This is a genomic window from Halobellus litoreus (assembly GCF_024464595.1).
Classification (GTDB): Archaea; Halobacteriota; Halobacteria; order Halobacteriales; family Haloferacaceae; genus Haloquadratum; species Haloquadratum litoreum.
On sequence record NZ_JANHAW010000003.1, the window covers coordinates 1 to 57177 of the forward strand.

Consider the following 57177-nt stretch of genomic DNA (forward strand, 5'->3'; position numbering starts at 1 on the left):
CCTTCGCCCGACGGGACGGTACGTCTTCGTTGGAGGACCCACGCGACGATTCGTGACCGCACTCCTCGCGGGCCCAATGCTCTCTATGACGGGCGAACAACGGTTCCGTACCTTCATGCTCAACCCCACCCAGGAGGATTTAGCATTCGTGATGGAGCTCCTCGAATCCGGTGATATCGAGGCCGTCATCGACCGGCAGTATCACTTGGGCGAGGTGCCAGCGGCCATTCAAGATATCGAAGCAGGTCGTGCTACCGGAAAAGTCGTCGTCGTGTAGACATTCGAGGTTCACGTGGTAACTGTCCTTACTGGGGTTACCTGAATTGGAAAAACAGAGAGCTCATTCGGTGGTCTCGTGGAATTGGACGACGAGCTGCTCTGTGGTCAGTCCGTAGACAGTCATCTCTCGACCTTTTTCCGAGTACCACGTTTCAATCGGCGTGATGAGTTCCGCGTCGCAGAGTCGATCAAGATGGTATGAGACGTTCTGTACTGATTGATCGACTGACTCGGCGATCTCCGATGTGGTTCTGGGTTCTGATTTGAGCGTCCCCAAAATCGCTTGCGCTGTCTCTGAAGAAAGAACTTTCAGCACGTCTGTCGGTGTATTTCGGTTTACGGTGATATTAGTTTGTTCGCGTGGAGCGTGATTGACTGGGGGTTGGTGTGGAAGGGCGCTTGCCATAGGTTAGGTGATTTCTGGTTGGTTACGTTTGGTTTGTTCGGTACACTCCGAATAAACGAATCAAACAATTTAATGCTTGCGAAATCCACAAGAAAAGTATGACTCAACAAACTTCCCATCAGGTAGAAGAGAAATCAAGTATCTATGAATGAGGACGATCGTACCGTTGCACGCGAGCGTATCATTGAGTCGATGGAGCAGTCGGCCGAGGTTTACGGTCTCAGCCGGAGTGCAGGCCGTATCTATGGCGTTTTATACTTTTCTAAAGAACCACTCTCGATCCCGGATCTCGTGGAAGAAACCGGTTACGCGAAATCGACAATCAGCAACGTCACCCGAACGTTAACGCGGATCGGGCTCATCCACCGTCGTTCCTCTGAAGGGGGTGGACGACGTGTTCAGTATTCGGCTGAGCGCGAGATCTGGTTCATTCTGCAGGACGTGTTCCAACAGTACGTCCAACGGGAGATCCAAACGACGCTCCGAACGATTCAACGTGCGCAAGCACAACTACCCGAGGATAGCGAAACCGAGACTGAACAGATTGAAAAACTACAACAAACCTATGAAGATCTGCAGGAAATCGTCACCCTCGCATCAAGTTTCACTGCCGCAGAACTCCGCGAAGCCCTCGAATCCTACGATCGGTAGTTACCAGTACACAGTGTATACACAGGTATCGTCTCCCTCACGACGACACGTCTTTCCTGTTTCCTCAATAAAGACGAACGCATCAACGGATGCGTACTGCCTGGCAACACCACGGATGAGTCCTCGGTCGAATAAGCAGGGATACGGGTTATAACATATAATTTCGCCGGTTCGGTTATCGGTCTGTTCGAACTCGTAGTAACCGATCTCACCACCCCGATGATTCTGTTGATAGGCGTTATCGATTGACTGCAGCCCCTGAGAAACGGTATCGAAATCATTCGGCCACATGGCGACTTCCGGAAGTTGTTCGCCAAGCCGATCGAGGACGTGCGGCTGGAGTTCTTCAGCGATCGTCTCGAATGCATTCAACCACGTTTGTTGAGGATACCATTCATCGGGTTCGGGGTCGGTAATCCCTTCAGTAGCAAGCGCTTGGATCGCTCGTTCCTGATACGCTTCGGAGAAGCGCCCCATTGCCTCTTCGACGATTGATAATACTGTTTGACCCTTCACCTCTACGCCCTGGTCAAACGCTTCATACGTGGCCATTATACGTACCATCAATTGGATCAGGAAAGTAACTTCGATGTAGGGCTTCCAACAAAACAGCTTGGCATCCCAGTTGCCTGCCCTGCAGAAGGAGTAGCATCACGCGTCAAGGTCAGAGTTCTCCTCTAGGAACGGAAGGGTTCTAGCACCCGTTGAGCGAGACGTTTCCCATTCGATCGAATGAACGCAATCCCTCCAAGCTGTGACTCATCAAGTGCATAGCGAACTGTGTCATCTGGTCCCTCACTGGTCACTTGATAGATGAGGCCTTCATCAGAGGCGATCTCTACTGCTTCTTCGACGCGGGATATTGTGAGATCACAACTCTCAGCCAACTCGTCGATGGTTTTCGGTCCGGTCTTCAGTTCCTCTGTGATGAGGTGAGTATGGTTCAATACTAGCATCACATCGCTGGAACTCATCTCGTCGGCTGTCGAGCCAGTATATTTGCCACGGGTATCGTTGCGTGCATCAGCGAGAAAATAGACACCACCAAGAAACATTAGCACCGGGAACCAAGCTGGGCCACTACTATTAGCGGTAACTGTCAGTTCGTAGGCGAGCCATCCGACACTAGCGAGTGAGACGAACCCTCCGATTCCGAGTTGGATCCAGCGATCAGCAACAGATGGTGTCTCTCGAAGAACTGCTACAGCTTCGAGAACGGCAAGACCGACCGTGGCACCGATCACGACGTCAAGTTCGCGTGTCACTCCATAGATGATTACTAAGAACGCAGCCAACGAGAGGATGTGGCGAACTGTGAGCCGTTCGCCGGCAGTTCGAACAGTATCAGGGACCATACATCACGGATTCTGACGCTCATATTTAATGTATGAGCAGCGACAGAATCGACGGCGAAAGCAAGGTGTCTGGAAACCAAGCAAATATCCCTACCCGGATTCGGCGTGAACTCGGGATCGACGACAGCGATCAGCTCCGTTGGCATCTCGAGGACGACGGAAGCATACGGGTCCAAGTCATCCAACAGCAAACAGGCACGTTCGCCGACTTCGACGGCTACGCTGGTGAGGAATCGACCGATGTAACGAGCGATCACGACGCCTGAGGCATCGACGTCGAGTAAATGCCTCGTTCACTCATCGATACGACAGTCCTCTTTGCCGCCGCATACCAGCGGGATGGATCTCATAATGCCGCGCTTACCGTGCTGCACGGCATCGACGATGGAACGCTCCCAGAGGCAGTCGTCCTCGACTACGTTCTCGCAGAAACCCTCAACGGCCTCACGACCCACGCCGGCCACGACACAGCCATAGATCTCCTCGATCGCATCGAAGAAAACGACCGCTTCCACATCGACTCACTCACCACCGACGCCCTCGCGACAGGAAAGGCCCTCTTTCGCCAACCCGAACCCTCTCCTTCGTTGACGCCTGCAGTGTCGCGTATATGCAAACCGAGGAGTTCGGCTACCAGTATACGTTTGACGACGGTTTTGACGCTGTCGAGGATGTCTATGGGCTCGATACAGTAACGAATCCTCTACGATCCGAACTGACGCTGGCTGACACCACAGCTGGCGACGACGTTCGGTCTCAGCAGAGTCAGACCTCCTAGTGGCCGTCGGCCGCCCGACGAGACCACGGTCACGAGACTGCTTGAGGACGCGGTTGACCGTGTTGCGGTGATTGTCGCTCCGGTTGGCGATCTCGGAGACGGTTCGCTGCTGGTCGATGTAGTACAACACCTCGAGTGCCTTGGCGGTCAGAAGCTCGAGGAAGTCGATGTGGGAGTGCTGGCCGAAGAGGACCCGGTAGAGTTCGACCGCCGGGAGGACGAGCGAAAGCAGTACCACGAACCCGAACGCCCCGAGGTCGGCCAAGACCTCCGTGCCGATATCGATGGGACGGTTCGTCACGCCGAGGGCCAGAGCCGCCCCAGCCGTGAGTAGGTCGAAGACTGGCCAGAACAGGAGGACGACTAGCCACCACTTCGGGGCGATCCGTCAAACGTCGACCAGTCGTCGACCGATGTCGCGGACGCGTTCCGTGCCGCCCGTGAGCCAGGCCATCGTCACGCCAGCGATTAGCGGGCTCGCTCGTTGTCCAGGGGCACAACTTCCCCGACGCATCGGTCGCGGGGATCGTCGTGATGACCGGCTGGACGGTCGCTGCCTCCTCGCTGTTCACCTACCTGACCGTCCGTGCGAGATCTGTCCTCGCCACGACGCTGCTCCGCGGTTCGTTCAACGCTGTGGCGTCGGTTTATCTGGTCTATCTCACCGGTCCGGGCAACCTCCTCGTGGGGCCGGTCGGCATCGCCGGAATCGGTGCCGCACTGCTCGCTATTGCTGTCTGCGCCGTCCACGACCGATACGTGGCGGCCCACAAATGACGTCAGGTGGACCACTCGAACCGTGGTAGTGACCGGCGACAAGGGAGTTGGTCGGATAACTGCTAGACACTGGCTACTGGACACATTGCCTATGTCGGTTGAGAAAGTCAATGGGCTAGGAACCGATCCGACGGTCCAGGGTCGAGGAAGTGTGTAGCATCGACTGATTCGTTTGTCCTCTCCGCCGAGAACTACCCTGCAGGTTTACCCCACCATCACACGTACACAGAGATATGGATGAATCGGCCTCACACGGACGTTCACAGGGCGATATCGAGAAGACGTCCGACGGTATCGGACGTTGGTGGGTGTATCTCGCCGTCGCGGTGGGAGGAACGTGGCTCTTCTGGCTGCCGGCCATCGCTCTGGGCCTGCGGTTCGACAGCGCCATCGGGCTCGTATTACTCCTCGTCGGTCTCGCTGTCCCTGGCGTGGTCGGTATCGCGTTCGTCTATCTCGTCTACGACGAACGCGGACAGGCCGACTTCTGGAACCGCGTCGTCAATCCCCGGCGCGTCGGACTCCGATGGTTCGTGGTGATCCTGCTGGTGCCCCTAGGTATCGGTATTCTCGCCGGCATCGCGGACCTCCTCCTCGGCGGAACCGGGCTGGCGTGGGGCGAAGGCGTCACCGAATTCGGTGTGAACCCCCTCGCAATCCTTCCGGCGTTGTTCTTCGCGACCTTGCCTCCGATCCTCGAAGAGCTGGGATGGCGAGGGTACGCACTCGACCGGCTGCAACTGAAGCGGTCGGCGGCGAGCGCGAGCTTGATTCTGGGGGTCGTCTGGGCCCTCTGGCACCTTCCCCTGTTCTTTATCGAGGGGTCGTTTCAACACGACGCGGTCGGGTTCGCGACCACGGGCTTCTGGCTGTTTATGGCCGGGGTCGTCGCGCTCTCGTTCGCGTTCACGTGGATCTACAACAACACGGAACGCAGCATCCTCGGCATCGTCGTCCTGCACGGGTGGGTGAACTTCACCGCCGAGACCATCGTGGTTCCGGACCCGGCCTACTACGGGCTCTGGTTCGTGCTCGCCGGGGTGATCGTCGCGGTCTGGGGCGCGAAGACTATGACGGCCGCCGCCGAGGTTCCCCACCCCCCGCTCCCCTCCAGCCCGTAGGGGGGCTGCCGGGCTCGCTCACGTGATCACATACTTCCACCTACTTCGAGTCCCTGAGCTCCGGATCGGAGATTCGGTAGCCGATATCGACCGCGAGTCCGGCGAGCGATCGGCATTGTTTCGGCCACTACACGGGTAGATCAACGGAGGGGAACGCGGGAGGCCGTCCCCGTGGAAACGACGTTACCGCTGGCTTTCGGACGGTCTGGTCGAGACCTCCACGTCGGAGAGGCGCTCGGGACCGTAGGCTGCGACGATAGCCAGCGCGGCGAGGAGGAAGACGACCGCGTAGAGCGCGTTCGGCAGTTCCGTCTGGAGTGCAGCGCCGCCGCCGGCGAGGTAGAGAATCCCGCCCGTGTTCACCGACGCGTGGAGCACCATCGGCAGCAGGACGCTCCCGCCGGTCTCGTTGTAGAGCCACGTGAACACGACCGAGAGGGCGACGACCGCCAGGCCGTAGTAGTACACCGGAACGCCGGCCTGTGAGGACCCCGAGATCAAGAACAGGGGGAGGTGCCAGGCGAACCAGCACACGCCGATGAGGAGGCTCGCGACGGCCGCCGAGTACGACCGCTGGAGGCGTGGGAGTGCGAACCCGCGCCACCCGAGTTCCTCGTTGCCACCGCCGACGAGGAACACCTGGAGGAACAGAACCGGATAGAGCACCAACGTGCTCATCGATTCGGGGTCGAACCGGCCATCGAAAACGATGATGTGTATGGCACTCGCGGTGACGACTGCAACGGCGGGAAAGAGCAGAGCGAACGCCCAGTAGCGGAGCGACACGTTCCACCGGAGGAGCTGGCCTGCCCACTCGCGGACGCTGTCACCGATGGCCCACGTGACGAGGGCTGCGGCGACGAGCGGGCCGAACCCCCCGAGCATAATGAACACCATCGTTTGGAGGTCGTCTACGAGGATCAGCGGCGACCACGTCACCCACCACTCCGCAAAGACCAGTGGCGACCACGCCGTCCACGAGAGGACGTACGCGACCACGAAAAACGTCGCGACGGGATGTTCGCTGATTCGTCCGCGGATGTCGAGGACCATAGTGGGATGATGTATCTATTTTCATATGAACGCTGTTTAGATTCCCCTATGACGAGAATCGACGATCACGCTCGACGCGACCGCAGGAAGAAAGCGGCCACCCCTACGAACGCTCGGCAGTTGACGGCCCGCTTCCACTGATGGCGCACCATCAGTAGAACTCGTCCAGAACTGCAGTCTGAAGTCGACCGAAGACACGCGTCTGATCGATCGTTGAGAGGTTACTCAGTACCGCGATGGGGTACTCTGGATCGTCGTGGTGCATAGCGATCGCCGAAGAAATCGAACCGACAGGCGACGAGATGCCGACGGCATCGCCACCCGTCGTCGGAATCGAACTACAGTTCCTCGTACGGCTGGACGACCACGAAGCCGTCCGTCCCCTCGAAGTTCATCTGGTACCGCTCCCCGGACTCCTGGCCGACCATATCCGAGAGACTGCGGTTCACCTGGACGTTCGGGGAGGTGTCGCTCCAAGCGACCGTTGCGCTCGGATCGGTCGCGACGGGCGGTTCCAGCACGATGGGATCCCCGTGAGTGGTGATCGCCACGTATCCGGGACCCTGGAGGAAGACGTTCGTGAACCCGCCGGCGAACGAACCGGCGAGACTATCGATCGTGCTGATCTCGTAGTTCACGTCGGAGTCGAATGCAAGGACGTCTTCGCCGTTGACCGTGATCGAATCCTCGGCTCCGAGTTCGAGCACCTGGACCTTCTTCTGACTGTCGGCGAGGTAGACGTGTCCGCTTCCTTCGACCTCCATCACGGGCGTGCCTTCGCCGGTTGCGGCTTCCTTGAGAAAGCCGGTGATCCCGCCCTCGGCGGAGGCACGGCCGGTAAACGAGAGATCACCGGTAAATGCGACCATCGATCCGGCTTTCGCCATCACCGACCCGTCGACCGCCACGTCGAGGGTATAGCTGTTTTCCAGTTGGAACGGTTCGTCTGACTCCGTGGGGACGTGTTGGGACTTGAACTCTTGGACGTTCATCGTGGTACTGAGTCGGTTCAGGGCGACTCGGATCACAGTTCACGCTTCGCTTAAATGAAAGTACGGGTCTGTCTCGACGACCCGTCGACTTGCGCCCAACGACGTCCGGTCCGTGAATTGTTTTCCGTTTCACTGGGTCGCCTAATCGGAGAATTAAACCACGAGATCCAGGAAATCAATGCATTCATTAGATTCATCCATAGAATACATTAATGGAATACATTCACCGCGTGTGTTCATTAGGTACATTCACTGCTTGTGAGGTTTGTCTATCCTCAGTGTGCAGCGGCGTTCTACCCACGAAATCAACCAACTGATCCAGGTCATCCCACACAACCATTGTTTGTATCCGTTACCAACCTTCATTAAACACATCCATTACTTGTGTTGCTTGGCTGTATTCATTCTATACATTCATTAGTTGTGTTCATTGATATTGTTTTTTGGTTGTAGTCGTTAGATACAGCACATACATCAAATCATTTCACCATCTGGGGAACGAATCCAGCGAACATTCAAGGTGGAGGAATCCGTTGAACACGACAATGCTCGCGTACTCCACCTACAGTGAGGCCGGCGGGGTCGGAAAGACCACGACGGCGGCGAACCTCGCGGTCGCACACGCCAGGGCGGGACTCGACCCGCTGGTCGTTCCGCTGGACCCCCAGGACGGCGACCTCTCGCGCCTGTTCGGCGTCGACGACGACCGAACCGAACCGGTCGACAACCTCGTCAGACACTTGATTCGGCGACCGAAAGGGGACTTCGGGGACTTGATTCGGACCGTCGAAGGAGTCGACATCATCCCCGAACACAATATGCTCTCGGACCTCGCAGAGTACCTCCAGCGGGAGAAGGAACAGGCCGAAGCGATGGGAGAGGCCTTCGGCGTCCACGCACAACTCTTGCGAGTCCTCCGGGAAGCGGGGGTCCCCGATCAGTACGACGTGTTGATCTGTGATCCGCCGGCGACGGAGGGACCACACCTGTACAACGCGATCAACGCCACCCGATCGCTCGTCATTCCGATCGAACCGAGCGCGAAGGGGCAGGCCGCCGTCGAAGGGCTAGAGGAACTCGTCGCGGGCTTCGAAGAGCAACTCGACGTCGAGGTCGGCGTCCTCGCCGCGATCCCGATGGGGTTCAAGAACACGCGGGATCAGCGATCGATACTCGAGGCGATCGAGTATCCGATCCCGGAAGTCGTCGGCGAGCGAGCGTCGCTGATGGAGGGTTGCTGGATGCAACAGTGCTCGGCGTTCGAGTACGTTCGTGAACACCGCGACCGGCGACGCGACTACGAGATCGAGACCTTGGCGCAGTTCGATCGGTTAGCCAGACATTTAGAACGAGAGGTCGGACTCGAGGCACCGAACCCCCCTGAACCGGGCGACGTCGACCACGAGGTGATGACCGCATGACGGGGATGAAACAAGGCGCCGGGGAGAACCCCTTCGCGGACGACAACGAGACGCCGGAGGAACCGGCCGCCGACGAGGAGACCGACGACCAGACGTCAGAGGCGGACGACCAGTCCGCGTCGCGACAGCCGATGCAGATTCCGTACAAGTTTCGGCGCGACGGGGTCCAGGACGGGCGGAGTCGCGTCCCGCTCTTTCTCCAGCCGGAGACGAAGACCGCAGAGCGGGAGGCGCTCCGAGATCTCGAGGACCACTTCGACGACGACGTCTCCCTGACCGACCTCCGGGAGGCGCTCGTGATGGTCGGCCTCCAGCACCGCGGAGCGGTCGAGGAACAACTGGAGGAGTGGGGGTACGGAATGACGTTCGAGTAGTCGTTTACAGCTCATAAATCATTATTTGCTATATCGAGCGGCATCATTGGAAGTTGAGACTACACCGGGGATAGCGGGACTGTGATGCGTGGTTTCAACCGAATCCGCGATCAGAAACTGCTTCGGATCGTCTCTCAAGCGCCCTCTCCTATCATACGTTCAACTATACCAGGGGATTTCTGGGAGTGCCGACAGCGTTGCCACTCAGAAAATCGGCGTTAGCCCGGACTGAGTAGCTATCTACCCGATCCCGGTCTCCTTCTTCAGCAGCGTGAGTGTATTGTCGGCCGTCACGATCGGCGAATGCTCGTACTCGTCGGTCAATGCGACCTGCACGAGCAGATCCACGGCTCGCCAGATCGAGTACAGCAGACACGCGAACACGAAGTAGAAGAACCGCAGTGCAAAATCCTTCGACGTCGTGGCGGCCATGAACCGCTTGATCGACCTGTAGCCGCTCTCGATTTCCCACCGGTAGCCATACTCAGTAAGGTGGCCACTCCCTCTATTCGTCATGAACACTGAGTACTGCCGGTGATCGTCATGCTCGGAGTTCTCTTTCCGGCGGTAGATGAGCGTCGTCTCGTGCCACTCGTTCTTGCCGAGGTGCAGCTTCCGGTCGGTCTCGTACCGATTCTGATCCCGTCGGAGCAATCGCTTGGCCTGGGCCTTCTCGCTCGTCTGCATCCGCTTTGGAACGACATACGACAGCCCACGCTGACTGATCATCTCCAGGACGTGCTGGCTGTCGAATTCCCGGTCCATCAGCACGTTATCGACGTGGACGAGCTCTTCAGCCGAATCGAGCAAGTCCTCAACGATCTCCTTGCGTGACTCCCCTTTTCGTACCGGGCGGGCATCAAGGACGAGCGGAACTGCATTGCCGACCAACTGCACCGTCGCCCACTGGTAGGCGTACTCGTCGGTCTTCTCTTTCGTCCCGATGATCTCGTCCTCATGGCCCGTTCTATCTCCCGTGAAGGGATCTGCTTCGGTGATGTCGATCGCGATGATCCCGGCTCGGAAGAACTCCTCCGTCTCCGCGACTTCTTCCAGCAGTTGAGTCACCGCCTGTCGGTACATCTGGCGAATCTGTGCGATCGACAGGTCACGAAGATGCTCTCGGTGGGCATGTCCTAGCGGTGTCCGGTCACGCGTCGACTCGTAGACGAAGCTGCGAGCCCCCTCGTTGGCAGCCAGCCCCTCGCGAAGTCCGAGATACGTTTGTAAGTCCCAGTACGCGTTCTCGTGGATCTCACAGCCCTCGCCACGGTCCAGCGAGAATGCTGGAAAGACAACGCGACTGACGTGATCGCTGATCTTCGCTGCTTCTTCCAAAACAGTCTGGTCGTTCCGATCGGTCTCAACAGACTCGTCGTCATGGTACTGGAGCTTCTGTTCCGGGTCACGGGGAACCGCGACACCTGCGTTCTGGGCTTTGATGAGGATCGTTCGAGCCGCCGTCTCGACTGTCTCACAGAGGTCGGCACTGAAGCGCTTGTTCCAACTCCGCCAGAGTGTGGACTGATCGGGGATGGTATCGAACCCGAGCGAGCGACGGGTTTCTGAGTGCTGCCGGAGATGGTCGACGACCGCTGTTTCGTGGTCCCAGCCGTACACTTCTTTCAGCAGGAATGCCCTGAAGAGCTGTGGCATCTCATATCGAGTTGGACCGGAATATTGGTCGTGAGGATTGAACTCCACGTAGGAAAGTGGATACTGACAGACGAACGCCTCGACCGAGTCGTGAGCGCTGTGTTCGAACCAGATTCCCGAGACGGTCCGGAAATCCTCACTGAGCGCCGTCAGTGAGCTCTGGTCGTACAGTGGAGTCGACTCGTACGCTGGCCAGTCAACGTGCTGACGGCGGGCGATTCGTCGGAAGACACTGCGTTGAGACTCGTAAGTCGCAACCACTGCCGAAAGGTAGCCCAGACACATTCAAGAGTTCGTCTACAAAAACTCGCGACTCTGCGCTCACCATTCGGGAAGGTCCCAGTACCGTCGTTGAGATGGCCGACCCTTGCGGCGCCCGTGCCAACGCCCGGTTCGATGAGATCGAGGGGACGTTTCATCGTACTGGATTCGACGGTTCCGAGCGCGATTCTGGATCGGTCGAGAGCGTTGAGGGGCCGGAGACGAACACCAGCGCGACCGAGATTAGTCCGAGCCCGACAATCAAGACAGCCAGTGACTGATTGCCGGTTTCAAGCAATCCCGACCACCCGAGTGCGCCGTTAAATGCACCATGAGCGAGGACTACGACCGGGACGCTACCGCCAGCACTGTTGAATAGCCACGCGAATATGATTGCGAGCGTTAGGCCCATCACGGCAAACGGAACGAACGAGAACTCCGACTGGGACGTTCCCGGAAGTACGAACAGCGGGAGATGCCACACCACCCACATGACCGCGACGATACCGCTTGCGACAAGCGCGTTATGCCGTTTCTGAAGACGCGCCTGGGCGAACCCGCGCCACCCGGGTTCTTCGAGTCCACCGAGCACGAGGCCGATCAAGATGGCACCAGGAAGGGTGGTGAGTGGGTGGAGTCCAGTGAGTCGAAACTGACCGTCGGAGAGTACCGAGTCAATGGCGACGAGGGTGACGAGACCGACGAGTGGGCCCCCAATCGAGACAACATACCAGACAGGTGAGACACGCCAGCGGAACAAACGGTCTCGGAACCCGTCAAACGAACCGACGAGCAGGGCGACGATCACTCCTGCAACTAGCGGCCCCAATCCGCCGATCAGGAACAGAAGGGTACCGACGGGTCCCATCGGGTCGGGTTGGAGGTACTGCAACCCCCACGCCACCCAAGAAAACGTGTACGCGGTGGCAGCGTACGCGGGGATCGGGTACCGGCGCGCGAACGTCGAAATCCGGGACATGAGTTGTTCACCCAGCGACCGGTGGTCGGAAGTCGCTCGTTCGATGGTCGTGTGCCCACCGGTAGTATCCCCAGACCCCGATTGCGACAGGGCCAGCCACGGCGAGGAGCAAAAGGAACTGGATATCTGCCGATCCCTCGGAAGCATACCGAACGTTAGCCACGATCGGCGCGAAGTTGTACGCACCGTGCAGCAGTCCGACAAATATCACGTTCCGGGTCGTCTCGTAGAGGACTCCAAAGACGAGCCCTGCCACGAGCAACAGAAGGAGATTCACGGGGAGCTGGGAGACATCGAGTCCGGCGACTAAGAGTCGCTGCGGGACGTGCCAGAGGGCAAACAACACTGCGGCGACGACGATCGCGAGGGCTTTCCTGAAGCGGCTCTGTCCACCGCCGAGGAGCGCAATCAGTTTGGTTTGCAGGTAGGCTCGGGCGACCAGTTCCTCGGCGATTCCAACGAAGACCCAGTTGATGAGGGCATATACGATGATCAAGATGGGTGTTAGATCTGAGTAGCTCCACGAGAGCTGGCCCCCGGTTACGACTGCGACCAAGAGGAGAAGCACGTTCAGCACGATGATGATGCCGGCGAACCAGACCGTCCCCGACCGAGCGTGCGGCCACGAGAAGCCGACGCCCCGAGCACGGATGCCTTCCAAGCGGAGGACGCCGTACCCGACACCCAGCATGATCGCCCCGGGAAACACGTTGAGGACGACCCGCCACGGATCGGTCGATGACAACCCGAACACTTGCTGGAGTGTCGGTGTGACGTAGGCGGTCCAGCCAGCGAGGAAGATCGCCATGAACGCGATAAACGCCCCCAGAAGCGTGAGCCCGCCTCGGAACGCGAGAGGTTCGACGTTGTGTGAATCCAGACCAGTGTTTTTCATCAGAAACACCCCCACTAACGTGCTTATTGCTCTCTCGGAGTGCCCGATTCACGGCTCGTCGACTGTGCGTTCGAGTAGAGGTACGCGCCCACGTAGCCGCCGACCGCGCTCAATCCGATGATCCAGGCGAACAGCAGCGGGAACATGACCAACAGGATAATGGCGAGTTCCACGCCTCCGGGAACCCCCAGCGCCGATGGCTGCAAAAGGAAGAGCCCGAAGCCCAGAACGAGCACGAGGAGTATCGGGACAACCGCAATCCCGCCGGAGATGGCACCGGTCTTCGCACCGCGCTTCGGAGGTACCTTCTGTAGATAGCCCGCAATCCCCCCACCGAGCAGTGCGGAGAAGCCCGTGAACGAGAGGACGATCGTTACCACTGCGCCGATGGCTGCATTCTTGAGTTCGCTTCGTTCGACCATGCTAGATGATCGAACTGGCAACAAAATAGAGTGCACTCCCTGTTCCAGTGGGCTGAGAACCACCTTCTGAACTAATATAATTTGGATTTACATATCCATACGTGATGGCCTCGAATCCCGCCTCCAGCCAGTCATCGGGAGCCGCTGAGTCTACGCTCTCTACGACCATTCGGCGAAGCCTCGGTGCTCCTCTCCAGGTACAGACGTACAAGAACCTCCTGTATCTCGCCCTCGCGTTCCCGCTCGGACTCGTGTACTTCGTCAGTCTCGTCTTCGGCGTGGCGCTCGGCGTGGGGTTGCTTATCACGTGGATCGGGCTGCCGATTCTCCTCGTGACGCTCTTTGCTGCGACGGCTGTCGCTGGCTTCGAAGCCGCGCTGGCCAGATATCTCGGTGACGTGAACGCCTCGGTACCGACGTTCCTCGCAGAGTTCGATGTCTCTGACGGACTCGTCTTCCCGGGGAACGGGTTCGTCGACGCTGTCAAACGACTCGTAACGGCCCGGACAACCTGGACGAGTGTCGTCCTCGTCCTCGCGAAGTTCGGGTTCGGACTGCTCTCGTTCGTCGCACTCACCGTCAGTGGTGCGGTTACGGGTGCGTTCCTGGCAGCCCCGTTCATCTACGACGATCCGGACGTGGTCCTCGGGATCAGTGGGATGGTCGTCGACGGCGACTACACCGTTGGGCCGTGGGTCGTCGACACGTTCCCGGAGGCACTCGTGGCTTCCGTCGTCGGTGTCGTGTTCCTGTTTGTCGCGCTCAACCTCCTGAACAGCCTCGCCCGATTCCACGCCCGGTACACCGCCAACCTCCTCCAGGTAGACGACGAGGGGTTGTGAACTATCATGCGTAGTCTACATTCGGTTCGCAAGCGGATTGAGGAGCATCGGGTCCTCGCGTTCTTCGTCGGTGCCTACGCGATCACCTGGGGGATCTGGTTTCCGGTACTGACTGCGATCGATCGAGGGTGGATGGCGTATAACACGACCGCTATCCTCGTGCTCGTCGCCGGGAGTTTCGGACCGCCCATCTCGGCCGCCATCGTGACGTACCTGACTGGCGGGAGCCTGAAGAGCTGGTTCTCACAGGCACTTCGGTGGCGCGTCGCACCGCGCTGGTGGCTCGCCGCACTCGGCCTCCCGCTGGTTCTGTACGCCCTCATGGCAGGGGTCCACCTCCTGCTCGGTGGAGAATTGAACTGGGGCGAGGTCAATCCGCTCGCGTCCATCCCGCTGGCGTATCTGAACATCTTCATCTGGGGCGGGGGCAACGAGGAACTCGGCTGGCGGGGGTTCGCGCTTCCCTACCTGCAAGAGCGATACAGCGCCCTCGTCTCGAGTCTCATCATCGGCGTCGTCTGGGCTGTCTGGCACGCACCTGCTGGTATCATCGAACGCGGCGTCACCGGCTGGGCGGTCGACCTGCCCATCTACGCGGTCATCGTGATCGGCATCTCGATCGTCGCGACCCTGCTGTACAATAGCACCAGGGGCAGCGTCCTGCTCACGATGGTGTTCCACGCCGGCGTGAACGCAGGACAGGGACTCTACCCCGTCGAGGGGATATTCACGCCGACCGGCGAACTCGCCCGCTTCGTGGCGTGGGCGGTCCTCGTCGGCGTGCTCTTGCTGGCGTTCGGCTGGCGGAGCCTCGCTCGTGGTGACGTCGCCGGCGCCGCACAGGCGGGGGCACGTCATGTCCCGGATGGCGACGAAGCGAGACGCCCACACCTGACGGACTAACACCATGACACTATATTCCACCTCCCGATCCGCCGACGGGGAATCGTCGATCGAGTTCGAGCGACGGTTGGGACCACCGGCGCTGTTGCTCGGTGTGACGGGGCTGATCATCGTGGTCGTCCCACTCGCGATTTACCCACACCTCGAGAGCCGGTTCGGCTTCTTCGTCGTCCTGTCGGCGACGTTCGCCGTCATCGCTGGGGTAGGCTGGATCGCTCTCCGGCTCGACGGGGTCACCGCTCGGGCCGTGGGGCTCGGTCGGGAGCACATCCTCCCGGGCGTACTCGCCGTCCTCGGGCTCTACGTGCTGCTCAACGCCGTCGGTGCCGGAACGGTGTTGGTCTCCGGTGAGGCCATCAGCATCGAACTCTCGGACGAATACGCGTCGGCCGGGATGTGGGCTGTCGCCGGGATCGCGTATCTCGCGTTCAACGGGATGGCCGAGGAATTCGCGTTCCGGGGCTACCTCCAGAACAAGGTCATCGCGCTATTCGGTGGCAGTAACAATCGAATCAGAAAGGCCGGCGCGATCTTCGCCGGTGTGTTGCTGTTTGCCCTCATCCACATCCCCCAGCGGGTCTTGATCGGCGGCGTCACGTCGCCGGTTGCCATCGCCCAGTCGTTACTGGGGATCGTCCTTCTGGGGCTCGTCCTCGGGGTGCTCTACGAGTACACACGCAACGTCGTGTTCGTCGGCGTCCTGCACGGGACGTTCAACTGGCAGCCGATCGTCGTGGCAGGGGCCCCAGTTTCCGAACTCGCGTTGGTCGTGGGCATTCCGGTTCTCGTCCTCACGGCATGGTACTACCGGCGGTGGGCGAGCGGGAAGAACGCCCCCGAGTTCTCCCCGCAACGGCAACTAGGGGTGAGTCGATGACCACCTGGCAGGACGGAGCGCTGAGGATTGGGGCATGGAGGGAACCGTCGTCCACTCGTTCGGCAGCGCATCGCGTATCGCACGGCAAGATGCTTCGCAGTTTCACCATCACCTCATGAATTCAACCCACACTCACGACACACCGACGTCCGAAGAAGTGCATACTGCTCGCCGGGGGCTCCTCCTCTATTTCGGTGTGGTCCTCCTGGTATCGGTCCCGCTCCTGTATCTGATCATCAGTGCTGGGACCCCCATCGAACAGCAACTCGAGTACATCCTCCCACTCATGTGGACGCCAGCAATCGCCTCGGTCGTCGCACGCGTCGGAAACGGCGAGGGGTTCGATGACCTGTCGTTTCGACTGAGGCGTCGCCAGGTGGTCGTTCGGGTACTCCAGGCGATACTGTTCCCGTTTGTCGTCGGCGCCATCGCGTACGGTGCAGCCTGGGGAGTCGGTCTCGTCGAGTTTGCTGCTCCGGTAGGAACGTCGGACCCGCTGTCGGCATTCGCTGGCGATCTGCTCTTTGCCGCGACGATCGGAGCTGTCGTCGGTGTTATCTCAGCAGCAGGCGAGGAGATCGGATGGCGGGGATACATGACCTCTCGGCTGGTCACCGCCGGGGTACCAGCCCCGATTCTGACGGGGGGCGTTCTATGGGGCTGCTGGCACGTCCCCGCGATTCTGACTGGACAGTACGCTGCGGGACGCTCCCGGATGCTCTCGGCGGTCTTGTTCGTCGTCGTGGCCGTGTCACTGACAGTGCTCTGGTCGGCGTGGACGCTGGAAACCGGGAGTATCTGGCCGGCGATACTGGGTCACTCCGCGTGGAATGCCGTCATTCAGGGGCCGTTCGACACGTTTTCGAGCGGCGCGCTGGCGACGACGTGGGTCGGCGAGTCCGGACTACTTGTCGTCGCTGCGACGATCATCGTCGTCATCGTATTCCTCTCCGATCGAGTTGCCAATCGACTTGGGTTCTCGTGGAGTCTCTCTCACTGAGCCCATCGCTTCCGTCTAACAGCACGTGGAGACTATGATTCCGAATCCCGGAAGCGTACTCACGAGCAGCGAATCCGGGACGCAGTCAGACACGTCCGTTTCGATCCGTCGCCGAACGAGTGAGGAGAGGATTCCGGGCTTAGTCGCTTGCGGTACCCGTCGTCTGTGGCCGGAAGTCCGTCGGCCGGGCGTCCTTGGCCCACCGCCGGTAGAGCAGAAGGGCGACGATGATCAGTGGATAGACCAGCACCCAGAGATCGGTCATCGGCTCCCCGGCCTCGCCGACCACGAAGATCGGGTTGAGGTCGAACGTGCCGTGGAGGAGCCCGACGAACACGAGATTTCGGCTGAGTTCGTAGAGCGTTCCGAGGACGACCGTATAAACCGTTATAGCCAGAAGTGACAGGAGTATCTCCGGACCCACAATCCCTCTGACGACAACCATCTGCGGGATGTGCCAGAGCGCGAAGAGCACGGAGGCACCCAGGATGCCGACCGCCATGTGGACGCGGTCGGTTCCGCCACCGAGCATGGCAACGACCTTGTTCTGGAGGTAGCCCCGGAAGGCGAACTCCTCGGCGATGCCGACGAAGATCCACAGCGTGACTGCCATCCCGACGACTTGGCTGGCTGGAGCACCCACGGGGAGTCCGTTCGTCGGACTCGCGGGCAACCCCAGCGCCACCGCATCGCCGCGGAACGCTAGGAGCGCGTACGAAACAACATTGATGACGAGCCAGATGGCGACAACCAGGACGACGCCCGAGACGACGCGTTCACGATCAAGTCCGATGTCCGCTGCAGAGACCCCCTCCCAGCGGAGCACTCCCCATGCAAACACCGCGACACTCGTGATCGCCGTTGCGGTAAAGAGCCTGCTCCAGAACGGCGTCCGTGGCAACCGCGGATCGGCCAGGAGGAACAGCACAGGCACGGCAAGCGTGGAAACGAGAAAGAACACGAGAACAGGCCGGAGTGAGGGCGAAAACGACAGTTGTGTAGCTGTCGATGGCTCGTTCCAGGTGCTGCTGGGGGAGTCTGTCAGTGAGTTATCCAGGGAGGTCATATCCAGAGATAGTGTAGCTTCGCTACTAAATCGCGGCTACAGGTCCCGACTTCTGAGAACACGATACGGAGAGGTACCATTCGGCAGGCCGCGTCTACATGAACATCGGGTCCGCACTCTCGGATGGTTCCTTTCGAGATCGGCAAGCAGTGGTATCGAGAAGTCGTTGTATGTCCGCAATTTCAGAGATACGGTGCGATACCACTGTATACGCCGACCAAGATGATCGCGTCGTAGAGTCCGTGAATGAGGATCGGGATCAGCAGATTCTCTGTGTACTCGTAGACAGCCCCGATGATGGCTCCGATGACCACGATGAGCCCGAGATTGAACAGAACACCGGGCGCGAGGAGACTCACGTTTCCGAGGAGGTAGTTGGGTATGTGCACTGCGGCAAACAGGAGTGACGCGAGGGCGATTGCCCCGGTGGGCCCGAAAGCGCGACGCAATCGGCCCTGAATCGCACCACGATAGAAGAGTTCTTCGCCCGGACCGACGAAGACGATCGCGACGACTGCCATCGCAAGGAGCACCCACGGCTCTGCAGCCCCGGCTTGAGCGAGCGCGTCAGGTGGGTTCTCGAGTCCTGTCGCTGAATAGACGAGGGTCTGTAGTCCATATACGACGAACATCATGACGAGCCCTCCAACCAGCCACTGGACGCCGTTCTTCGAGGGCTTACGGAACGGAATCCCGTCGAGCCGGCGAGTCAGATACACTGCCCCGATACCGATCAGTGCGAGTTGATTGAAGACCACGATTACGACGATCGCCGTCGGGTCAGCGAGCGTGAGTCCGACCGCGGACAGAGTTGCTGCGCCGATAACACCAGTAAGCAGCGATTGGCCCACGATGGCAACGAACAGGAGTCCGAGCGCGACGAGCACAGCGAGAAGTCGAGGGTCAAACCGTTGGAATCGACCTTCTCTGTGTGGTTCGGTGGTGCTTTCAGTGGACATATATGAACATATGTTATAATATCCGTAAAGTATCAGGATCAATCTCGGCGGCTGGGAACGGAGTACCTACGCGGCCCTCTCGGATGGACACTGACACGACTAGAGAACAGATCGCGGTCCCACTTGTTCAGTAGGACTACTGGTGGCCTCCGGACCGTGCTCATTACGGGGATCCCACACGACGAAGACGACTCCTGCTTGAGGCGGCGGTTCAAACAGCCATCCGTCTGATGGCAGATGATGGGATGGCTACCACTAGACCTGACCACAAGGAAGTCGAAGACCGTATGCATTGAGACGGCCAGTCTCAACTACCAGCATCATCGGAGAAATGAGGGTTACTTTCGCAATGCATAGGCGTTGAGAGTAATTTCCACCCGAGGAACGCATTTCGGTTTCGACTCTCCCCCATAGCCTGTAACGCCTGGTCCGTGTTCACTCGGACCAATGTCCCGACTGAACATAGCGGGCACGAGACGTCCTTCGGTTAGCAGATTACTCGGAGGCGGTCGCCGAACAAGTCGGAGTGGAATACGTCTCGCGTGATTCTCGTCGACAATGCAACCAGTGGCGCAGCCTGTATGGAGTCACATCCCGACTCGAAAATCGTGTCACGGGCTTCGTCAGCCTGAGTGCAGGGGTTCCGGAACTTGAACGTTGAGATGGATGAACACGTCTGCTACTTCCTATCCGCACTGTCTCACCGTTAGGTTACGATTCCTTAGATAACAAGAAGCACACTCGCCTTTCGAATGCATTTGCCCTTGAGGCTTGCAGGCTCGTGTCGATGGTGCTCGAGTCCTGGGCCGGCTCTTCTCCTCGTGGGAACTGTCCATCTACCCACGGACGGTTCCGTTGAACGTCGGTACGCAACGTTGGGGGGGACAACTACTTCACCGGGAGTGAACCCAAATTCTATGTAATCATCCAAGCAACCCTTCGAGTAAGAACAAATAAATGAATGCTGTCTTGGTCTCTCTCTCTTCGAGCGCCGGATGGCCGCTACAGCTACTTCCTGTGCAACTGCCGGTTTCGCTCGACGTGGCTGTCGTACTGGCGATCATCGCCGTCGTCTTCGTCCTCTTCGTTACCCAGCCGGTTCCGATCGACGCCACCGCTGTCGGCCTCGTTGTCGCCCTCGTCCTCCTCGGCGAGTGGACCGGCGTGTCGCCGGAGCAGGGGGTCTCAGGATTCTCGAACCCCGCGACGCTCACCGTACTAGCGATGTTCGTTCTGAGCGAAGGCGTCCGACGGACCGGCGTCATCCAGATCCTCACGCGGAAGCTGATCGCATTTGCCGGGGACGACGAGTTCCGGCAGTTGCTCGCCACCGTCACACTCTCCGGCCCGCCGGGCGGGGTTGTCAGCAACGTCTCGGTCGTCGCCGTCTTGATACCCGCGATAATGAACCTCGCCCGGCAGACGAAGACGTCGCCCTCGAAGCTCCTGATACCACTGTCGTTCGCCTCGATGCTCGGTGGCATGCTCACCGTCGTCGGAACGATAACGAACCTCCTGGCGAGCGAGGTGTGGGTCCAGGTCGGGGGTCCCGACGCAGAGCCGTTTGCCCTGCTCGAGTTCACGCACCTGGGCGCTATCGTCTTGCTCGTGGGAATCGTGTACTTGCTCACCGTCGGCCGATACCTCACTCCGGCACGGATCGAGCCGGCGGAGTCGCCCACCGACGCGTTCGGCATGACCGACTACCTCACCGACGTCGTCGTCATGGAGGACTCGCCGCTCGTCGGTTCCTGGGTCGGGGAACTGAGCGAGCGGGACCTCGATCTCGACGTGTTCCAGATCGTTCGTGGCAACCGGACGCTCGCGCGGGGACTCGGATCGGAACGGGTCCAGGCCGGCGACGTCCTCTCCGTCAGGGCCGACCAGGAAACTCTCCAGGAGGTCATCGAGCAAGACCATCTACAGCTGTTACCGGAGGTCATAGAGGCGGCCGCCGAAGACGATGCCCCCCTTCCACCCGGCTTCTCGCCACGCCGTCACGGCTGGGAGCCGCCCGAAGCGGAGCGCAGCGACTCTCTCACCGAGGACGAGTCTTCTAGTGAAGACACCGAGGAGGACGGCGACGAGACCGTCGAGGAGGGCTCCGACGAGGAGATCGAACTCACCGAAGTCGTGCTATTGCCGGGGCCCTGGTCGAGTCGGCGCAGCGGTGTCGCAGACTTCGAGCGCGACTACGACGTGACAGTGCTGGCGATCCGGCGCGGCGACGAGGTGATCCGCCAGCGCCTCCGAGAGGTCCGGTTACAGGCCGGCGACGTCATCCTCGTCCAGGCGCCCGACCAAGTGCTCGATCGTATCGCGCGGGACACGAACGTCGCGGTCGCGGGCGAGGACAGATGGGAGGACTTCGACCGTTCGAAGATCCCCATCGCGCTGGGGATCCTCGCCGGTGCCCTCGGACTCGCGGCACTCGACGTCCTCACGCTCATGGTGAGTGCGCTGACGGGCGTCGCGGCGATGTTCTTCACCGGCATCCTCACACCCGAGGAGGCGTACGAGGCCGTCGACTGGGAAGTAATCTTCATGGTGGCGGGTGTCATTCCGCTCGGCATCGCGGTCGAGGCCTCGGGCACGGCGGACCTCATCGCCGATCTCGTCGTTTCCGTCAGCGTTCTCCTTCCCGTGATCGCGGTCCTGGGGCTGTTCTACCTGGGGACTGCGGTCATCACGGAGATGGTCAGCAACTCCGCCAGCGTCGTGTTATTGCTGCCGATCGGGGTCGAGGTTGCCGGCCAACTCGGTGCCAACCCCTTCGCGTTCGTAATGGCCGTGACCTTCGCGGCCAGCACCCCGCTACTGACCCCCGTCGGCTATCAGACGAACCTCATGGTCTACGGCCCAGGTGGGTACAAATTCACAGATTTCGCACGCGTCGGCGCACCGTTACAACTGATACTGACTCTCGTTACGACTGCTGGCATCGCATTTTTCTGGGGTCTGTAACTTGAGTACGGACGTTCGGCTGCTTGTGTCCTTGGGAGCGAGATGTCGGTTCTGCCACTGCGCGACTTCGCCGAGAGTGGTTTTATGATACAGGACGGTCGTGCATTGCTATGGACCTCGACGCACTCGTCGGAGACAGCTGTGAGCGCGACTGGCAAACGGTCACCCCCCAGTCCGTAGACGAAGTCCGCTTTGCCGTCATCGGACTCGGGTGGTTCACGAAGGGGCGCGCGCTGCCGGCGCTGGAAGAGAGCGACCTGTGCGAGCCGTCGGTGTTGGTCAGCAGTTCGACCGAGAAGGCCGAGCGCGTCGCGGCCGACACCGAGGGCGCCTCGCGTGGAATCACGTACGACGAGTTCCACGACGGCGAGGCGCGAGATGCCTACGATGCTGTCTACGTCGTAACGCCCAACGCTCTCCACCTGGAGTACGTCGAAACCGCGGCGGATTTCGGAAAGGCAGTACTCTGTGAGAAGCCGATGGAGCGGGACAGCGAACGCGCCGCGAAACTCCGCGACGTCGCGGCCGACGCGGGCATCGAACTCATGATCGCCTACCGGATGCAGACCGAACCGACCGTCCGACGGGCTCGCGAACTCATCGAGACCGGCTACGTCGGCGAACCGATGTCCGTCACCGGTAATATGTCTCAGCCCTTGCTCGAACGGATCGATGCCGATCCGAACCAGTGGCGACTGGACGAATCGCTGGCCGGCGGCGGTGCGCTTTTCGACATCGGCATCTATCCGCTGAACACCGCGCGATTCCTACTCGACGAGGACCCGGTCGCAGTGACCGGGAACGTCTCTAGGACGCACGAGGCGTTCGACGAGGTCGAGGAGACGGTCGCGTTCTCCGTGGAGTTCCCCGACGAGGTGTACGCCCAGTGTTACGCCAGTCACAACGCGCGGCAGTCCTCGGGGATCACCGTCACGGGCACGGAAGGACAGGTCCGTATCGAACCGGCGTTTTTCCAGGATCAGTCCCGGCAACTTCACGTCTCCCGTGGCGACGGCCGCGCGTCGATAACCGTAACGCCGGTCGACCAGATGTTAGAGGAGTTCGACTACTTCGCCGACCGCCTCCGCGGGACGGCAACGCTCTCCCCCGATGGCGACCACGGACTCGTCGACATGCGGACGATGGAGGCGGTGTACGAGGCCGCCGAATCGGATCGCTGGATCACGATGGAGTGAACGGGGGCGCGCGTCGAGACACCCCTCCGCAGGGAGGCGGGTGAACACGGTTCACGGCAGGGAAAGAATATACACACGACGGCGACGAGAGCGTCCTATGCCCGGTCGTTCGACATCCGCGAGGCCGCTCCAGTTCCTCGGCGCGCTCGATGCACTTTTCGCCCTGGCCAGTTCCACTGGGTTCGGGTGGGGTTTCGAGGAGGTCGGCGGAGTAATTCCGTTCGCACTCGGGGCCGCCGGTGTCCTCATAGCACTGGGTTGGGCGGTCCGTCGGCGGCGCTGAGAAGTGTGTACTCCCACTACGCGTCCGATCGATCGAATCGCGATCGAAGAGAAGGAAGCGGGCGAACGAACGGATTCGAGCGGGAGAACTGTCGGGGCCGCCTCGCGGTCGGAGGGGTCGCAGCGATCGTTCAGGCGTTGAATCCCTGGTGGAATCCGACGAGTTTCGCTCGCGAGAAGTGCTCGACGGCGTATTTGATCCCCTCCTTGCCGACGCCCGAGTCCTTGAAGCCGCCGTAGGGCATGTGATCCGCGCGGAAGCCGCTGACCGTGTTGATGTTCACGCCCCCGGCGTCGATCTCGTCGGCCGCGCGCTTTGCCCGGTCGATGTCCTGCGTGAACAGACCGGCCTCCAACCCGTAGTTCGTGTTGTTGGCCTCCCTGATCGCGTCGTCGAAGTCCTCGACCGTGATCACCGGAACGAGCGGGCCGAACGTCTCCTCTCTCGCAGCGGGCATCTCCGGCGTCACGCCCGAGAGGACCGTCGGTTCGAACGTCCGCGGGCCGAGGTCGCCGCCGTACCGCCCGCCGCATTCGACGGTCGCACCGGCGTCGACGGTCGACTCGAACAGATCGACCACGGTTTCGAACTGGTCGTCGTCGACCATCGAAGAGACCTCTGTGCCCGCCTCGAACGGATCGCCGACCGTGAGGGACTCCGCGGCGTCGACGAGCGCCGCCACGACTTGATCCTCGATGTCCTCCGGCACGAGAACCCGCTCGACGCTGTTGCAGACCTGCCCGGCGTTCGAGCAGGCGCCGCCGACAACCTGCGCGGCGGCCTGCTCGATGTCCGTGTCGGACCAGACGATCGTCGGATCGTTACCGCCCAGTTCGAGCGTCACCTCCGTCATCCCGCTATTGGCCGCGAGATACTTTCCGACCGGCGTGGACCCGGTGAACGAGATGGCCTCGACGGCGTCGTGTTCGAGGAAGACGTCACCGACGGTCGACCCGGACCCGGTGACGAGGTTGATCAGGCCGTCGGGGACGGACGCGTCGATCGCGTCGGCGGCCGCCTCGAGACATTCGAACAGCGCGACGGCCGTGAGCGGCGTGTTCGACGCCGGCTTCCCGACGACGCTGTTCCCCGCCGCCAGCGCGGGCCCGACCTTGTGGACCATCAGGTTCAGTGGGAAGTTGAACGGCGTGATGGCAGCGACGACGCCGAGCGGTTCGCGCTGAGTGAAGCAGTGGTCCTTCGCGAAGCCCCGCTGTGCGTCCATCGGGACGTATTCCCCGAACATCCGCTTTGCCTGCTCGGCGGAGAGGTCGAGCGTCTGGACGGCGCGGTCGACCTCGCCGCGGGCGTCGGGGAGGGGCTTGCCCTGTTCGCTCGTGAGAATTCGCGCGATCTCGTCGGCGCGCTCCTCGACCTCTCTCGCGGCCGTCGAAAGGAGTTCGTACCGTTCGTACGCGGAGAGAGTGGACGCATCGAAGGCGGCCGCCGCGGCGTCGACGGCCTCGGTGGCCTGGCCCTCGGTGGCCATCGGAACCGACCCCACTCGCTCGCCATCGTACGGGTGAATGACGTCGATCCGTTCGTCAGCGTCGACCCACGAACCGCCGATCAGCATCTGCTGGTCGAGACGGGAGACTGCGGTCTGACTCATACTGCAAGTCTTGGGTATCAGAATGATAAGTGTTACGTAGGAACCGAGTCCGCAAGGGAGTCGCAAGGGAACGGGAGCCGACGCGAAGGACCGGTACGAGGCCGACTGTAGAAAACGGCAGAAAAGCGTCCACGGAACGTCGCGCCCGCGCCTCGGTCAGTCTGGGGGTGTCATCCCAAATTATAATTAAGTGGTGCACCCTACGGCACGTATGAACCTCTCGGGAACAGTGGTACCTATGGCGACGCCTACCCGCGGGCCGCAACGAGCGATCGACGACGAGGCCCTCAGGGAGTTCACCGGGCGACTCATCGACGCCGGCGTCCACGGGCTCTTTCCGGGGAGTTCGATCGGTGAGTTTCCCAGCCTGACGACCCCCCAACACAGAGAGATACTCGAGACCGTCGCCGACGTCGCCGACGGACGGACGAAAATTCTCGCGGGGTGTTGTGAGACGAACGTCAGCGCGGTGTTGGAGAAGGTGGCCATCGCGGAGGCAGCGGGAGCCCACGCCGCGGTGGTCGTCGCTCCGTACTATCTCAAGACGACCCAGGGCGGTCTAGAGCGGTTCTTCACTGCCGTCGCGGACCAGTCGTCGCTACCCGTGATGTTGTACAACATCCCGCAACTGACCGGGAACGAGATCGGGATCGAGTTGGTGCAGCGACTCGCCGATCACGACGGGATCGTCGGGCTGAAGGACACGTCTGGAGACCTGACGTACCACTACCGAGTCGTCGAGGAGACGCCCGAGGAATTCTTCGTGTTCCAGGGCGCGACGGAGTTGGCCACCGCCTCGCTCGACCTCGGGACCGATGGCCTCATCGCCGGCCCGGCCAACGTGTTCCCGTCGGCGATGGCGGACCTGTACGAGGCCTACGAGCGCGGGGACGTCGCCGAGGCGCGGCGGCTGATGCGGGTCGTCGTGGCGCCGTTCGTCAGCGCGACCAGTGACCTTCCCACGGCGGCTGCGATGAAGCACCTCGTCGAGCTACGAGGCCTCGACATCGGCGGGCCGCTGCCGCCGCTACCGGAGTTGACCGACGAGGAACGGGCCTCGCTGTCGGCGGCGTACCAACAGATAACCGAACGCTTCAGCGAACGAGCGGTCTGAGGGCGTCGCCCCGCGGCGGATACTGGGCAGTCAGTACCTGAGTGATAGACTGTCAAGAGCGACCCGCAGACGGGGGCGAATGGGTTGACGGCGTGAAAATGCGGTGATAGGAAGGGCCGGTCGGCGGAGACGGATCGAATTTCAGGTCGGAAACGACGCGTCGGATCAGGCGTTGTTGACTTCGCTATCGATCTCTTCTTGGGCGTCGTTGAGAGCCTCTTCGGCGGTCTTCTCCTGAACGAGCGCGGCGTTGCAGTTCGTGTACACGATCTCCGAGAACGTCGAGTACGCCGGCGTAGCGGGTCGAGCGCTGGTCTGATCGACGATCTGGGCGAACGTTTCGAGCTGGGAGGCCTGCTCGTAATACTCGTCGGCGTACAGTTCCTGCCGGACCGGCAGTCGGCTGTGCTCCAGCGCCATCGTCTCCTGAGCTTCCATCGAGGACATATAGCTCGCGAACTGCTGTGCGGCCTCCTGATTCTCCGAGTTGGCGTTGATGAACAGGTTCCAACCGCCGAGACAGGAGTTGTTCGCGTCCGGGTTCCCCTCGGCCTTCGGCATCGGCGCGACGTCGAACTGCCCCTGGACCGGCGATCCGTCCTCGTTCATAATGGCGACGGCGTAGGGCCAGTTACGCATGAAGATGGTGCTGCCCTGCTGGAACGTCTGACGGTTCTGGTCCGTCGACGACGCGGGAATGGATTCGGGGGTAACTTCGTACTCGTGGATGAGGTCGACGGCGTGTTGCAGCGCGTCGATTCCCTCCTGGGAGTTGACGACGAGGTCGCCGTCCTGGCGCAGTTCGCCGCCCATCCCCCAGAACCAGTTGAGCCACATAATGGTCAGCCCCTCGTTGGAGCCACCCTGCCAGATGTAACCGTTGAGGTCCTGATCGGACTGGCTCTTGATGTCCTGTGCCATCTCGACGAGTTCCATATACGTCGTCGGCGGGCTGTCGTAGCCGTACTCCTCCAGTAAGTCCGTTCGATAGTACAGGGCGTTCGCGTCGGTGTGGATCGGCATCCCGTACATCGTGCCGTCGACCGTGACCGAGTCGATCGGCGTCTGGAGCATATTCTCGGTGTGGCCCTCCGGGTCGCTGACCTCGGCGGCCCAGCCGTTCTGGGCGAACTCGGCGGGCCAGATGACGTCCATATTGCCGACGTCGAACGAGGACGACCCCGAAACGAACTGGTTCACGTAGTATTCCCGGGTGGAAGACGCGTCAGAGGGCGTCTGCTGGGATTCGACGGTGATGCTTTCGGCCTGTTCCTCGAACATCGGCACCAGGCTCTGTGCGTCGTTGCTGAAGTAGCCCGGATAGACGTACGTCATCGACAGCGACTCGCCGCCGCCGTCTCCCGAGTCGCCGTCGCTGTCGCCGCCGCCACCGCCGCTATCGCCTCCGCCGTCACCGCCGCTGTCTCCGCCGCCTCCGCCGTCACCGCTGCCGTCGTCAGACCCGCCGCTGCTACACCCGGCCAGCAGCACCGCGCCGCCGCCAGCCATCGTTTTGAGAAGGTCTCGTCTACGCCTGTCGGTGGCTCCGTCTGTCATACACACCCACATTTGAACATCTACTACTAATAATTATCGCAAAAATGCGCTGACAAGAGCGGCGTCGGAATCAGTTCCGGCCCGCGAGGTCTCGGACGTCCGCCCACAGGTCGTCGTCGACCCGGACCGTCGTCGCCGAGCGGTCCCGCTCGACCGAGCGTTGGCCGGGCAGTCGGGTCTCCTCGACGTTCGAGGCCGTCTCGCTCGCCAGGAGGTCAGTCAAGAAGGCGCTCGCGCGCTCACCGAAGTCGTGAGCCCCCATCGCCGCGGGGTCGATCGCCAAGAACAGATCGCCCTTGGTGCACGGTTCACTGGTGTGGTACGTGCCGGTGACGTCTTCGCCCATCGCCGCACCGACGAGTCCGCCCGCCAGAACCTCGACCGCGATCGCCAGCCCCGATCCCTTCGGCCCGCCGAACGGGAGGATGGTGCCGTCCAGGGCGGCCTCGGGGTCCGTGGTCGGTGCACCGTCGCCGTCCAGGGCGACGCCTTCCGGTAGCGTCTCGCCCGTCTCTTTTCGATGCAGGACCGTCCCGCGCGCGATGGCCGAGGTGGACATATCGAGGTTGAACACGGGTTCGGTCGGGAGACCGATCGCGATCGGGTTCGTCCCGAGTATCGGTTCGGCGCCACCGTGCGGCGGCATCGCCGGCTCGGTGTTCGTGATGGCGACACCGACGTAGCCCTCGCGCTGGAGTTGGTCCGTATAGTATCCCAGCATTCCGAGGTGATTGGACTCGTGGACGCCGACCGCTCCGACACCGAACTCGTCGGCGCGGTCCATCGCCGCGGCCGTCGCCTCACTCGCGACGACCGGGCCGAGACGCGACCCGCCGTTGATCGTGGCCGCACCGCCGCGTCCGGCGACGACCTCGATCGTCCCGCTCGGATCGACGTTGCCGTGTTCGATCCCGCGGACGAACCGGGGGAGTCGCAACAGACCGTGAGAGTGCTTCCCGCGGGCGTCAGCGCTGACCAGAACCTCCGCCGTCTGCCTGGCGTCGGGTTCGGAGATGCCGTGTTCGCGGAACGCGTCGGTCGCGACGTCGATCGCGCGCTGCCGGTCGACGTCCATTATGTCGAGGGACCGATCCGGTGGATGGCGAACTGGCTCTCGCCCATCGCCTCGCTCATCGTCAACTTGCCGTTGACCACGTCTTCGACCTCCTCCCAGAGCTGCTCGCCGGCCCAGTCGAACGTCTCGTCGCCGACGAGCGCCTCGCTGACGTCGACGTCGGTCTGTTCGGGGACGCGCTCGGCGCTGCCGGGATTCCCGGTGATCTTGATCGTCGGCATAATCGCGTTCGAGAGCGTGTGCCCCTGTCCGGTCGAGATGACCATGAAGTGCGCTCCCCCCGCGCCGATGCCGGTGACCGACTCCGCGCCGTGACCGGGGGTGTCCATAATGTACATCCCCGAGCCGTCCGGGATCTTCGCCCCGTAGTCGACGACGTCCTGGATCGGACCGTCACCGGACTTGACGAGCGCCCCGAGGGACTTCTCCTCGATGGTCGTGAGCCCGCCGTCCATATTGTCGGGCGTCGGCTGGGCGCCGCGGACGTCGTAGCCGGTCGCCTGCAGACGCTGGTCCCAGTGTTCCACGCGGTCGAGGATCTCCTGTTTCGTCTCCTCGTCGACCGCGCGTTCCGCGAGTTCGTGCTCGCCGCCGAAGAACTCGGGCGTCTCGGCGAAGCAGGCGCGGCCGCCGTGGTCGTCGATGAGCCGCCAGGCCGCCCGCGCCGTCGCCTTGTGCTGGCAGAGCCCGCTCGTCGTGTCCGACGTCGCGCAGTTGATTCCGAAGGTCAGATTCGACATATCGGCGGGCACGCGCCGCTGGTTGCTCGCCTCCTGCACCATCTCGCGGGCGGAGTCGACCGCCCGCTGCAGCGCGTTCATCACGCCCTTCTCGCGGTGGATGTTGACCGAATCGCTGGGGCGACCGGTCTCCGCGATGTCGGAGGCGAGTTCGTCGCCGTCGACGATTTCGCCCGCGTGGGCGATCACGACCGTCCCGTAGACGTTCGGATGGGTCCCGTAGCCCAGCAGCGTTCGGTACGTCTGGAACACGTCGGGCTTCGTCTGGCACCGCCCCAACGGATGGGTGATCGGAACCGCGTTCTCGACGATGTCCGCCGCGCGCTCGACGGTGTCGTTGGCGTAGGGTGCCGTCGAGATGATCGCGACGTGGTTTCTGATGCCGATGCTGCCGTCGTCCCGTTCGTAGCCGAGGAATTCACTCATCGTATCACTCACTCACCGCTGCGGTCTGGCCCTCGTCCGCGAGGTCGCCGCGTCCGTAGTTGCTCTCGACGTTGTGGACGTGGACCCACGTCCCCGCCGGAATGTCCTCCGTCGCGTTGCCGATGCTCTTTCCGTATTTCGTGATCGTCTCGCCGTCGTTGATGTCCTCGATGGCGATCTTGTGCCCGAACCGGACGTCCTCAGGCAGGTCGATCGTCCGTTCCTCGTCGCCGACCGCCACCGTGACCGTCTCGCCGGCCTCGAGTTCACGGAGCGCCGTCGCGACGTTGTCTTCGGGTTCGACTACCTCAATGTATCTGTCAGCCATACACTAACGGTAACACACGTCTCAGTATATAATAGTTTCTTTTAAACCGGGATTCGGGCCCCGGCGCGTCGTTCAGACGAGGACCCGCACCGCGCCGAGTGCCAGCAGACTCACCGTGAGAAACTGCGCCAGGACGACAGCCAGCGGTCGCACGCCCGTCGCCCGGAGTCGGCGAGGGTTCAATTCGACCCCGAGACCGACGAACGCGAGCGCGAACAGCCAGTCGCTGATTCGCCCGATGGTCGTTCTGGCTGCGACGTCGACGGTTCCGAGGTTGACGAAGACCGCGACGAGCAGGAAGCCGACCAGAAATTTCGGGAACTGATACCATATCTCTCTGGCGTCGGTCCGACCGGTCCCGCTCGAATACCGGATCGCGTACCCGACGGCCAGGATCCCGATGAGCGTGTTGCGAACGAGTTTCGTGACGGTCGCCCACTGACCGGCCGTCTCCGAGATCGCGAAGCCGACGGCGGTGGTCGGCCCCGTGGAGAACAGGCTCAACCCCGCCCAGATTCCGAAGGTGCGGTCCGGGAGTCCGAGCGCGGTACCGGCGATCGGAAACGCCACGAGCGTCACGGCGTCGAACAGGAGCACGGTTCCCGCGGCGTAGCTGATGTCCGCCTCGTTGCCGTCGATGCTCCCCGCGACGGCGATGATCGCGGAGACCCCGCAGACGCTCGCACCGGCTGCCAGCAGCGACCGGGTCCGCGACGCGATCCCGACACGCCGGCCGACGAATTCGACGAACAGCACGCCCGTCAGAACGACGCCCACCGCCAGTCCGACTACCACCGGCCCGGTCGAGAACAGCCCGGCGATCGTGAGCTGTGCACCCAGCAGGACGATTCCGATCTCCAGGAAGAGTTTGTGTCGGTCGACGCCCGGAGCGGCCCACGGCGGGACCCCGACGGTGACGCCGACGGCGGCCCCGAAGACGATCGCGAGAACGAGCGGGTTCAGCGGTGTCGAATTCCCCACCACACGGGCGGTGCCGCCCAACGACGCCAGCAGTAGGAGTCCGGGGCCCACCCGGCGGATCGCGCGCATCAGAGGACGAACGCCGTCAGGAGGACGATCGCGACGCCGAGGGCCGTCGCCTTCCAGCCGCGGTCGGCTCCCCGCACGGCGCGTCCGCAGCGAGCGACCAGGTCCTCGAATCGGCTACCCAGAGGTGCGAGCATCGTGTACAGGGTTTCCTGTGTCGGATCAATATAAAAATACTTTGCAAGTGAGGGCGGACCGTTTTCTCCTGTAATTTTATAATGAAAGACACTCGTGTAGACGTACGAATGGTAGACACAGCCGAAGCCTCGTCAGAGTCTCGGGCGCGGGAGCGCGCGAGACGGCAGAGTAGACTGCAGCGGTATCGAAACCTCCAGTTCTCCGAAGAGGAACTGGCGGTGATCCTGTTGACACCGGTGGTGTCGTTCCTCCTCGCGGTCTCGTTCTACCCGATATTCGACACCGTCGTCGGGAGTCTCTACACCGGATACGTCCTCGAGATAAACCCCCGCGAGTTCGTCGGCCTGGAGAATTACCGGTCGATTTACGGAAGCGGGCCGCTGCTGGATCAGTTCCTCAACGGGGACGGGTTCTGGAACGCCCTCCGGGTGTCGCTCATCTACACGTTCGTCAGCGTCCCGATCGAGTTGGTCCTCGGGCTCGGCCTCGCGCTGCTTCTCAACCGCGAGTTCCGCGGGAAATACTTCGCGCAGGCGGCGATCCTGTTTCCGTGGGCGATTCCGACGGTCATCAACGCGCGGATCTGGGCGTGGATGTTCAACGGCCAGTACGGCGTCATCAACGACCTGCTGATCCGTGTCGGAATTCTCCAACAGCCGTTCCCGTTCCTGGCGAGGCCGGACACGGCGCTGTACTCGATGCTGTTTATCACGATCTGGAAGACGAGTTCGTTCATGGCGCTCATCCTGCTGGCGGGCCTCCAGTCGATTCCCGACCACCTGTACGAGGCGGCGCGGATGGACGGGGCCTCCCGGGTCCGACAGTTCTGGGACATCACGCTGCCGCTGCTGAAGCCGACGCTGCTCGTCGCGCTCATCTTCCGGACGCTGCCCGCGTTCCAGGCGTTCGGTCTCCCGTTCGGGCTCACCGGGGGCGGCCCGGCGTCGGCGACGACCACGCTCGTGCTGTTCGATCACCAGTTGACGTTCAACCGGCTCAACTTCGGCGAGGGCGCGGCGACGGCGACGGTGATCACCCTGATCGCGCTCGCCATCGCGATGGTGTACGTCGGCACCCTCTACGAACCGGAGGTGCGGTGAGATGAGCTACGACTCCTCCGCGTTCGAGATCGAGCGGTTCCAGTGGGTCGGCAAGAAACTGGGCTTCTACGGGAGCATCTTCGTCATCGCCCTGGTCTCGGTGTTCCCGGTCCTCTGGATGCTCATCACGTCGCTGAAACAGCCCGGGAACGTCGTCACCTTCCCCGTCGAGTACATCCCGCGGAATCCGACCCTGGAGAACTACCGGGCGGCCATCCAGGGTGCGCCGTTCTTCAGGTACCTGTTCAACAGCGCGGTCGTCGCCACGGGAACGGCCGTGCTGGACGTGTTCCTCGGGTCGCTCGCGGGGTACGCGCTTTCCAGACTCCGGTTCAGGTTCAAACTGCCCGTGCTGCTGCTCATCCTCGGCACGGCAATGCTGCCGTTCATCGCTCGGTTGATCCCGCTATTCAGCCTGGCTCGGTCGTGGGGACTGCTCAACAACTACCTCGGGCTCATCATCCCCTACGCCGCGTTCCAGTTGCCGTTCGCCGTGTGGATCTTCCAGGCGTACTTCAAGGAACTGCCCGACTCGCTGGAGGAGGCGGGCCTGATGGACGGGCTCTCGCGGATCGGCGTCCTCTTCCGGATCATCCTCCCGGTGTCGGCCCCGGCGATGGCCACCGCGGCGATCATCGTCTTCATCTACGCGTGGAACGAGTTCCTCTTCGCGCTGACGTTCATGACCGAAGACTCGATGCGGACGATCACCGTCGGCATCGCGCTCTACCAGGGCGAGTTCCAGTACCCGTGGGGGACCATCTCGGCGGCGGTGTTCATGTCCGTGATTCCGCTGATCCTGTTCATGCTGTTCTTCCAGCGGAAGGTCGTCGAGGGACTCACCGCAACCGGGAAGGCGTAGGTCCGGCACCGCAGAGACGACCCCGGCCCCGGTTTTTCCCTTCTCCTCGGCGTTCGATGCTCTCGTCGGCTCTGACACCCTCGCCGCGCTGCGGGAGCGGGAGAAGGAGGCGAAACCCTCACCAGTCGCGCCGGCGGCGGAACAGTGTCGCCGACAAACGCCCGGAGCACTCGAAACGGGAAGGGACCAACATAGCGGGTCGAGGTCGCGAAAAAATACAGTCGGAGACTCCGTCTCTCGACGGCCGTCAGTCCGGAAGGGAGTCGGCGTTGACGACGTTCTCGATCTGATCGCCCAGCAGGGCCGACCGGACGATGTCGGTGACTGTCCGCCGACGCTGTTCGTTCGCCTCCTCGCTGTACCAGGCGACGTGGGGCGTCGTGAGAATCCGATCGTGGTCTCTGAGCGGATCGTCGGCCGACGGTGGTTCGTCGGGGAACACGTCGAGTCCGGCACCAGCGATCGCTCCGTCGTCGACGGCCGACAGCAGGGCCTCGCCGTCGACGATCGGCCCGCGGGCGACGTTCACGAAGTACGCCGACTCCTGCATCCGCTCGAACGCCGCGGCGTCGAAGAGGTCCCGCGTCTCGGGCGTCAGTGGCGAGTGGACGGTCACCAGATCCGAGCGGGCGAGCAGTTCCTCGAACTCCAGCAGCGTGGCAGGGTCGTCGGCGACGTCGTCGGCGGTCAGAAACGGATCGCTCGCGACGACGTCGGCCCCGAGCGCCGCCGCGCGCTGGCCCACGGCACGGCCGATCGCACCGTACCCGACGACGCCGACCGTCCGCGTCGAGAGGCGGTGAATCGGCGTCGCGACACCGCGGTCCCAGCCGCCGGCGGCGACGTCCTCGTCGTACCTCCCGAGTCCGCGAGCGAGCGCGAGGTACATCGTCAGCGCGTGGACCGAGACCTCCTCGGTGCAGTATTCGGGGACGTTCGTGACCGGGATGCCGCGTGCGGACGCCGCCTCCACGTCGATGTTGTCGACGCCGATGCCGTACCGCGAGACGACCCGACAGTTCTCGAGGGCGTCGATGGCCGCCGCGTCGAGGTCGTACCGGAGATTGATCACGGCGTCCGCCGCCGCGAGCGTCTCGTGAGCGTCGGTGGCTGTCCCGTCGATGCCCGACTGCAGTTCGACGACGTCGGCTACGTCGTCCAGCCCGTCGCGTTCGATCGAGAGATCCGCGAAATCGTGGTCCGTAACGACGACAGTGTACTGTGACATCTGTGCGATCAGACGATCAGATCGTAGCCGTCGACGAGGAACTGTTCACAGAGGTCGCGGTTCAACTCGACGCCCAGTCCGGGGCCCTCGGGCACGTCGATGTACCCGTCTTCGAGGATCGGACCGGAGCCGTCGACGCGCGAGCACATCTCGTTCCACCACGGGACGTCGCGGGAGTGCCACTCCATACAGAGGAAGTTCGGAATCGCCGCGGAGACGTGCGCGCCGGCGACCGTCCCGAGGGGACTGGAGATGTTGTGCGAGGCGATCGGGATCCCGTACAGATCGCACACGGTCGCGATGTCGACGTACTCGCCGAGCCCGCCGCACTTGTTGACGTCCGGAGCGGCGATGTCCATCATCCCCTCGCGTGCGGCCGTGTTGAACTGGTTGGTCTTCACGAGGTTCTCCCCGGTCAGGACCGGCGTGTCGAGCGCCGCCGTGACCCGCTTTTGCGACTCGGTCTTCTCCGGCGGGACGGGGTCTTCGAGCCACGCGAGGTCGAACCGTTCGAGTTTCTTTCCCAGGCGGATCGCCGTCTCGGTCGTGAAGTTCCAGTGGAGGTCCATCCCGAGGTCGACGTCGTACCCGATCTCGTCGCGGACGGCCTCGACGAGGCTGACCTTGTGCTCCAGCGCCTCGTTGTCCATCCGCCGGTTCGCCTCGTCGTACTCGCTGTGCGTCGGGACGTCGAGGTCGAACTTCAGCGCCTCGAATCCCTCGTCGACGACCTCCCGGGCGGCGCGGGCGTAGGACTCGGGCGTGTACACGTCGGTGGGGTCGTGTTCGCTGGCCTCGCCGAGGGACTCGCCGCCGTGGGTGTCGCAGTAGATCTTGATCTCGTCCCGGTACTTCCCGCCGAGAAGTTCGTAGACGGGCACGTCGAACAGTTTGCCCTTGATGTCGTAACAGGCAGTCTCGATCGCGGTGAAGGCGGCCTGTCCGATCCGACCGGTCCCCGTGTAGCGCTGTTCGAGCAGTTCGCGGACGCGGTCGGTGTCCAGCGGGTTCTCGCCCGTCAGGTCGACCTCCATCCGACCGGCCATATCGAGTGCGGCCTCTGCGCGGAAGGTTTCGCCGAGACCGTAGACGCCGGCGTCCGTCTCGACCTTGACGATCCCCCACGTGAAGTTGCCCGCGATGGCCATCGTCTCGATGGCCGTGATCTCCACGTCGCGTTCGGGCGGTCGGTGCGTCTCGTCCATCCCCATATCTCGCCACGGGACGCCGCCGCCCTGTGGAATCCGATAGTCCGGTTGGTCGTCTTGCGCCATCACCTGTGGAGTCGTAGATGCCCGGATTAAAGATTGTGGTGACGACGGGGACCGGATGATGGCGTCAGTAGAGAGACGACGGACCGAACAGTGGTGTCATCGCGAAGACGAAGCGGACCGAACGGTGGTGTCATCGCGAAGACGAAGCGGACCGAACGGTGGTGTCCGCGACTGCGGGCCGGGTGTCGGGGCAATAGGGGTCGCCGACCAGATCGACCGACTCCCGTCCCCGACAGTCGCCGGCGGACCGCGCCACTTCGAGGTCGACGCGACCCGGATCGACCACGGAGCGATCCTCCGCACCACAGGCTGCCAGCGCGCCGGTTCGGAGCTCGAAGTCGACTTCGACGCGCTTGCCGGCCGCCAGGTCGACCCGGCGGAACCCCACGAGCTCCCGAACCGGCCGAACGGTGCGCCCTCCGCGGTGACGGGCGTACAGCTGGACGACCTCGGCGCCGCGCCTGTCCGCCACGTTCTCGACCGCGACCGAGGCCGTCAGCGTCCCGTCGGTCGGGGCAGACTCGGGCACGGCGGGAGTCCCGTACGAGAACCGGGCGTAGCTCTCGCCGTGTCCGAAGGGGAAAAGCGGCGTTTCCGGAGTGAATACGTACTCCCCCCGCGAGACCGGGGGCTGGCGGTAGTGGACCGGGAGTTGCCCGGCCGTTCGCGGGAGCGAGACCGGGAGCCGCCCGCCGGGGTCCGCGCCGAGGAGCACGTCGGCGACGGCCGGTCCCCCCTGTTGGCCAGGGAGCCACGCGAGCAGCGTCGCGTTCGCCCGGTCCACCGTTTCGGGGACGGCCAGCGGCCGACCGCTCACGAGCACGACGACGACGGGCGTCCCGGTGGAGGCCACGCGGCGGATCAATTCAGCCTGCCGACCGGGAAGCCCGAGTTCCGCTCGATCGAGCCCCTCACCGGCCGTGCCGGAGGAGTTGCGCTCGACGTCGATGCCGGATCGGCCGCCGACGCAGGCGACGACGGCGTCGACGTCGCTCGCCAACTCGACGGCCTCGTCGACGTCGTCGGTCGGTCCCGCTCGGATGCCACAGCCGCGAGCGTGTTCGACCGTCCCCAGCCGCTCGGACAGCGCCTCCCGCGGCGTCACGACGTCGATGTCCCCGTCAGCGTTCTCCGCGCCCGCGTAGGAGTAGTTCCCGAGCAGGTTCCGGGGCTCGTCGGCGCTGGGGCCGACGACCGCGACAGCACTGTCCGCGGAGAGCGGGAGGATCCCGTCGTTCTCCAGGAGCACCTGCGACCGCCGGGCGGCGCGGCGAGCGAGCGAGCGCATCGCGTCGGTCCCGAACGCCGCGGAGGCAGTCTCGGGATCGGGGCTGCCGTCGGTGAAGAGCCCCGCGCGGGCCTTCTGGCCGAGGTGCCGGCGGACCGCACGGTCGACGAGCGATTCGTCGACGTCGCCGTCCGCGACGGCCGCGACCAGCCGATCGCCGAAACACTCGGTCTCCGGCAGTTCGACGTCGACGCCGGCGGACAGCGCCAGCACGCCGGCCGCTCGTCTGTCGGGCGCGACGCCGTACTCGGTCGCCAGCAGTTCGATACCGCGGCCGTCGGAGACGACGGTTCCCTCGAATTCCCACTCCTCGCGCAGCAGGTCGGTGAGGAGCCGACGGTTCGCGTGGCAGGGGGTCCCGTCGACGGTGTTGTATGCGGCCATCACGGAGGACGCGCCGGCGTCGAGACCGGCGCGAAACGGGCGGAGGTCGGCGTCGCGCATCTCTCGCAGCGACGTCGTCGGACGGGCGCGGTTCCGTCCGCCGACCGGCCGGCCGTGACCGACGAAGTGCTTGAGCGTCGGTTCGACGCCCGCATCGAGGAGCCCCGAGACGACCCCCTGGGTCAGTGCGGCGGCCAACGCCGGATCTTCGCCCAACGTCTCCTCGATTCGGCCCCACCGCGGTTCGACGCCGAGGTCCGCGACGGGCGAGAGCGTCAGTTGCGAACCGATCGCGCGCAACTGTTCGCCGACGGCGTTCGCGACCTCCCTGGCGAGCGTCGGGTCCCAGCTACTCGCGATGCCGATTGCTTGCGGAACGGTCGCCCCGCGCCGGCCGGCGTAGCCACAGAGGCTCTCTTCGCGCACGAAGGCCGGAATCCCGTGCGGCGTCTCCGACCGCAGGTACGACTGGAGGTCGGCGACGACGGCGGCGAGTTCCGACGGCGCCAGCCCGCTCTCACGACCCACGCGGGTCACGCGGCCGATACCGCAGGGAATGACGTCGCGGGCGCGATCCGGCGAGAACCGACCGTCTTCCAGCAGGGAGCCGATCCGCACGGTCCCCAGCTGTGCGACCTTCGATTCCAGCGACATCTCGGCGACGAGTCGGTTCGCGTACGGAACGTCGGTCATCGGTACTCGGTACCTCGTGACGCGGGGGTAAAAAATCGACACCCGACGGCGTAGTTTTATTATCGAGAGACGCGCCGTCCCGGGTATGGCGATACGCGAACGCATTACCGTCGACGCAGTAGCCGACTACGCCGTCGAAGGGCACGCGGTGCACCTCGAGTGTGACGTGGCCGCCCCCGAAACGGTGACGCCCCGCACTGTTCCGGTCACGCTCGAAGTCCACGGCCCCCGGACGTTCGAGTTCGAACTTCGCGCGAATCCCGAGGTCGACGCGGAACGCGAGTATCCGCCGCTGGACACCGACGCCATCGGCGGAAACGCCGACTTCGACGCGACCGAGGCCGACGAGGCGCTGATCGTCGAGACGGGTGCACTCGACATCACGATCGGACTCGACGAGTGGTCCTTCGCCGTCGCCGACGCCGAAACCGGCGAGACGGTGTTCGAGGAGCAGCGAGCCGATCCCGACGTGTTCGGCCGGCAGCGCACCGAGGCGCTCGGGTTCACCCAGGAGGAGATCAATCACAACCCGCGGCGGATCGCCGAGGCTGGCACCGCCTTCCGGCTCTCGCCGGACGAAAAGATCTACGGCGCGGGCGAGCAGTTCGTCGAGTTCGACCGCAGGGGACGGGAGTTGGACCTGTGGCACGAGGAACCGCTCGGCACCGAGACCGAGCGGGCGTACAAGAACATCCCGTTTCACCTCTCGACGAACGGGTATGGGATGTTGCTCGACACGACCGCCCGCGTCCGATACGACTTCGGCAAGTCGTCGACGGCGACGGGGACGATATCGGTCGCGGACGATCGCTTCGCGTTCGTGTTCTTCTACGGTCCCGACTTCCGCGACGTCATTCGGCGGTACACGGCGGTCACGGGTCGGCCGTCGCGTCCGCCGAAGTGGGCGTTCGGCACCTGGATGTCCCGGCTCGGGTACGAGTCCCGGGAGGAGTTGGAGTCGGTGGCGACCCGTCTCCGCGAGGAGTCGATCCCCAGCGACGTGCTGCACCTCGACCCGTTCTGGATGCGGGCGAAGAAGTCGACCGATCTCGTTTGGGACACCGAGCAGTTCCCCAATCCCGAGGGAATGATCGAGGGACTGCGCGAGGACGACTTCCGGCTCTCTCTGTGGGAACACCCCCACGTTCCGGTCGGCACGGACGCGTTCGACGAAGGCGCGAGCGAGGGGTACTTCGTCGCGGACGGGACCGGCAAGCCGTACGTGATGGACCACACGTGTCAGGGCGACTACCGCGGCGCGCTCGTCGACTTCACTGACCCCGCGGCCGTGGAGTGGTGGAAAGACAAACACCGACGGCTCTTAGAGCAGGGCGTGTCGGTGTTCAAGACGGACTACGGCGAGTACGTGCCCGAGGACGCGGTCTTCGCGAACGGAAAGAGCGGGAGGGCGATGCACAACCTCTACCCGTATCTCTACAACGAGGCCGTATACGACGTCGTCGGCGAGGTCAACGGCGAGGACGAGGCCCTCGTCTGGGGGCGGTCGGCCTGGACCGGGAGCCAGGCCTTTCCGATGCACTGGGGGGGCGACCCACAGACGAGTTGGAACGGAATGAGCGCCGCGCTTCGGGGCGGGCTCTCGGCGTCGCTATCCGGGATCGCGTTCTGGAGCCACGACATCGGCGGCTTCAGAGGGACGCCCAGCGACGCGGTGTACACGCGCTGGGCGCAGTTCGGGCTCCTCTCCTCGAACGCGCGCTGTCACGGGACGACGCCGCGAGAGCCGTGGGAGTTCGGGGAAGACGCGCTCGACGTGTTCCGGGAGTACGCTCGGCTCCGCTATCGGTTGCTGCCGTATCTGTACACTTACGCCGAGATAGCCGCCCGCACCGGTCTCCCGGTGGTTCGCCCGCTCGTGTTGGAGTACCAGGACGACCCCACCGTTCACCGAATGGACACCCAGTACCTGCTGGGCGAGGACCTCCTCGTCGCGCCCGTGTTCACCGATAGCGGCGTTTGCTCCGTGTATCTGCCCGACGGCGAGTGGCGTGACCGGCGCTCGGGCGAGCGCTACGAGGGCGGACAGCGGGTCCGAATGGACGTCGGACTCGAGGAGATGCCCGTGTTCGTTCGCGGGGGGAGCATCGTCCCGCAGCGCGAACCGACGCAGTCGGTCCGACCGGGAACGCCCGAAAATCTGGAACTGGTGGCGACGCTCGCCGCCAACAAAGCGAGTGGCCGCGTCTACGACGTCGACGACGACAGTATGCTCGAAGCGAGCGTCGAACGTACTGACGACGCACTGTCCGTCCACACTGGGAGTCCCACGGCCGACCGCGTGACCGTCGTCGTTCACGACGTCGACCCCGAGACAGTAGTCGTCGACAGCGAGACGGCAACGCCCGTCGACGGCAGCCCCGAGGAAGGCGAGTGGGCAGTCGAGGACTCCACACTCACGGTCGTCGCATCCGGCCGCCGCGAGGAGTGAATTTATTAGGAGAGATGTTAAACAGTGACGTAATCGACCTCAGAAACACTATGGGACGTTTACAACTGAACGATCTGACGAAGGTGTTCGAATCGGACGGCAGCGACATCGTCGCGGTCGACGAACTCAACCTCGACATCCGTGACGGGGAGTTCCTCGTGCTCGTCGGTCCGTCCGGGTGCGGGAAATCGACGACGCTGCGGTGCATCGCCGGACTCGAACGGGCGAGTTCGGGAAGCATACTCCTCGACGATCGCGATATCACGTACGACAAGCCCAAGGAGCGCGAGATGGCGATGGTGTTCCAGAACTACGCGCTCTACCCGCACATGTCGGTCCGAAAGAACATCGGATACGGGCTGAAGATCACGACCGATCTCTCGAAAAGCGAGATCGACGAACGCGTCGAAGACACGGCCGAGTTGCTCGAGATCAGAGAGTTACTGAACAAAGAACCCGGAGATCTCTCGGGGGGACAGCAACAGCGGGTCGCGCTCGGACGGGCGATTATCCGAGAGCCGGAAGTGTTCCTGATGGACGAACCGCTGTCGAACCTCGACGCGAAACTGCGGACGACGATGCGGACCGAGATCCAGCAGCTCCAGCAGGACATGGACATCACGACGATATACGTCACGCACGACCAGACGGAGGCGATGACGATGGGCGACCGCATCGCCATCCTCGATCAGGGACAACTCCAGCAGATCGGCGAACCGCTCGAGTGCTACCACCAGCCCACCAACCGGTTCGTCGCCGGGTTCATCGGGTCACCCTCGATGAACTTCCTTTCGGTCCGGCAGAACGGGACGACGCTGGTGCACGAGGAGTTCGAGTACCGAATTACCGAAGACACCAGAGACGCCCTCGACGAGAGCAGCCGGGACCTGACGCTGGGGATCCGCCCCGAGCACATCCGGCTCACAGACTCGGACGCGCAGAACGCGATCGAGACCACGGTAGAAGTCGTCGAACCGATGGGGGAAGTGACGTACGCCTACTTCCAGATCGGCGACCAGACCTACACGGCAAGCATCGAGGGCGAGCGTCGGATCCAGTCGGGTGAGGAGGTACACGTTGTGTTCCCGGAACCCAAGATCCACATTTTCGACGGGGAGACCGGCGAGGCGATCAAGAACAGCGAACTCGGAGAGGCGGCCGACACCACGACGATTCAGGCCTGAATTCCGTTTGTTTCTCGCGAACATTCAAGTGTCTGCTCACCATACGGTTGCGATATGACAGAGAGACCAGCGACGGCGGATTCGGGGCGACGCGTGCAGGCCGTCCAGATCTCCTGCGACATCCTGCAGGCGTTGCGCGAGAAGGACGGCGCCGGTGTCTCCGAACTCGCAGATCACCTGGGCCGCTCGAAAGCGACCGTTCACAGCCACCTGGCGACGCTGGCCGACAACGAGTTCGTCGTGAAACGAGACGGCGTCTACGAAGTCAGTCTCCGCTTCGTCGACATCGGCGAGTACGCGAAGAACCAGGTGGACATTTACGAGGTCACGAAGGAGGAACTCGATCGCCTCGCCGAGGAGACCGGCGAGGTGGCGCAGTTCATGGTCGAAGAACACGGCCGCGGGGTCTATCTGCACAAGGCACGTGGGGAGAACGCCATCCAGACCGCATCCTACGTCGGGAATCGGAAGTACCTCCACTGCACGGCGCTCGGAAAGGCGATTCTCTCTCAATTGTCCGAGGCACGGATCGAACAGATCATCGATCGACACGGGCTTCCCCAGCGGACGGAGAACACGGTTTCGACCCGCGAGGCGCTGTTCGACGCCCTCGACACCGTCCGCAGTCAGGGTGTCGCCTACGACGACGAGGAAGTGCTCCAAGGGCTCCGCTGCGTCGCGGCCCCGATCAACCACCCGACCGGCGATCTCCACGGCGCGATCAGTATTTCGGGGCCGACCAGTCGATTCAAGGGCGACCGCTTCCACGAGGAACTCCCCGAAATCGTCCAGGGAGCGGCGAACATCATCGAGGTCAACGCGACTCAACTGTAGCCGTTCGCACGATGCAAACGAAGTGATTCGTCCGTCGTTGGTCGCGAGAAAGATACGAGACCGATTTGACCTGGAATACTCCCGAAAACCGTCGGTAGCGAAAGGCGAACAGGCCCGAGTTCTCTCCAGTACTCCGCCGGTCATCGGGCGCTCTCGGCCGACCGTCGCCTCCCGGCGGCCGGAGTTCCCTCCTGTTCCGTGGAACCTCGTTCGCCGGAACCGTCGACGGACCGGGACTGTTCGAAGTTCGTTTGCGAGGGGCGAACACCAGAGGACGCAGGCCACACGGAACGATATTCGGGATGTCGACACAGGAGGATCGATCCCCGCTCCCCGGTGGTACGGTGACCGCGATGGCGGTCACGATAGCCTCTGTCTGAGGCTGAATAATAGATGTACGTCTGTTATCTTAGCGAGTCCGCGACTGAATACGACTGGATCGCAGCGGTTCGAACGGCACGGAGGCGTTCCGAGCCGTGTCTTCCGGAGGAGGCTCGCGGATCCTGGGGACGTCTCTTGAGGTCACAGGAGAAATGGTCCGGAAATAACGGACGAAATTTTTGAATATTCGAACCAGATAGCGACGGTCATCACAGAATTTCGAGAAGCCGATCCGACACGGCGATAGATATCCGAACGCGACATCGGAACAGAAAGCAGTTGAGACGGTACTCACTCGACCGTCCCCGACTGTCTGAAGAGAAATAACAGGCGTACTGACGTTAGTACTCGATGGCGACCGTCCTGTCACCGAGACCAGTCGGGCAATTCGTCGAAGAACTGAATCTAGTCATCGTGTCGCCGTGTGTTACCCCCCAGGAGACGAAACGCGCTACAGAGCCCCAGTCCGTTCGAAAATATCGGACGTATTCTGACGATGTGTGAACGAGAGCGCAATGACGATACTGAGGCGGCGCTGTCCACCGGAAAGCCAGTCGAAAGGAGGGCAGGGGAAAATTTCAGCCGAAAGCAGGTCAGGAGCTATTGGGAGTTAGGCGAGCGAATCCAACGAGTCATCAGTCGGGATCATACCTCTCACGTGGGAGAGTTATTCGCCGTCAGGCTGGAGTTTGTACCGCTCTATCTTGCCGCTCGGATTCCGCGGGAGTTCGTCGACGAAGCGGTACTCGCGGGGTCGTTTGTAGTCGGCGAGGTCGTCGCTGTCTTTGCACCACTGGTCGAGTTCGGCCTCGGTCACGTCGCCACTGCGCTCGACGAAGGCGACCACGATAGCCCCCCACTCGTCGTCGGGGTGACCGACGACACCGACGTCTGATACCTCGGGGTGGGTGAGGAGGACGTCCTCGACCTCTGTCGGGTGGATGTTCTCGCCGCCGCTGATTATCATATCGTCGACGCGGCCGGTGATGACGATTCGGTTCTCCTCGGTCAGACGGGCCGCGTCACCGGTGTAGAGCCACCCCTCGTTGATGGCTCTTTTCGTGGCCTCGGGTTTGTTCCAGTAGCCGTCGAACGCCACCGAGGATTCGGTGTTGACTATCAGTTCTCCCTGGGTCCCGGGTTCGACCGTATCGGCCGGGTCCTCGCTCTCGATTTCCACGACGCGAGTCTCGATCCCCACGTTCGCGGGGCCGGTCACCGTCGGATCGCGGATGTCCTGGAGATCGATGTAGGCCAGGGTCCCGTAGACTTCGGTGGTTCCGTAGAGGTTCGCGATGTGGTCCAGGTCGAACGCTTCGATGGTTCGGTCGAAGATAGACTGGCTCATCGGCGCGCCAGAGTAACCGATGGCGCGGACTGAGGAGAGGTCCGTCTCCTCGATCGCGTCGCTATCGAGCAGGTTCGCGAAGATCGTCGGCGCCTCGTGGAGGGCGGAAACCTGATACTCTTCGATGGCGCGAACGGCGATCTCGGGGTCGAATTCGGACATACACAGGTAGGTCCCGCTCATCGAGAGCAGTCCGCAGAGGATCCCGTGAAGGCCGACCGTGTGATACAACGGCATCACGCCGATCATCGTCTCTTCGAGGTAGTAGTGTTGGCCGAGCGAATTGATGACCCAACGGTCGACTGTCGCCTCGTGGTCGAGCGGAATTCCCTTCGGGTCCCCCGTCGTCCCGGAACTGTACAGCATCACGCTCGGGTCGTCGTGATCGACGGAAACGTCAGGGCGCTCGGCCGGCGAGTCGGTGAACGAATCGTACGATTCGGCGAACGGTGGGGGGTCCGCCCCGACGTACACCATATCCACGTCGACGTCGTCGGCGACGGCCGCGACGGACTCCCGCGATACGGCGTCAAAAAGGAAGAGGTCCGGTTCGGAGTCCTGCAAGTGGTAGCGGACGTCGCTGGCGGCGAGGCGGAAGTTGAACGGGACGGCCACCACACCGGCCAGTTGGGTCCCGATGAACGTGACGACGTGTTCGGGACGGTTCGCCATACAGATGGCGACTCGGTCGCCGGGGTCGATGCCCCGCTCGTGGAGTTCGTTTGCAACGGCGTACGCACGTGTGCGTAGCTCCGCGTAGGTCAGTTCCTCGCCCTCATTGAGGTGGACGAGCGCCGACCGGTCGGGAGTCCGAGCGACCGATTGTTCGAACAGTTGTGGGAACAGCATACGCCTCCATACACTCGGACAGATCATAATAATTTTTCCTCTTCAGTGATCTCTCGCGGGTGCGTTCCTCGTGGAAGGGGTTCGTCGGTCCAGCCAACCGCGGCGAGGCCAGGCGTCAGTAAAACCGATAATTGACGCTTATCTCTTCGGCCGCCGCCCGCACGTCCTGGACGAGGTTCTCTCGGTAGTCGTCCTGTTGAAGTCGTCCGGTTGGGCAGGCGACCGAGACACTCCCCAAGAGCTCCTCGTCCTCGACGACGGGACAGGCCACGAATCCGATTCCGACGACCTGCTCCTCGTGGTCGATAGCGTATCCCCGCTCCCGGATCGCCTCGAGTTCCGTCCGGAGTTCCGCGGGGTTCGTAACCGTGTGTTCCGTGACCGGTTCCAGTTTTTCGACATCGAGTAACTCGTCGATACGGGCATCGGGAAGGTTCGCGAGGAGTACTTTACCGGCCGCGTGCGTGTGTATCGGCGTCCGAAACCCGGGATAGGTACCGGTTTGTACCGAGGTGACGTCACCCTCTTCGTGGACCATCACCCACTCTCCCGATTCCTCGAGTCCCAGTTGAGCGAGTTCGCCAGACTGCTCGGAGAGCTTTCCCAGCACGATCTCCGAGGATTTGAAGAAGCGGTTTCGATACTTGAGACGGCTTCCGCGCTGGAGGAAGCGGTAGCTGATCCGGTACTTGCCGTCGTTTTTGACGACGAACCCGGTCGATTCGAGCGAGACGAGATAATCGTGGGCAGTACTTCGATTGACCTCCATCAGCGCCGCGATCTTCGCGGGGCCTGCCTCTCGTTCGCGTTCCAGCAGGTCAAGCACCTCGAACGCACGCGAGACCGTCTGGAGTGGGACTGTATCGGAACTCACAGCCGTACCTCGTCGTCCACCGATATGAAACGAGTGGGTCTCGGCGGGTGGCTGAGGGACTTCTGAGTAAAATTTATATAATAATAGATCAGAATTTGAGACAGGCACCACTATGACACAGAGCCTCGAAGACGTTCTTCAGGAGTATGACAGCCCGCTCGATCTGGTCCGCGGCATCGGATCCCACGCGGATTCGGCACACCTGCGCTTGTTCGAAGATCTGCCGTCGGAGTTCACTAACTGGCGAGAGGAACAGGCGGCTTGGGCCGACAGCGTCGCCATCGCGGACCTGTCGCACCATATGACCGACCTGCACGTCGAGGGGCCCGACGCCCTCGATCTGTTCTCGGATCTCGGGATCAACGACTTCTCTGGCTTCGAACCCGGGCAGGCCAAGCAGTTCGCCGCGTGCAACCCCGACGGGCAGCTCATCGGCGACGGAATCCTGTTCCACTTGGACGAAAACGAGTTCAACCTCGTCGGTTACGGCCCCATCAACTGGGTCCAGTACCACCTCGAGACGGGCGACTACGACGCGGTCGCAGAGCGCGACGAGCACTGCGGCGTGCGAGAGGGACCACCGGAGACGTTCCGCTTCCAGGTTCAGGGCCCCGACGCGCTGGAACTCATCACGGAGGTCGTCGACGAGCCGCTTCCTGACGTTCCCTTCTTCAACTTCCGCCCGGTCTCGATCGCGGGGCACGAGATCAACGCGCTGCGACACGGGATGTTGAACGAACCGGGCTTCGAGTTCTTCGGTTCGTGGGACGTTCAGGAGGACGTCCGCGAGGCGATCGTCGGAACGGGACAGGAGTACGACATCCGCCAGATCGGCGGGAAGGCGTACCCGACGAACGTCATCACCGCGGCGTGGATGTCGATTCCGCTGCCCGCTATCTACCACGACGAGGAGACGGTGCGCGACTATCGGGAGTGGCTCGACGCCAACAGTTTTGAGGGGGCGCTCGCCATCGGCGGCAGCCTCGACTCCGAGGACATCACCGACCACTACCTGACGCCCGTGGAAGCCGGCCACGAGCGCTTCATCGACTTCGGGCACGACTTCGTCGGCAAGGACGCGCTGAAGCAGGAGGTCGAGAACAAATCGCGAACCCGCGTCACGCTCGTCTGGGACCAGGGAGCCACCGAAGAACTGTACGGCGGTGCGCTGTTCGACGACGACACCACCTACCGATTCACGGAACTTCCGGTCGCCGACTGGGCGCTGACACAGAACGACAAGGTGCTGAAAGACGGCGAGCTGGTCGGCGTCGCGAACAACACCCGGTATCTCTACTTCGAGAAACGGATGTTCTCGCTTTGCAGTATCGACGTCGAACTGGCCGAACCGGGCACCGAAGTTTCGATTCTGTGGGGTGAACCGGGTTCGGGGAACCCCCGCGTCGAGGACCACGAACAGACCGAGATCAAGGCGACTGTGGCTCCCGCACCATACTTCGAGGACAAACGAAAGACCGCGAACTACTCCGTAGACTGACCGACAGTCGAGTGCGGCGGCTGTCCGCCGTCTGCTGAGTACCCACCGATATCGGCCGCCCCGACGGCGTTTGCCCGCATTCTGACGGATGGCTGTGCGAACCGTTTTCCAGTGGAGCCCCGGCGTTCGATCGCACGCGCAAACCGATTTAAGGGAAAAATTTATAATGTTCTTTCACTAACGCAGGAGCGTGCCGATGAGTAACAGACGACAGTTTATCACAACCGCGGGGACCGGAGCCGTCGCGCTCGCTGCAGGGTGCCTCGGGTCGGGGAGCAACGGAGAGAGCACACCGTCGGAGTCGAGCGGTGAGGGCGGGGGGAGCACGACGACGACAATGGGGAACAGCGGTGGGAACGACGAACCGATCACCATCGCGGCGACGGTGTCGCGGTCGGGGTCGTTCTCGTCCGCGGGCGAGGACGTCGAAGCTGCGTATGAATTGGGCGAACAGATGATCAACGACGACGGTGGACTCCTAGGTCGTGACGTCGAGGTCATCATCCGAGACGACGAGAGCGACGCCCAGAAGGTACGAGAGGGGTTGCAGGGGATCATCTCCAACAACGACGTGGATATGATCTGGGGGACGTTCGGGAGCCTCCTGGTCGCCTCGGCCGCCGCCGTCGCCGAGCGCGAAAACATCCCGATGTTGAGCGCGAACTTCGCGTATATGGAACCGCACCTGAACAACGATTACGAGTGGACGTTCGCGCCCTTCCCGAAGAGTCGAGATATGGCCAATGGCGCAGTCAAACTCGCGAATCTGGCCCCTGAAGGCGATCGCCCAGTGAACGTCGGAATCTGGCAGACCAACACCGGGTGGGGCGCGGAACTCGCTCGCGTATGGTCGGACGCGCTCGAAGCCAACGGACACAGCGTCGTGCTCAACGAGAAGTTCCAGATCGGCTCTTCAGACTTTTCCACGCTCATCTCTCAGAGCCAGAGCGCGAACGTCGAGTACCTGCTCACGAACCCGTCGCCGGGGGGCGGAATTACCGCGATCAAACAGATGCAGGAGACGAATTTCCTGCCGAAACTAGCCACGATCGAACGCGCGGCGACGATCACGTCGTGGCTGGAGGCGACTGGAACCGCGGGGCTGTACACGCAGTCGACGCCGGGCTGGGTGCCCGGATTAGTCGATAACGGCAACGAAGCGATGCTGGAGGCGTTCCGCGCGCAAGACGGCGTTGCGTCGGACGCGTACCCGGCACCGACCGTGGGTGGTTCCTACAACGTCGCCCAGACCGCCAAGCAGGCGATCGAGGCGACGGGATCAGTCGAACCCGACGCGGTCCGAGAGACACTGCTGAACGAGGAGTTCCGGACCGTCCTCGGTGAGTTCCGGTTCGACGAGAATGGGATGCCGGTCGAGGGCGACCTCGCACCGCCGATGGGGCAGTGGCAGGATGATCTCCTGCGCCTGGTCATCCCCTCAGACGTCGAGAGCGAAGCCTCTACCGACCTTATGTATCCCGCGCCGGCGTACGACCAGCGTTGACGACCGTGGGACTCGATCTGGGAACAATTTTGCTCTCTGGGTGGAAGCAGCGTTTATTGCGAATGCTTACGACGACCGATTATGAAAGATCTGCGCGCATTTCGACGGGTCGTAAAGCGGTACGGAGGCCGAATAGCTCTCGTTGACGAATCCGGTGATACACGAACGTATACCGAACTGGGCCGCCGAACGGACGCGCTCGCAGGTGCGCTGAACGAGCGCCTCGGCGACGGGCGGACCGCCTCGCTTCTCAACAATAGCCCGGCAGCGGTGGAGATGATGCTCGCGGCGCAGAAACGAGGGCGTGCGAACGCGCAGTTGAGTTTTCGAGGGGCGGCGGGTGAACTCTGCGAAATGGTCAGCGTCGCCGAGGCTGACGCGCTCGTGTACGACGAGGCGAACGCCGAGATGGCCGAAGCGGTCCTCGATCGGATGGAACTCGACGCCGCCCTGTACGTCGGCGACGGCGAACCGAGTCGAGCGGACGCCGAACGGTACGAGGCGGTCGTCGAGGCGGCGAAACCGACGTATCAAGCGGTTCAAGATCCCGAGGCGGAGACTGGCGTCCTCTACACGAGCGGTACCACGAGCACGCCAAAGGCGGTGTTGCAGGACCAAGAGCGGGTCTGGCTCGGGGCCGCGCAGGTGGTTATGGAACTCGGACTCGGTCCGAACGACGTCGCGCTGGTGACGACCCCCTGGTATCACGACGTCACGACCGTAGCGTGGATCTATCCGCACCTCCAAGTGGGCGCGACGCTCGTGCTCCAGTCGGTCTTCGAGCCGCCGAAGACGCTGGACCTGCTCGAAGCGCACGACGTGACGGGATTGTTGGCGGTCCCCGCCCAACTTGAAGCGCTTCTCGACGCCGAAGCAGCGGGATCCTACGACCTCTCGGCGCTTTCGTACGTCCGAACCGGTGGGGCTGTCGTCTCGCCCTCCCTCGTCGAACGGGTGCGGGCACGGATGACCGAGGGCGTGTACAACACCTACGGACTGACTGAGGGGATTTCGAACCTGACTCACGCGTATCCGGAGGAGCAGCTCGATAATCCGGGAACCGTCGGTAGCGCGTCGTTCAATTGGGAGATCCGCATCGTCGAGGCCGCCGATCCCGACGAGGAACCCGACCCCACGGCGGTCGTCGACCGCGGCGAGAGCGGCGAACTCATCGGTCGCGGACCGTTCGTCGACGGATACATCGACAGCCCGAGTGCTGAGGAGCGACTGTTCGTCGGCGACGAGTGGCTGCGGACGATGGATGTCGCCCACGTCGACGAAAACGGGGGTCTGCACATCGTCGACCGGGTCGACAATATGTTGGTGAGCGGCGGCGAGAACATCTATCCGCAGGAAGTCGAGATGGTACTCGAAGGCCACCCAGCCGTGAGCGCCGCCGCAGTCGTCGGCATCCCCGACGACGAGTGGGGTGAACGCGTCGCGGCCGTCGTCGTCGCGGAGGGAGTCTCGGCAGCGGAGTTAGACGACTACTGCCAGCGACACGACAGCCTGGCCGATTTCAAGCGGCCCCGCTCGTACGCGGTCACGTCCGATTCCCTCCCGCGATCCGACACCGGGACACTTCTCCGGGACGAGATCAGAAAAATATATTTTCTGTGACCAGTCGGGCTCGTTTAGTGCTAATCTGTTGATCGATTATAATAGGATTATAGATATATAGTTTATTTTGATATAAAATATATTTGATTCAGTTTAGATGGCTTAAATGCCCGTTAGCGTACTAATCTTTATTTCATTTTCCTGTTTATTTAGGATTAATATACTATTTCTGTGTAAAGTATTCGAGCAGATACGCTGTCATTCCTCCTGAGTTCACACTAAATATCAATTTCCAGTTATAACGTCGTCGGTCGAGCAAGTTCTGACAGAACCAGTAGGGGGCGACCGGCTGTGTCCTGGGGCCGGCACCGGAATTGGCGTCCGCGACGGCCGGGAGATCGTACTTTTCGGGCCGAAATTCGCCCGTGAGAACGGAACAGCGACCATCGAAGCGGTGGGGAGGCTTCACGTGCTCCGAGAGACTGCGACGGAGCGTTTCGATGAAAGAAAACCCGGTTACGGCGGTGCCGCAGCCTCACCGCTGCGGTTCGCGACCAGGCTGTGAGACCCGGTTCGGGGATTGAACGGTACCCGAAAGCCGCACGGCCACGGGCGTGAAGAGCCGATCCGGCGGTTACTCCAGGTCGAAGCGGTCGAGCTTCATCACTTTACTCCACGTTTCCGCGAAGTCCTGGACGAACTTCTCTTCCGCGTCGTCGGCGCCGTAGACCTCCGCGGTGGTGCGGAGTCGGGAGTTCGAGCCGAAGACGAGGTCGACGCGGGAGCCCTTCCACTCGACTTCGCCGGTCTCTCGGTCGCGCAGTTCGAACACGTCCTTCTCCGCCGTGACCGGTTCCCACTCGTAGCCCATATCGAGTAGGTTCACGAAGAAGTCGTTGGTCAGCGTCTGCGGTCGGTCGGTGAAGACACCGAGCTCCGATCCGTCGTAGTTCGCGCCCAGCGCTCGCATCCCGCCGACGAGCACCGTCATTTCGGGCACCGTCAGATCCAGCAGTTCGGCCTTGTCCACCAGCAGCTCCTCGGCGGACTGGTCGGCCTCGTCGCCGAGGTAGTTACGGAAGCCGTCCGCATCCGGTTTGAGGGCCTCGAACGACTCGACGTCGGTCTGTTCCTGCGTCGCGTCCGTCCGTCCCGGCTCGAACGGGATCTCAACGTCGTAGCCGGCCTCGGCCGCCGCCTGCTCGACGGCCGCGTTGCCGCCCAGAACGATCAGATCCGCGAGCGAGACCCGCGTGTCGCCGGGCTGTGCGCTGTTGAACTGCTCTTGGATCTCCTCGTACGTCTCCAGAACGGCACTCAGCTCCGCCGGCTCGTTGACTTCCCAGCTCCGCTGGGGCTCCAGACGGATGCGGGCACCGTTGGCGCCGCCGCGCTTGTCGCTGTCGCGGTACGTCGACGCCGACGCCCAGGCGGTCTTGACCAGCTGGGAGATCGACAGTTCCGAATCGAGGAGCTCCCCTTTGAGGTCGGCGATCTCAGACTCGCCGATGAGGTCGTAGTCGGCCTCTGGAAGGGGATCCTGCCAGATCAGCGTCTCCTCGGGGACTTCCGGACCGAGGAACCGAGTCGGCGGGCCCATATCGCGGTGGATCAATTTGTACCAGGCTCTCGCGAAGGCGTCCTGGAACGCCCGGGGGTCGTCTCTGAAGCGTTCGAGGACCTCGCGATAGTCGGAATCCCGCTTCAGCGCGACGTCCGTCGTCAGCATCATCACGTCTTCTTTGTCCGAGGGGTCCGCGACGCCCGGGGCGGCGTCGTTGAGTTCGCCTCCCTCCGTGGTCCACTGCCACGCTCCGCCGGGGCCTTTCTCGGGCTCCCAGTCGTAGGAGAGCAGGTTGTTGATGTAGCTCATATCCCACTGGGTCGGCGTGGTGTTCCACGGCCCTTCGATACCGCTGGTGATGGTGTCGGGACCTTTGCCCTCGCCGAAGTCGTTCTCCCAGCCGAAGCCCTGTTTCTCGATGGGTGCGGCCGCGGGTTCGGGACCGATGTGGTCCTCGGGATCGTCGGCGCCGTGGACCTTCCCGAAGGTGTGGCCGCCGGCGATGAGCGCGACGGTCTCCTCGTCGTTCATCGCCATCCGACCGAACGACTCCCGGATGTTCTTCGCGGAGCCTTCGAGGTCCGGTTCGCCGTTGGGGCCCTCGGGGTTCACGTAGATGAGGCCCATCACGGTGTTCCCGAGCGGGGACTTGAGGTTCCCCTCCTCGTCGAAGCGGTCCTCGGAGGTGGTCTCCCACTCCTCTTCTGGCCCCCAGTCGACGGCCTCGTCGGGCGTATACTCGTCCTCCCGTCCACCGGCGAAGCCGAACGTCTCGAACCCCATCGATTCGAGCGCGACGTTGCCGGCGAGGACGATCAGGTCGGCCCACGAGAGCTTCTGGCCGTACTTCTGTTTGACAGGCCAGAGGAGTCGGCGCGCCTTGTCGAGGTTCACGTTGTCCGGCCAGCTGTCGACCGGGGGCAGCCGCTGGTGACCGCCCGCGGCGCCGCCACGGCCGTCGGTAGTGCGGTACGTCCCGGCACTGTGCCACGCCATCCGAATGAACAGGGGCCCGTAGTGCCCGTAGTCGGCGGGCCACCAGTCCTGCGAGTCCGTCATCAGCGCTTCGAGGTCGGACTTCAACGCCTCGTAGTCGAGTTTCTCGAACTCCTCGGCGTAATCGAAGTCCTCGCCCATCGGACCGCCGTCGCGGGCGTTCTGGTCGAGGATCTCCAGGTTCAACTGGTTCGGCCACCACTCTCGATTGGACTTTCTCATACACTGATGGTTGTTCTTTCGCCTGTTAAGATTGTCTAATTCGGTAAAGAAATATTCGCTGTAGACCAAGCACTCTATCGCGTGTGTGAACTTTTTCCAGCGGTGGATCGTACGAGGAATCGCTTCGGCTCACCCGCGGCCAGCGAGATCGAAGAGACGGTCTCTTCAGCGCACCCGGTCGACGAGTAACGCCGCCAGGTTCCCCACGGCGAGTCCCGCTCCCAGAACGTACGAACCGCCTTCGACGCCGAACCATCGAAACACGCCCACGACGAGCAAGAGCGCGACCACCAGCCCCGTCACCTGTGTCAAGCCGGCGATCAGCTCCGCCCTGTGTTCCGTCGACAGCGACGGTGCCGAAAGCGTCCGCGTCGGAGCCGAGTCTTCGGCCGGAGGACGCTTCGAGAACACGTACGCCTGAATCGCGTCCCACAGGTAGATCGAGAGACCGTTTGCGGTCAACAGAAACGCGCACACCAGTCCGCCGAACCCCAACGCCGCCCATCCGGTCGCCCAGTATCCGATCCCGCCCAGGAGCAGAAACCCGAGACTCCCCACGCCGTGTCCGGTCGCGCCCTGTAGGTACGTCACCGCCTGGACGCGGGTGACTTCGTCGGTGAGCCCCCGGTCTTCGGACGATTCCATCGTGCGAGTTTATGTGTAGCTTCCTACTAAACGTCTCCGCGCGGGTTGGCTTCGAGGCGGTATCCGTCCAGTTTGCTCTGAGACGGAATCGGTCCAGTCGACTCCGAGGTCGAACTGAGTCGCGAGCGATTTCGATTCCGCTCGACCGCCGCGACGCGAACGAGCGCGTCCCGTCGGGGAGGCGACCGCCGTCACCGACTGCTCACTGGGAGGTACATTTATCAGACAGAGCGAGAGACGGCGGAACGATGACAGGGTTGACCGTGTTCATCTGTGCGGACATCGAGGGCGTCTCGGGGTTCGTCGACTGGGCGCAGGAAGACGAGGAGACCGAGCGCGTTCGACTCGCGATGACCGAAGACGTCAACGCCGCCGTCGAGGGCGTGCTGAGCGAACGCGACGCCGACGTGATAGTGAACGATTCCCACGGCGGGAAGCGAAACGTCGTCATCGAGGAACTCCACCCCGACGCGAAACTGGTCCGTGGGGGCCCCCGTCCCCGCGGGATGATCTCGGGCGTCGAAGACGCCGACGTCGGGTTTCAGATCGGCGCGCACACGCGGCCCGGATACGGTGGCGTGCTCGAACACACGTTCTCCTCCTCGTCGATGGCCGACGTCACACTCAACGGCGACCCCGTCGGCGAGGTCGAGCTCAACGCGATGGGGATGGCGGCGTTCGGAACGCCGACCGCGCTGGTGACCGGCGATGACCGCCTCCGCGACGAACTCGAAGCGGTCCTACCGGAGAGCGAATACGTCGTGACCAAAGAGGCTCGAAGTATGCGCGCGGCTACTTGTTACCCGCCCGCACGAGTTCGAGAGCGGATCTCCGATGCGGCGGCGCGGGCGGTTTCGGAGCCGATCGGTGAGTACCCGCTCGGGATTGAGACGGATGGAACGGTGTCGGCTACAGTTCGCTATCACCAGGCTGATACCGCCGAGAAAGCCGCGTTGTGGCCGGGTATCGAGCGAAAGACCAGTCGGAAGATCGGATACGAGAGCGACGACCCGCTCGAAGTCTACTCGTTCCTGCGCGCCGCGAGCAAGGTGTGAACTCTCTCGGGGCCGAGACGCGTGACGTTCGTCTCGAAGGCTTACCGTTCATCTCGAAGATGGACCGTTTGCCTCGAACATCCGCACATCGGCGGTCGGTTCCAACAGAGGAAGGATGGTGAGCGTCCTCGACGGGCATAATTTTGCGTTTTATTTGCAATACTAATCCACAGTTGTATCGGTGTACAAATTTCGTTTTGGACATCGACACGTAGACGACCCGTTAATTCGTACTTTTGAACCGTATTAGAGCGATTTAAGACCGATTCTCGTATCCTACGGATCGCGTGGAAGAGACCTCCCCACCATATTGAATTGTGTGATAACTGAATTACTATGCAAACATTTTTGTGTGGCCACCCGGTACGAGGGAGTGCACGATATGAATCCCGAAGACTTCCCGACGCCGGAGGCGGACGTCGACTCCGTCTCTCCCGACGCGCTGAAGGACCGCATCGACGCCGGCGAGGACGTCACGCTTCTCGACACGCGAATGCAGTCCGATTACGAGGAGTGGCACATCGACGACGACAACGTCACTTCGATCAACCTTCCGTATTTCCACTTTTTGGAGGACGACATCGACGACGACGTCCTCGAACAAGTGCCCGACGACCGCGAACTCACGGTCCTCTGTGCGAAGGGCGGCGCCAGCGAGTTCGTCGCCGGCGCGCTCAAGGCTCGCGGCTACGACGTCAACCACCTCGAAAACGGCATGAACGGCTGGGCGGAAATCTACGAGCGCGTCGAAGTCACCGACTACGACGGCAGCGGCACGCTGTATCAGTACCAGCGCCCCTCTTCGGGCTGTCTCGGCTACCTCCTCGTCGACGACGGCGACGCCGCCATCGTCGACCCCCTCCGGGCGTTCACCGACCGCTACCTCGACGACGCTGCCGAGTTAGACGCCGAGCTCACGTACGCGCTCGACACCCACATCCACGCCGACCACATTTCGGGCGTGCGCGACCTCGACGCAGAAGGCGTCGAAGGCGTCATCCCCGCCGCGGCGGTCGACCGCGGTGTCACCTACGCCGACGAGTTGACGACCGCCGAAGACGGCGACACCTTCCAGGTTGGCGAGGCGACCGTCGAGACGGTGTACACTCCGGGACACACGACGGGAATGACCTCGTACTTACTCGACGAGAGCCTGCTGGCGACGGGTGACGGTCTCTTCATCGAGAGCGTCGCTCGCCCGGACCTCGAAGAGGGCGACGAGGGCGCGCCCGACGCCGCGCGGATGCTCTACGAGTCCCTGCAGGAACGCGTGCTGCCGTTACCCGACGAGACGCTCGTCGGCGGCGCGCACTTCAGCGACGCGGCGGAACCCGCCGAAGACGGCACGTACACGGCTCCCATCGGCGACTTGGTCGAGGAAATGGACGCGCTCTCGATGGACGAAGACGACTTCGTCGAGGTGATCCTCGCGGACATGCCGCCGCGGCCCGCGAACTACGAGCAGATCATCGCGACGAACCTCGGGCAAAACGTCGTCGACGACGAGGAAGCGTTCACCCTGGAACTCGGCCCGAACAACTGCGCCGCCAGCCAGGAATCCCTCGCCGGTGACTGAGTCGCGATGAGTCCGCCGTCCATTCGGCGGACTGGCGTCGCCGACCAGACCCGGTCGACAGCACAAACTCCGGTCGCCCCCTGATCCCCTCCCCCCGCATTCGCAATGGACACCACAGTACTCTTGCTGTTCGTCGTTGCCAGCCTCGCGAGCCTGTTTATGGCGTGGGTCGTCGGCGCGGGTTCGAGCGGCGCGACGCCGTTCGCACCCGCCGTCGGGGCCAACGCCATCCCGACGATGCGCGCCGCGTTCGTCGTCGGAA

The 57177-nt window shown here is 62.5% G+C and carries 51 protein-coding genes and 2 pseudogenes (1 of these 53 only partly in view); 27 read left to right on the forward strand and 26 right to left on the reverse strand.

The window, feature by feature from the left end:
* Nucleotides 1–277: zinc-binding dehydrogenase (locus tag NO360_RS14465; protein WP_256308548.1), on the forward strand; the 277-nt coding region annotated here is incomplete at its 5' end.
* Between the two features lie 63 nt (nucleotides 278–340).
* Here NO360_RS14465 and NO360_RS14470 read toward each other — a convergent pair.
* The gene (locus tag NO360_RS14470; protein ID WP_256308549.1) at nucleotides 341–685 is read right to left on the reverse strand and encodes an ArsR/SmtB family transcription factor; all 345 of its coding nucleotides are present in this window, start codon (nucleotides 683–685) and stop codon (nucleotides 341–343) included.
* 144 nt (nucleotides 686–829) lie between these two features.
* Between NO360_RS14470 and NO360_RS14475 the strand changes: the two genes are divergently transcribed.
* A complete protein-coding gene (locus NO360_RS14475) occupies nucleotides 830–1336 on the forward strand; it encodes a GbsR/MarR family transcriptional regulator (RefSeq protein ID WP_256308550.1) in 507 nt (168 codons plus the stop codon).
* On the opposite strand, the gene NO360_RS14480 is transcribed toward NO360_RS14475, so the two are convergent.
* Nucleotides 1337–1888 (reverse strand): hypothetical protein, encoded by a 552-nt coding sequence (locus NO360_RS14480; RefSeq protein WP_256308551.1) that lies wholly within the window; start codon nucleotides 1886–1888, stop codon nucleotides 1337–1339.
* Nucleotides 1889–2013: 125 nt separating this feature from the next.
* The gene (locus NO360_RS14485) at nucleotides 2014–2691 is read right to left on the reverse strand and encodes a hypothetical protein (protein ID WP_256308552.1); all 678 of its coding nucleotides are present in this window, start codon (nucleotides 2689–2691) and stop codon (nucleotides 2014–2016) included.
* A 32-nt stretch (nucleotides 2692–2723) separates the two neighbouring features.
* Here NO360_RS14485 and NO360_RS14490 point away from each other — a divergent pair, with 32 nt between their 5' ends.
* Both NO360_RS14490 and NO360_RS14495 read left to right on the forward strand, forming a co-directional pair.
* On the forward strand, nucleotides 2724–2957 hold the full coding sequence (locus tag NO360_RS14490) for an AbrB/MazE/SpoVT family DNA-binding domain-containing protein (RefSeq protein ID WP_256308553.1): 234 nt from the start codon (nucleotides 2724–2726) through the stop codon (nucleotides 2955–2957).
* 18 nt (nucleotides 2958–2975) lie between these two features.
* Nucleotides 2976–3410, forward strand: a pseudogene (locus NO360_RS14495) (PIN domain-containing protein).
* A gap of 72 nt (nucleotides 3411–3482) precedes the next feature.
* Here the strand turns inward: NO360_RS14495 and NO360_RS14500 are convergent.
* Nucleotides 3483–3680: pseudogene (locus NO360_RS14500) on the reverse strand (transcriptional regulator TrmB); the annotation flags it as partial.
* Here NO360_RS14500 and NO360_RS14505 point away from each other — a divergent pair.
* The 3 genes from NO360_RS14505 (at nucleotide 3639) to NO360_RS14515 (ending at nucleotide 5367) form a co-directional block, all read left to right on the forward strand.
* Nucleotides 3639–3803: a hypothetical protein gene (locus NO360_RS14505; RefSeq protein WP_256308554.1), complete on the forward strand. Its 165-nt coding sequence runs from the start codon at nucleotides 3639–3641 to the stop codon at nucleotides 3801–3803. The pseudogene NO360_RS14500 and the gene NO360_RS14505 sit on opposite strands and share 42 nt — an antisense overlap.
* A 200-nt stretch (nucleotides 3804–4003) precedes the next feature.
* Complete coding sequence (locus NO360_RS14510; protein ID WP_256308555.1) at nucleotides 4004–4246, forward strand: hypothetical protein; 243 nt, start codon at nucleotides 4004–4006, stop codon at nucleotides 4244–4246.
* Between the two features lie 233 nt (nucleotides 4247–4479).
* A complete protein-coding gene (locus tag NO360_RS14515; protein WP_256308556.1) occupies nucleotides 4480–5367 on the forward strand; it encodes a type II CAAX endopeptidase family protein in 888 nt (295 codons plus the stop codon).
* A gap of 183 nt (nucleotides 5368–5550) precedes the next feature.
* On the opposite strand, the gene NO360_RS14520 is transcribed toward NO360_RS14515, so the two are convergent.
* Nucleotides 5551–6420: a CPBP family intramembrane glutamic endopeptidase gene (locus NO360_RS14520; protein WP_256308557.1), complete on the reverse strand. Its 870-nt coding sequence runs from the start codon at nucleotides 6418–6420 to the stop codon at nucleotides 5551–5553.
* Between the two features lie 338 nt (nucleotides 6421–6758).
* Nucleotides 6759–7412, reverse strand: a complete 654-nt coding sequence (locus tag NO360_RS14525) for an AIM24 family protein (protein WP_256308558.1) — start codon at nucleotides 7410–7412, stop codon at nucleotides 6759–6761.
* 545 nt (nucleotides 7413–7957) lie between these two features.
* Here NO360_RS14525 and NO360_RS14530 point away from each other — a divergent pair.
* Complete coding sequence (locus tag NO360_RS14530; protein ID WP_256308559.1) at nucleotides 7958–8833, forward strand: ParA family protein; 876 nt, start codon at nucleotides 7958–7960, stop codon at nucleotides 8831–8833.
* Nucleotides 8830–9207: a DUF7970 domain-containing protein gene (locus tag NO360_RS14535; RefSeq protein ID WP_256308560.1), complete on the forward strand. Its 378-nt coding sequence runs from the start codon at nucleotides 8830–8832 to the stop codon at nucleotides 9205–9207. The genes NO360_RS14530 and NO360_RS14535 overlap by 4 nt, the downstream gene beginning before the upstream one ends.
* A gap of 240 nt (nucleotides 9208–9447) precedes the next feature.
* Here NO360_RS14535 and NO360_RS14540 read toward each other — a convergent pair whose 3' ends face one another.
* The 4 genes from NO360_RS14540 to NO360_RS14555 form a co-directional block, all read right to left on the reverse strand.
* Nucleotides 9448–11148 carry a transposase gene (locus NO360_RS14540; RefSeq protein ID WP_390282130.1) on the reverse strand — a complete coding sequence of 567 codons (1701 nt, stop codon included), beginning with the start codon at nucleotides 11146–11148 and terminating at the stop codon, nucleotides 9448–9450.
* Between the two features lie 130 nt (nucleotides 11149–11278).
* On the reverse strand, nucleotides 11279–12103 hold the full coding sequence (locus NO360_RS14545; RefSeq protein ID WP_256308562.1) for a CPBP family intramembrane glutamic endopeptidase: 825 nt from the start codon (nucleotides 12101–12103) through the stop codon (nucleotides 11279–11281).
* A gap of 7 nt (nucleotides 12104–12110) precedes the next feature.
* Complete coding sequence (locus NO360_RS14550) at nucleotides 12111–12911, reverse strand: CPBP family intramembrane glutamic endopeptidase (RefSeq protein WP_256308563.1); 801 nt, start codon at nucleotides 12909–12911, stop codon at nucleotides 12111–12113.
* A 110-nt stretch (nucleotides 12912–13021) separates the two neighbouring features.
* On the reverse strand, nucleotides 13022–13420 hold the full coding sequence (locus tag NO360_RS14555) for a DUF5518 domain-containing protein (protein ID WP_256308564.1): 399 nt from the start codon (nucleotides 13418–13420) through the stop codon (nucleotides 13022–13024).
* A 104-nt stretch (nucleotides 13421–13524) separates the two neighbouring features.
* On the opposite strand from NO360_RS14555, the gene NO360_RS14560 reads away from it, so the two are divergent.
* The 4 genes from NO360_RS14560 (at nucleotide 13525) to NO360_RS14575 (ending at nucleotide 17042) form a co-directional block, all read left to right on the forward strand.
* Nucleotides 13525–14262: a sensor domain-containing protein gene (locus NO360_RS14560; protein WP_256308565.1), complete on the forward strand. Its 738-nt coding sequence runs from the start codon at nucleotides 13525–13527 to the stop codon at nucleotides 14260–14262.
* A 6-nt stretch (nucleotides 14263–14268) separates the two neighbouring features.
* Complete coding sequence (locus tag NO360_RS14565) at nucleotides 14269–15165, forward strand: CPBP family intramembrane glutamic endopeptidase (protein WP_256308566.1); 897 nt, start codon at nucleotides 14269–14271, stop codon at nucleotides 15163–15165.
* A 4-nt stretch (nucleotides 15166–15169) separates the two neighbouring features.
* Complete coding sequence (locus NO360_RS14570) at nucleotides 15170–16042, forward strand: CPBP family intramembrane glutamic endopeptidase (protein WP_256308567.1); 873 nt, start codon at nucleotides 15170–15172, stop codon at nucleotides 16040–16042.
* A 157-nt stretch (nucleotides 16043–16199) separates the two neighbouring features.
* Entirely contained in the window at nucleotides 16200–17042 is an 843-nt protein-coding gene (locus tag NO360_RS14575; protein ID WP_256308569.1) for a CPBP family glutamic-type intramembrane protease, read from the forward strand.
* Between the two features lie 139 nt (nucleotides 17043–17181).
* Here NO360_RS14575 and NO360_RS14580 read toward each other — a convergent pair whose 3' ends face one another.
* Both NO360_RS14580 and NO360_RS18990 read right to left on the reverse strand, forming a co-directional pair.
* On the reverse strand, nucleotides 17182–18108 hold the full coding sequence (locus tag NO360_RS14580; RefSeq protein ID WP_256308570.1) for a CPBP family intramembrane glutamic endopeptidase: 927 nt from the start codon (nucleotides 18106–18108) through the stop codon (nucleotides 17182–17184).
* Between the two features lie 182 nt (nucleotides 18109–18290).
* Nucleotides 18291–18995 carry a CPBP family intramembrane glutamic endopeptidase gene (locus tag NO360_RS18990; protein ID WP_256308571.1) on the reverse strand — a complete coding sequence of 235 codons (705 nt, stop codon included), beginning with the start codon at nucleotides 18993–18995 and terminating at the stop codon, nucleotides 18291–18293.
* 1029 nt (nucleotides 18996–20024) lie between these two features.
* On the opposite strand from NO360_RS18990, the gene NO360_RS14590 reads away from it, so the two are divergent.
* Complete coding sequence (locus NO360_RS14590) at nucleotides 20025–22031, forward strand: SLC13 family permease (RefSeq protein WP_256308572.1); 2007 nt, start codon at nucleotides 20025–20027, stop codon at nucleotides 22029–22031.
* Nucleotides 22032–22141: 110 nt separating this feature from the next.
* Nucleotides 22142–23227, forward strand: a complete 1086-nt coding sequence (gene gfo6, locus NO360_RS14595) for a D-xylose 1-dehydrogenase Gfo6 (protein ID WP_256308573.1) — start codon at nucleotides 22142–22144, stop codon at nucleotides 23225–23227.
* A 413-nt stretch (nucleotides 23228–23640) separates the two neighbouring features.
* On the opposite strand, the gene NO360_RS14600 is transcribed toward gfo6, so the two are convergent.
* Nucleotides 23641–25122 (reverse strand): aldehyde dehydrogenase family protein, encoded by a 1482-nt coding sequence (locus NO360_RS14600; protein WP_256308574.1) that lies wholly within the window; start codon nucleotides 25120–25122, stop codon nucleotides 23641–23643.
* A 211-nt stretch (nucleotides 25123–25333) separates the two neighbouring features.
* On the opposite strand from NO360_RS14600, the gene NO360_RS14605 reads away from it, so the two are divergent.
* The gene (locus tag NO360_RS14605; RefSeq protein ID WP_256308575.1) at nucleotides 25334–26236 is read left to right on the forward strand and encodes a dihydrodipicolinate synthase family protein; all 903 of its coding nucleotides are present in this window, start codon (nucleotides 25334–25336) and stop codon (nucleotides 26234–26236) included.
* A gap of 165 nt (nucleotides 26237–26401) precedes the next feature.
* Here NO360_RS14605 and NO360_RS14610 read toward each other — a convergent pair whose 3' ends face one another.
* From NO360_RS14610 to NO360_RS14635, 6 genes are all read right to left on the reverse strand, one after another.
* The gene (locus NO360_RS14610) at nucleotides 26402–27793 is read right to left on the reverse strand and encodes an ABC transporter substrate-binding protein (protein WP_256308576.1); all 1392 of its coding nucleotides are present in this window, start codon (nucleotides 27791–27793) and stop codon (nucleotides 26402–26404) included.
* 70 nt (nucleotides 27794–27863) lie between these two features.
* A complete protein-coding gene (locus NO360_RS14615) occupies nucleotides 27864–28868 on the reverse strand; it encodes an Ldh family oxidoreductase (protein WP_256308577.1) in 1005 nt (334 codons plus the stop codon).
* On the reverse strand, nucleotides 28868–30034 hold the full coding sequence (locus NO360_RS14620) for a UxaA family hydrolase (RefSeq protein WP_256308578.1): 1167 nt from the start codon (nucleotides 30032–30034) through the stop codon (nucleotides 28868–28870). Before NO360_RS14620 ends, NO360_RS14615 begins: the two co-directional genes overlap by 1 nt.
* Nucleotides 30035–30038: 4 nt before the next feature.
* Entirely contained in the window at nucleotides 30039–30362 is a 324-nt protein-coding gene (locus tag NO360_RS14625) for a UxaA family hydrolase (protein WP_256308579.1), read from the reverse strand.
* Nucleotides 30363–30434: 72 nt separating this feature from the next.
* Nucleotides 30435–31412: a YeiH family protein gene (locus NO360_RS14630; RefSeq protein ID WP_256308580.1), complete on the reverse strand. Its 978-nt coding sequence runs from the start codon at nucleotides 31410–31412 to the stop codon at nucleotides 30435–30437.
* Complete coding sequence (locus NO360_RS14635) at nucleotides 31412–31546, reverse strand: hypothetical protein (protein WP_256308581.1); 135 nt, start codon at nucleotides 31544–31546, stop codon at nucleotides 31412–31414. Before NO360_RS14635 ends, NO360_RS14630 begins: the two co-directional genes overlap by 1 nt.
* A gap of 108 nt (nucleotides 31547–31654) precedes the next feature.
* Between NO360_RS14635 and NO360_RS14640 the strand changes: the two genes are divergently transcribed.
* Complete coding sequence (locus tag NO360_RS14640; RefSeq protein WP_256308582.1) at nucleotides 31655–32647, forward strand: carbohydrate ABC transporter permease; 993 nt, start codon at nucleotides 31655–31657, stop codon at nucleotides 32645–32647.
* 1 nt (nucleotide 32648) lies between these two features.
* Nucleotides 32649–33509 carry a carbohydrate ABC transporter permease gene (locus tag NO360_RS14645; protein WP_256308583.1) on the forward strand — a complete coding sequence of 287 codons (861 nt, stop codon included), beginning with the start codon at nucleotides 32649–32651 and terminating at the stop codon, nucleotides 33507–33509.
* 247 nt (nucleotides 33510–33756) lie between these two features.
* Here NO360_RS14645 and NO360_RS14650 read toward each other — a convergent pair whose 3' ends face one another.
* The 3 genes from NO360_RS14650 to NO360_RS14660 form a co-directional block, all read right to left on the reverse strand.
* A complete protein-coding gene (locus NO360_RS14650) occupies nucleotides 33757–34737 on the reverse strand; it encodes a C-terminal binding protein (RefSeq protein ID WP_256308585.1) in 981 nt (326 codons plus the stop codon).
* A gap of 8 nt (nucleotides 34738–34745) precedes the next feature.
* Nucleotides 34746–36011, reverse strand: coding sequence for a mandelate racemase/muconate lactonizing enzyme family protein (locus NO360_RS14655; protein WP_256308586.1), 1266 nt, complete (start codon nucleotides 36009–36011; stop codon nucleotides 34746–34748).
* A gap of 130 nt (nucleotides 36012–36141) precedes the next feature.
* Nucleotides 36142–38376, reverse strand: a complete 2235-nt coding sequence (locus tag NO360_RS14660; protein WP_256308587.1) for a glycoside hydrolase family 3 N-terminal domain-containing protein — start codon at nucleotides 38374–38376, stop codon at nucleotides 36142–36144.
* Between the two features lie 85 nt (nucleotides 38377–38461).
* On the opposite strand from NO360_RS14660, the gene NO360_RS14665 reads away from it, so the two are divergent.
* From NO360_RS14665 to NO360_RS14675, 3 genes are read left to right on the forward strand one after another with little or no spacing between them, the layout of a single operon-like run.
* On the forward strand, nucleotides 38462–40825 hold the full coding sequence (locus tag NO360_RS14665) for a TIM-barrel domain-containing protein (RefSeq protein WP_256308588.1): 2364 nt from the start codon (nucleotides 38462–38464) through the stop codon (nucleotides 40823–40825).
* Between the two features lie 50 nt (nucleotides 40826–40875).
* Nucleotides 40876–42009, forward strand: a complete 1134-nt coding sequence (locus tag NO360_RS14670) for an ABC transporter ATP-binding protein (protein ID WP_256308589.1) — start codon at nucleotides 40876–40878, stop codon at nucleotides 42007–42009.
* Nucleotides 42010–42063: 54 nt separating this feature from the next.
* Nucleotides 42064–42843, forward strand: a complete 780-nt coding sequence (locus NO360_RS14675; protein WP_256308590.1) for an IclR family transcriptional regulator — start codon at nucleotides 42064–42066, stop codon at nucleotides 42841–42843.
* Between the two features lie 1048 nt (nucleotides 42844–43891).
* Here the strand turns inward: NO360_RS14675 and NO360_RS14680 are convergent.
* Together NO360_RS14680 and NO360_RS18995 are read right to left on the reverse strand one after the other, a co-directional pair.
* Nucleotides 43892–45421 (reverse strand): class I adenylate-forming enzyme family protein, encoded by a 1530-nt coding sequence (locus NO360_RS14680; RefSeq protein WP_256308591.1) that lies wholly within the window; start codon nucleotides 45419–45421, stop codon nucleotides 43892–43894.
* A gap of 115 nt (nucleotides 45422–45536) precedes the next feature.
* The gene (locus NO360_RS18995) at nucleotides 45537–46295 is read right to left on the reverse strand and encodes an IclR family transcriptional regulator (protein ID WP_256308592.1); all 759 of its coding nucleotides are present in this window, start codon (nucleotides 46293–46295) and stop codon (nucleotides 45537–45539) included.
* A gap of 112 nt (nucleotides 46296–46407) precedes the next feature.
* Here NO360_RS18995 and NO360_RS14690 point away from each other — a divergent pair, with 112 nt between their 5' ends.
* The 3 genes from NO360_RS14690 to NO360_RS14700 all read left to right on the forward strand — a co-directional run bounded on the left by NO360_RS14690 (nucleotide 46408) and on the right by NO360_RS14700 (nucleotide 50917).
* Nucleotides 46408–47793, forward strand: coding sequence for a hypothetical protein (locus tag NO360_RS14690; RefSeq protein WP_256308593.1), 1386 nt, complete (start codon nucleotides 46408–46410; stop codon nucleotides 47791–47793).
* Nucleotides 47794–47989: 196 nt separating this feature from the next.
* Nucleotides 47990–49297, forward strand: a complete 1308-nt coding sequence (locus NO360_RS14695) for an amino acid ABC transporter substrate-binding protein (RefSeq protein WP_256308594.1) — start codon at nucleotides 47990–47992, stop codon at nucleotides 49295–49297.
* An 81-nt stretch (nucleotides 49298–49378) separates the two neighbouring features.
* A complete protein-coding gene (locus NO360_RS14700; RefSeq protein ID WP_256308595.1) occupies nucleotides 49379–50917 on the forward strand; it encodes a class I adenylate-forming enzyme family protein in 1539 nt (512 codons plus the stop codon).
* 574 nt (nucleotides 50918–51491) lie between these two features.
* On the opposite strand, the gene katG is transcribed toward NO360_RS14700, so the two are convergent.
* Together katG and NO360_RS14710 are read right to left on the reverse strand one after the other, a co-directional pair.
* Nucleotides 51492–53639 (reverse strand): catalase/peroxidase HPI, encoded by a 2148-nt coding sequence (gene katG, locus NO360_RS14705; protein ID WP_256308596.1) that lies wholly within the window; start codon nucleotides 53637–53639, stop codon nucleotides 51492–51494.
* Nucleotides 53640–53804: 165 nt separating this feature from the next.
* Nucleotides 53805–54284, reverse strand: coding sequence for a hypothetical protein (locus tag NO360_RS14710; protein ID WP_256308597.1), 480 nt, complete (start codon nucleotides 54282–54284; stop codon nucleotides 53805–53807).
* Nucleotides 54285–54532: 248 nt separating this feature from the next.
* Here NO360_RS14710 and NO360_RS14715 point away from each other — a divergent pair, with 248 nt between their 5' ends.
* The 3 genes from NO360_RS14715 to NO360_RS14725 all read left to right on the forward strand — a co-directional run.
* Complete coding sequence (locus tag NO360_RS14715) at nucleotides 54533–55339, forward strand: M55 family metallopeptidase (RefSeq protein ID WP_256308598.1); 807 nt, start codon at nucleotides 54533–54535, stop codon at nucleotides 55337–55339.
* A 382-nt stretch (nucleotides 55340–55721) separates the two neighbouring features.
* Nucleotides 55722–56915 carry an MBL fold metallo-hydrolase gene (locus NO360_RS14720; RefSeq protein ID WP_256308599.1) on the forward strand — a complete coding sequence of 398 codons (1194 nt, stop codon included), beginning with the start codon at nucleotides 55722–55724 and terminating at the stop codon, nucleotides 56913–56915.
* Nucleotides 56916–57020: 105 nt separating this feature from the next.
* Nucleotides 57021–57177: the 5' portion of an inorganic phosphate transporter gene (locus tag NO360_RS14725; protein ID WP_256308600.1), read on the forward strand. It continues 1019 nt past the right edge of the window; the window shows 157 of its 1176 coding nt (coding positions 1–157); the start codon lies at nucleotides 57021–57023; its stop codon lies off the right edge, out of view.

Excerpts from the sequence above, each read along its gene's own strand:
- NO360_RS14635 (WP_256308581.1), bottom strand. The coding sequence starts at position 31,546 with ATGCTCGCACCTCTGGGTAGCCGATTCGAGGACCTGGTCGCTCGCTGC.
- NO360_RS14680 (WP_256308591.1), bottom strand. The coding sequence starts at position 45,421 with ATGCTGTTCCCACAACTGTTCGAACAATCGGTCGCTCGGACTCCCGAC.
- katG (WP_256308596.1), bottom strand. The coding sequence starts at position 53,639 with ATGAGAAAGTCCAATCGAGAGTGGTGGCCGAACCAGTTGAACCTGGAG.
- NO360_RS14555 (WP_256308564.1), bottom strand. The coding sequence starts at position 13,420 with ATGGTCGAACGAAGCGAACTCAAGAATGCAGCCATCGGCGCAGTGGTA.
- gfo6 (WP_256308573.1), top strand. The coding sequence starts at position 22,142 with ATGGACCTCGACGCACTCGTCGGAGACAGCTGTGAGCGCGACTGGCAA.
- NO360_RS14470 (WP_256308549.1), bottom strand. The coding sequence starts at position 685 with ATGGCAAGCGCCCTTCCACACCAACCCCCAGTCAATCACGCTCCACGC.
- NO360_RS14665 (WP_256308588.1), top strand. The coding sequence starts at position 38,462 with ATGGCGATACGCGAACGCATTACCGTCGACGCAGTAGCCGACTACGCC.
- NO360_RS14510 (WP_256308555.1), top strand. The coding sequence starts at position 4,004 with ATGACCGGCTGGACGGTCGCTGCCTCCTCGCTGTTCACCTACCTGACC.
- NO360_RS14675 (WP_256308590.1), top strand. The coding sequence starts at position 42,064 with ATGACAGAGAGACCAGCGACGGCGGATTCGGGGCGACGCGTGCAGGCC.
- NO360_RS14560 (WP_256308565.1), top strand. The coding sequence starts at position 13,525 with ATGGCCTCGAATCCCGCCTCCAGCCAGTCATCGGGAGCCGCTGAGTCT.
- NO360_RS14565 (WP_256308566.1), top strand. The coding sequence starts at position 14,269 with ATGCGTAGTCTACATTCGGTTCGCAAGCGGATTGAGGAGCATCGGGTC.
- NO360_RS14620 (WP_256308578.1), bottom strand. The coding sequence starts at position 30,034 with ATGAGTGAATTCCTCGGCTACGAACGGGACGACGGCAGCATCGGCATC.
- NO360_RS14610 (WP_256308576.1), bottom strand. The coding sequence starts at position 27,793 with ATGACAGACGGAGCCACCGACAGGCGTAGACGAGACCTTCTCAAAACG.
- NO360_RS14605 (WP_256308575.1), top strand. The coding sequence starts at position 25,334 with ATGAACCTCTCGGGAACAGTGGTACCTATGGCGACGCCTACCCGCGGG.
- NO360_RS14545 (WP_256308562.1), bottom strand. The coding sequence starts at position 12,103 with ATGTCCCGGATTTCGACGTTCGCGCGCCGGTACCCGATCCCCGCGTAC.
- NO360_RS14630 (WP_256308580.1), bottom strand. The coding sequence starts at position 31,412 with ATGCGCGCGATCCGCCGGGTGGGCCCCGGACTCCTACTGCTGGCGTCG.
- NO360_RS14615 (WP_256308577.1), bottom strand. The coding sequence starts at position 28,868 with ATGGACGTCGACCGGCAGCGCGCGATCGACGTCGCGACCGACGCGTTC.
- NO360_RS14715 (WP_256308598.1), top strand. The coding sequence starts at position 54,533 with ATGACAGGGTTGACCGTGTTCATCTGTGCGGACATCGAGGGCGTCTCG.
- NO360_RS14485 (WP_256308552.1), bottom strand. The coding sequence starts at position 2,691 with ATGGTCCCTGATACTGTTCGAACTGCCGGCGAACGGCTCACAGTTCGC.
- NO360_RS14590 (WP_256308572.1), top strand. The coding sequence starts at position 20,025 with ATGAATGCTGTCTTGGTCTCTCTCTCTTCGAGCGCCGGATGGCCGCTA.
- NO360_RS14600 (WP_256308574.1), bottom strand. The coding sequence starts at position 25,122 with ATGAGTCAGACCGCAGTCTCCCGTCTCGACCAGCAGATGCTGATCGGC.
- NO360_RS14530 (WP_256308559.1), top strand. The coding sequence starts at position 7,958 with ATGCTCGCGTACTCCACCTACAGTGAGGCCGGCGGGGTCGGAAAGACC.
- NO360_RS14650 (WP_256308585.1), bottom strand. The coding sequence starts at position 34,737 with ATGTCACAGTACACTGTCGTCGTTACGGACCACGATTTCGCGGATCTC.
- NO360_RS14645 (WP_256308583.1), top strand. The coding sequence starts at position 32,649 with ATGAGCTACGACTCCTCCGCGTTCGAGATCGAGCGGTTCCAGTGGGTC.
- NO360_RS14660 (WP_256308587.1), bottom strand. The coding sequence starts at position 38,376 with ATGACCGACGTTCCGTACGCGAACCGACTCGTCGCCGAGATGTCGCTG.
- NO360_RS14570 (WP_256308567.1), top strand. The coding sequence starts at position 15,170 with ATGACACTATATTCCACCTCCCGATCCGCCGACGGGGAATCGTCGATC.
- NO360_RS14480 (WP_256308551.1), bottom strand. The coding sequence starts at position 1,888 with ATGGCCACGTATGAAGCGTTTGACCAGGGCGTAGAGGTGAAGGGTCAA.
- NO360_RS14695 (WP_256308594.1), top strand. The coding sequence starts at position 47,990 with ATGAGTAACAGACGACAGTTTATCACAACCGCGGGGACCGGAGCCGTC.
- NO360_RS14655 (WP_256308586.1), bottom strand. The coding sequence starts at position 36,011 with ATGGCGCAAGACGACCAACCGGACTATCGGATTCCACAGGGCGGCGGC.
- NO360_RS14720 (WP_256308599.1), top strand. The coding sequence starts at position 55,722 with ATGAATCCCGAAGACTTCCCGACGCCGGAGGCGGACGTCGACTCCGTC.
- NO360_RS14670 (WP_256308589.1), top strand. The coding sequence starts at position 40,876 with ATGGGACGTTTACAACTGAACGATCTGACGAAGGTGTTCGAATCGGAC.
- NO360_RS14475 (WP_256308550.1), top strand. The coding sequence starts at position 830 with ATGAATGAGGACGATCGTACCGTTGCACGCGAGCGTATCATTGAGTCG.
- NO360_RS14710 (WP_256308597.1), bottom strand. The coding sequence starts at position 54,284 with ATGGAATCGTCCGAAGACCGGGGGCTCACCGACGAAGTCACCCGCGTC.
- NO360_RS14525 (WP_256308558.1), bottom strand. The coding sequence starts at position 7,412 with ATGAACGTCCAAGAGTTCAAGTCCCAACACGTCCCCACGGAGTCAGAC.
- NO360_RS14490 (WP_256308553.1), top strand. The coding sequence starts at position 2,724 with ATGAGCAGCGACAGAATCGACGGCGAAAGCAAGGTGTCTGGAAACCAA.
- NO360_RS14640 (WP_256308582.1), top strand. The coding sequence starts at position 31,655 with ATGGTAGACACAGCCGAAGCCTCGTCAGAGTCTCGGGCGCGGGAGCGC.
- NO360_RS14535 (WP_256308560.1), top strand. The coding sequence starts at position 8,830 with ATGACGGGGATGAAACAAGGCGCCGGGGAGAACCCCTTCGCGGACGAC.
- NO360_RS14690 (WP_256308593.1), top strand. The coding sequence starts at position 46,408 with ATGACACAGAGCCTCGAAGACGTTCTTCAGGAGTATGACAGCCCGCTC.
- NO360_RS14625 (WP_256308579.1), bottom strand. The coding sequence starts at position 30,362 with ATGGCTGACAGATACATTGAGGTAGTCGAACCCGAAGACAACGTCGCG.
- NO360_RS14550 (WP_256308563.1), bottom strand. The coding sequence starts at position 12,911 with ATGGCGATCTTCCTCGCTGGCTGGACCGCCTACGTCACACCGACACTC.
- NO360_RS14580 (WP_256308570.1), bottom strand. The coding sequence starts at position 18,108 with ATGACCTCCCTGGATAACTCACTGACAGACTCCCCCAGCAGCACCTGG.
- NO360_RS14520 (WP_256308557.1), bottom strand. The coding sequence starts at position 6,420 with ATGGTCCTCGACATCCGCGGACGAATCAGCGAACATCCCGTCGCGACG.
- NO360_RS14515 (WP_256308556.1), top strand. The coding sequence starts at position 4,480 with ATGGATGAATCGGCCTCACACGGACGTTCACAGGGCGATATCGAGAAG.
- NO360_RS14540 (WP_390282130.1), bottom strand. The coding sequence starts at position 11,148 with ATGTGTCTGGGCTACCTTTCGGCAGTGGTTGCGACTTACGAGTCTCAA.
- NO360_RS14700 (WP_256308595.1), top strand. The coding sequence starts at position 49,379 with ATGAAAGATCTGCGCGCATTTCGACGGGTCGTAAAGCGGTACGGAGGC.